Annotated in this window: 49 protein-coding genes (1 of these 49 running past the window's edge); 16 read left to right on the forward strand and 33 right to left on the reverse strand. The window is 70.8% G+C overall.

Translation table 11 applies throughout. The annotated features are described in order from the left end of the window. Positions 1-53 precede the first annotated feature (53 nt). The 7 genes from V6U86_RS24555 to V6U86_RS24585 form a co-directional block, all read right to left on the reverse strand. A complete protein-coding gene (locus tag V6U86_RS24555) occupies positions 54-872 on the reverse strand; it encodes a G5 domain-containing protein (protein WP_334507154.1) in 819 nt (272 codons plus the stop codon). Between the two features lie 269 nt (positions 873-1,141). Then, the gene (locus tag V6U86_RS24560) at positions 1,142-2,323 is read right to left on the reverse strand and encodes a saccharopine dehydrogenase C-terminal domain-containing protein (protein ID WP_334506940.1); all 1,182 of its coding nucleotides are present in this window, start codon (positions 2,321-2,323) and stop codon (positions 1,142-1,144) included. Further along, on the reverse strand, positions 2,323-3,774 hold the full coding sequence (locus tag V6U86_RS24565; protein ID WP_334506942.1) for an NAD(P)/FAD-dependent oxidoreductase: 1,452 nt from the start codon (positions 3,772-3,774) through the stop codon (positions 2,323-2,325). The genes V6U86_RS24560 and V6U86_RS24565 overlap by 1 nt, the downstream gene beginning before the upstream one ends. A gap of 49 nt (positions 3,775-3,823) precedes the next feature. After that, the gene (locus V6U86_RS24570; protein ID WP_334506944.1) at positions 3,824-4,660 is read right to left on the reverse strand and encodes an ABC transporter permease; all 837 of its coding nucleotides are present in this window, start codon (positions 4,658-4,660) and stop codon (positions 3,824-3,826) included. Continuing rightward, on the reverse strand, positions 4,657-5,565 hold the full coding sequence (locus V6U86_RS24575; protein ID WP_334506946.1) for an ABC transporter permease: 909 nt from the start codon (positions 5,563-5,565) through the stop codon (positions 4,657-4,659). Before V6U86_RS24575 ends, V6U86_RS24570 begins: the two co-directional genes overlap by 4 nt. Then, positions 5,562-6,713: an ABC transporter ATP-binding protein gene (locus V6U86_RS24580; protein ID WP_334507156.1), complete on the reverse strand. Its 1,152-nt coding sequence runs from the start codon at positions 6,711-6,713 to the stop codon at positions 5,562-5,564. Before V6U86_RS24580 ends, V6U86_RS24575 begins: the two co-directional genes overlap by 4 nt. A 5-nt stretch (positions 6,714-6,718) precedes the next feature. Next, positions 6,719-7,903, reverse strand: coding sequence for a polyamine ABC transporter substrate-binding protein (locus tag V6U86_RS24585; protein ID WP_334506948.1), 1,185 nt, complete (start codon positions 7,901-7,903; stop codon positions 6,719-6,721). A 214-nt stretch (positions 7,904-8,117) separates the two neighbouring features. Between V6U86_RS24585 and V6U86_RS24590 the strand changes: the two genes are divergently transcribed. Further along, positions 8,118-8,630 carry an Lrp/AsnC family transcriptional regulator gene (locus tag V6U86_RS24590; protein ID WP_030338307.1) on the forward strand — a complete coding sequence of 171 codons (513 nt, stop codon included), beginning with the start codon at positions 8,118-8,120 and terminating at the stop codon, positions 8,628-8,630. Positions 8,631-9,439: 809 nt separating this feature from the next. After that, on the forward strand, positions 9,440-10,786 hold the full coding sequence (locus V6U86_RS24595) for an aspartate aminotransferase family protein (RefSeq protein WP_334506951.1): 1,347 nt from the start codon (positions 9,440-9,442) through the stop codon (positions 10,784-10,786). A 163-nt stretch (positions 10,787-10,949) separates the two neighbouring features. On the opposite strand, the gene V6U86_RS24600 is transcribed toward V6U86_RS24595, so the two are convergent. Continuing rightward, positions 10,950-11,318 (reverse strand): DUF3499 domain-containing protein, encoded by a 369-nt coding sequence (locus tag V6U86_RS24600; RefSeq protein ID WP_030338263.1) that lies wholly within the window; start codon positions 11,316-11,318, stop codon positions 10,950-10,952. Between the two features lie 153 nt (positions 11,319-11,471). On the opposite strand from V6U86_RS24600, the gene V6U86_RS24605 reads away from it, so the two are divergent. Next, positions 11,472-11,921, forward strand: coding sequence for a metallopeptidase family protein (locus V6U86_RS24605; RefSeq protein ID WP_030338265.1), 450 nt, complete (start codon positions 11,472-11,474; stop codon positions 11,919-11,921). Between the two features lie 54 nt (positions 11,922-11,975). Here V6U86_RS24605 and V6U86_RS24610 read toward each other — a convergent pair whose 3' ends face one another. The 6 genes from V6U86_RS24610 to V6U86_RS24635 all read right to left on the reverse strand — a co-directional run bounded on the left by V6U86_RS24610 (position 11,976) and on the right by V6U86_RS24635 (position 18,684). Further along, positions 11,976-12,233: a WhiB family transcriptional regulator gene (locus V6U86_RS24610; protein ID WP_007455784.1), complete on the reverse strand. Its 258-nt coding sequence runs from the start codon at positions 12,231-12,233 to the stop codon at positions 11,976-11,978. 458 nt (positions 12,234-12,691) lie between these two features. Beyond that, positions 12,692-13,021 carry a phospholipase gene (locus V6U86_RS24615; RefSeq protein WP_334506954.1) on the reverse strand — a complete coding sequence of 110 codons (330 nt, stop codon included), beginning with the start codon at positions 13,019-13,021 and terminating at the stop codon, positions 12,692-12,694. Positions 13,022-13,041: 20 nt separating this feature from the next. Continuing rightward, complete coding sequence (locus V6U86_RS24620; protein WP_334506956.1) at positions 13,042-14,436, reverse strand: DUF4331 domain-containing protein; 1,395 nt, start codon at positions 14,434-14,436, stop codon at positions 13,042-13,044. Between the two features lie 53 nt (positions 14,437-14,489). Then, a complete protein-coding gene (locus V6U86_RS24625; protein WP_334506958.1) occupies positions 14,490-14,768 on the reverse strand; it encodes a hypothetical protein in 279 nt (92 codons plus the stop codon). A gap of 160 nt (positions 14,769-14,928) precedes the next feature. Further along, positions 14,929-17,472, reverse strand: a complete 2,544-nt coding sequence (locus V6U86_RS24630; protein WP_334506960.1) for a bifunctional FO biosynthesis protein CofGH — start codon at positions 17,470-17,472, stop codon at positions 14,929-14,931. A 192-nt stretch (positions 17,473-17,664) separates the two neighbouring features. Further along, positions 17,665-18,684 (reverse strand): hypothetical protein, encoded by a 1,020-nt coding sequence (locus tag V6U86_RS24635; protein ID WP_334506962.1) that lies wholly within the window; start codon positions 18,682-18,684, stop codon positions 17,665-17,667. A gap of 99 nt (positions 18,685-18,783) precedes the next feature. Here V6U86_RS24635 and cofD point away from each other — a divergent pair, with 99 nt between their 5' ends. After that, positions 18,784-19,731 (forward strand): 2-phospho-L-lactate transferase, encoded by a 948-nt coding sequence (gene cofD / locus V6U86_RS24640; protein WP_334506964.1) that lies wholly within the window; start codon positions 18,784-18,786, stop codon positions 19,729-19,731. Beyond that, complete coding sequence (locus V6U86_RS24645; protein ID WP_334506966.1) at positions 19,728-20,813, forward strand: coenzyme F420-0:L-glutamate ligase; 1,086 nt, start codon at positions 19,728-19,730, stop codon at positions 20,811-20,813. The genes cofD and V6U86_RS24645 overlap by 4 nt, the downstream gene beginning before the upstream one ends. A gap of 97 nt (positions 20,814-20,910) precedes the next feature. On the opposite strand, the gene V6U86_RS24650 is transcribed toward V6U86_RS24645, so the two are convergent. After that, the gene (locus V6U86_RS24650; protein ID WP_334506968.1) at positions 20,911-21,909 is read right to left on the reverse strand and encodes an ArsR/SmtB family transcription factor; all 999 of its coding nucleotides are present in this window, start codon (positions 21,907-21,909) and stop codon (positions 20,911-20,913) included. A gap of 403 nt (positions 21,910-22,312) precedes the next feature. Between V6U86_RS24650 and V6U86_RS24655 the strand changes: the two genes are divergently transcribed. Beyond that, positions 22,313-22,930, forward strand: coding sequence for an NUDIX hydrolase (locus V6U86_RS24655; protein ID WP_334506969.1), 618 nt, complete (start codon positions 22,313-22,315; stop codon positions 22,928-22,930). On the opposite strand, the gene V6U86_RS24660 is transcribed toward V6U86_RS24655, so the two are convergent. Both V6U86_RS24660 and V6U86_RS24665 read right to left on the reverse strand, forming a co-directional pair. Then, a complete protein-coding gene (locus V6U86_RS24660; RefSeq protein WP_334506971.1) occupies positions 22,899-23,990 on the reverse strand; it encodes a mannose-1-phosphate guanylyltransferase in 1,092 nt (363 codons plus the stop codon). The two genes, V6U86_RS24655 and V6U86_RS24660, sit on opposite strands and share 32 nt — an antisense overlap. Positions 23,991-24,053: 63 nt before the next feature. Continuing rightward, complete coding sequence (locus V6U86_RS24665; RefSeq protein ID WP_334506973.1) at positions 24,054-25,199, reverse strand: glycosyltransferase family 4 protein; 1,146 nt, start codon at positions 25,197-25,199, stop codon at positions 24,054-24,056. Positions 25,200-25,352: 153 nt separating this feature from the next. Here V6U86_RS24665 and V6U86_RS24670 point away from each other — a divergent pair, with 153 nt between their 5' ends. Further along, on the forward strand, positions 25,353-26,042 hold the full coding sequence (locus tag V6U86_RS24670) for a TIGR03089 family protein (RefSeq protein ID WP_334506975.1): 690 nt from the start codon (positions 25,353-25,355) through the stop codon (positions 26,040-26,042). Between the two features lie 118 nt (positions 26,043-26,160). On the opposite strand, the gene V6U86_RS24675 is transcribed toward V6U86_RS24670, so the two are convergent. After that, positions 26,161-28,158 (reverse strand): acetoacetate--CoA ligase, encoded by a 1,998-nt coding sequence (locus V6U86_RS24675; protein ID WP_334506977.1) that lies wholly within the window; start codon positions 28,156-28,158, stop codon positions 26,161-26,163. 143 nt (positions 28,159-28,301) lie between these two features. Beyond that, a complete protein-coding gene (locus tag V6U86_RS24680) occupies positions 28,302-28,820 on the reverse strand; it encodes an acyl-CoA thioesterase (protein ID WP_091394150.1) in 519 nt (172 codons plus the stop codon). Positions 28,821-28,843: 23 nt separating this feature from the next. Here V6U86_RS24680 and V6U86_RS24685 point away from each other — a divergent pair, with 23 nt between their 5' ends. After that, positions 28,844-29,515, forward strand: coding sequence for a hypothetical protein (locus tag V6U86_RS24685; protein ID WP_334506983.1), 672 nt, complete (start codon positions 28,844-28,846; stop codon positions 29,513-29,515). Positions 29,516-29,611: 96 nt separating this feature from the next. On the opposite strand, the gene V6U86_RS24690 is transcribed toward V6U86_RS24685, so the two are convergent. Continuing rightward, complete coding sequence (locus V6U86_RS24690; RefSeq protein ID WP_334507158.1) at positions 29,612-30,832, reverse strand: multidrug effflux MFS transporter; 1,221 nt, start codon at positions 30,830-30,832, stop codon at positions 29,612-29,614. Between the two features lie 208 nt (positions 30,833-31,040). Here V6U86_RS24690 and V6U86_RS24695 point away from each other — a divergent pair, with 208 nt between their 5' ends. The 5 genes from V6U86_RS24695 to V6U86_RS24715 are packed head-to-tail and all read left to right on the forward strand — an operon-like array spanning position 31,041 to position 35,218. Continuing rightward, positions 31,041-31,592, forward strand: a complete 552-nt coding sequence (locus tag V6U86_RS24695) for an RNA polymerase sigma factor (RefSeq protein ID WP_334506985.1) — start codon at positions 31,041-31,043, stop codon at positions 31,590-31,592. Further along, positions 31,589-32,392: a zf-HC2 domain-containing protein gene (locus V6U86_RS24700; RefSeq protein ID WP_334506987.1), complete on the forward strand. Its 804-nt coding sequence runs from the start codon at positions 31,589-31,591 to the stop codon at positions 32,390-32,392. The genes V6U86_RS24695 and V6U86_RS24700 overlap by 4 nt, the downstream gene beginning before the upstream one ends. A gap of 26 nt (positions 32,393-32,418) precedes the next feature. Further along, complete coding sequence (locus tag V6U86_RS24705) at positions 32,419-33,219, forward strand: ABC transporter ATP-binding protein (RefSeq protein WP_334507160.1); 801 nt, start codon at positions 32,419-32,421, stop codon at positions 33,217-33,219. Then, a complete protein-coding gene (locus V6U86_RS24710; protein ID WP_334506989.1) occupies positions 33,216-34,607 on the forward strand; it encodes a hypothetical protein in 1,392 nt (463 codons plus the stop codon). The genes V6U86_RS24705 and V6U86_RS24710 overlap by 4 nt, the downstream gene beginning before the upstream one ends. Continuing rightward, entirely contained in the window at positions 34,604-35,218 is a 615-nt protein-coding gene (locus V6U86_RS24715) for a hypothetical protein (RefSeq protein WP_334506991.1), read from the forward strand. Before V6U86_RS24710 ends, V6U86_RS24715 begins: the two co-directional genes overlap by 4 nt. A 34-nt stretch (positions 35,219-35,252) precedes the next feature. Here V6U86_RS24715 and V6U86_RS24720 read toward each other — a convergent pair whose 3' ends face one another. The 7 genes from V6U86_RS24720 to V6U86_RS24750 all read right to left on the reverse strand — a co-directional run bounded on the left by V6U86_RS24720 (position 35,253) and on the right by V6U86_RS24750 (position 42,223). Further along, on the reverse strand, positions 35,253-35,897 hold the full coding sequence (locus tag V6U86_RS24720; RefSeq protein ID WP_334506993.1) for an ATP-binding cassette domain-containing protein: 645 nt from the start codon (positions 35,895-35,897) through the stop codon (positions 35,253-35,255). 2 nt (positions 35,898-35,899) lie between these two features. Further along, on the reverse strand, positions 35,900-37,222 hold the full coding sequence (locus V6U86_RS24725) for a hypothetical protein (protein WP_334506995.1): 1,323 nt from the start codon (positions 37,220-37,222) through the stop codon (positions 35,900-35,902). After that, positions 37,219-37,929 carry a hypothetical protein gene (locus tag V6U86_RS24730; protein ID WP_334506997.1) on the reverse strand — a complete coding sequence of 237 codons (711 nt, stop codon included), beginning with the start codon at positions 37,927-37,929 and terminating at the stop codon, positions 37,219-37,221. Before V6U86_RS24730 ends, V6U86_RS24725 begins: the two co-directional genes overlap by 4 nt. A 377-nt stretch (positions 37,930-38,306) precedes the next feature. Then, positions 38,307-38,657, reverse strand: coding sequence for a lactococcin 972 family bacteriocin (locus V6U86_RS24735; RefSeq protein ID WP_334506999.1), 351 nt, complete (start codon positions 38,655-38,657; stop codon positions 38,307-38,309). Between the two features lie 124 nt (positions 38,658-38,781). Further along, positions 38,782-40,977, reverse strand: coding sequence for an FtsX-like permease family protein (locus V6U86_RS24740; RefSeq protein WP_334507001.1), 2,196 nt, complete (start codon positions 40,975-40,977; stop codon positions 38,782-38,784). Continuing rightward, positions 40,974-41,684: an ABC transporter ATP-binding protein gene (locus V6U86_RS24745; RefSeq protein WP_442935008.1), complete on the reverse strand. Its 711-nt coding sequence runs from the start codon at positions 41,682-41,684 to the stop codon at positions 40,974-40,976. Before V6U86_RS24745 ends, V6U86_RS24740 begins: the two co-directional genes overlap by 4 nt. A 14-nt stretch (positions 41,685-41,698) precedes the next feature. Continuing rightward, positions 41,699-42,223, reverse strand: a complete 525-nt coding sequence (locus V6U86_RS24750) for a PadR family transcriptional regulator (protein WP_334507005.1) — start codon at positions 42,221-42,223, stop codon at positions 41,699-41,701. 119 nt (positions 42,224-42,342) lie between these two features. Between V6U86_RS24750 and V6U86_RS24755 the strand changes: the two genes are divergently transcribed. Further along, positions 42,343-42,783 (forward strand): ATP-binding protein, encoded by a 441-nt coding sequence (locus tag V6U86_RS24755; RefSeq protein ID WP_334507007.1) that lies wholly within the window; start codon positions 42,343-42,345, stop codon positions 42,781-42,783. A 4-nt stretch (positions 42,784-42,787) separates the two neighbouring features. Here the strand turns inward: V6U86_RS24755 and V6U86_RS24760 are convergent, their stop codons facing one another. Continuing rightward, positions 42,788-43,951, reverse strand: coding sequence for an acyl-CoA dehydrogenase family protein (locus tag V6U86_RS24760; RefSeq protein WP_334507010.1), 1,164 nt, complete (start codon positions 43,949-43,951; stop codon positions 42,788-42,790). Between the two features lie 197 nt (positions 43,952-44,148). Here V6U86_RS24760 and V6U86_RS24765 point away from each other — a divergent pair, with 197 nt between their 5' ends. Both V6U86_RS24765 and V6U86_RS24770 read left to right on the forward strand, forming a co-directional pair. After that, positions 44,149-45,576, forward strand: coding sequence for a UDP-glucose dehydrogenase family protein (locus V6U86_RS24765; protein WP_334507012.1), 1,428 nt, complete (start codon positions 44,149-44,151; stop codon positions 45,574-45,576). A gap of 150 nt (positions 45,577-45,726) precedes the next feature. Next, positions 45,727-50,619: an SCO7613 C-terminal domain-containing membrane protein gene (locus V6U86_RS24770; protein ID WP_334507014.1), complete on the forward strand. Its 4,893-nt coding sequence runs from the start codon at positions 45,727-45,729 to the stop codon at positions 50,617-50,619. A 171-nt stretch (positions 50,620-50,790) separates the two neighbouring features. Here the strand turns inward: V6U86_RS24770 and purE are convergent, their stop codons facing one another. The 5 genes from purE to V6U86_RS24795 form a co-directional block, all read right to left on the reverse strand. Beyond that, positions 50,791-51,282 carry a 5-(carboxyamino)imidazole ribonucleotide mutase gene (gene purE, locus V6U86_RS24775; RefSeq protein ID WP_334507016.1) on the reverse strand — a complete coding sequence of 164 codons (492 nt, stop codon included), beginning with the start codon at positions 51,280-51,282 and terminating at the stop codon, positions 50,791-50,793. Positions 51,283-51,314: 32 nt separating this feature from the next. Next, positions 51,315-52,490 carry a 5-(carboxyamino)imidazole ribonucleotide synthase gene (locus V6U86_RS24780; RefSeq protein ID WP_334507018.1) on the reverse strand — a complete coding sequence of 392 codons (1,176 nt, stop codon included), beginning with the start codon at positions 52,488-52,490 and terminating at the stop codon, positions 51,315-51,317. 122 nt (positions 52,491-52,612) lie between these two features. Next, on the reverse strand, positions 52,613-54,649 hold the full coding sequence (locus tag V6U86_RS24785) for a thioredoxin domain-containing protein (protein WP_334507020.1): 2,037 nt from the start codon (positions 54,647-54,649) through the stop codon (positions 52,613-52,615). 52 nt (positions 54,650-54,701) lie between these two features. Continuing rightward, complete coding sequence (locus V6U86_RS24790) at positions 54,702-57,233, reverse strand: putative bifunctional diguanylate cyclase/phosphodiesterase (protein WP_334507022.1); 2,532 nt, start codon at positions 57,231-57,233, stop codon at positions 54,702-54,704. Positions 57,234-57,412: 179 nt separating this feature from the next. After that, positions 57,413-57,671 carry the 3' portion of a hypothetical protein gene (locus V6U86_RS24795; protein WP_334507024.1) on the reverse strand. It continues 35 nt past the right edge of the window, so 259 of the gene's 294 nt are visible here — the last part of the coding sequence; the start codon falls outside the window, past its right edge; its stop codon occupies positions 57,413-57,415.

Here is a 57,671-nt window from a genome sequence, read left to right on the forward strand (position 1 = left end):
GGGGGGGGGGGGGGGGGGGGGGGGGGGGGGGGGGGGGGGGGGGGGGGGGGGGATTAGTCGCAGGCGGTGCCGTCGCCGTCGCGGTCCAGGTCGTAGATGTCGTCGCCGATCACTTTGATCGGTCCGCTGACGTAGGCGGGACCATTGCCACTGCCACCGGCGCAGTCGACGTCGCTGGCGATCGGGACGCAGCCGCTGTAGTTCGGGTCGCACTTCGACGACTGCGGCTTCTTGGTGCCGACGGCGACGACCTGGGTCACCGGCTGCTTCGTCACGGTGGATTTGACCAGCTTCTTGCCCGTCTGCACCCCGTCGGTGGTGGTCACCTGGTAGGTCAGGGTCCGTACGCCGTTCACGCCCTTGGTGCGGACCACCCGCTTCCCCTCGGCCAGCGAAGAGTCCTTGACGGTCCGTTCGCCGTACCGGATCGTGGCCCGCTCGGTCACGGTCGTCACCTGCACCACGGGCGCGCCTGCCGCACTGGACGGGCTGGGCGCCTCCGACAAGGGCACCTCCGACAAGGGCGCCTCCGACAAGGGGGCCGACGACGGCACCGACGAGGGAACGGCGGACGGCGCGGCACCCGGCGACACCTCCTGGGTGGGGGTCTCCTCGGTCGGCTCGCCGGTCGCCGCCAGGATCGGCTGCTGCGGCTGCTCGGCGGCGTTGTCGGTCGTGGTCGACTTCGGGTCGCCGGTCAGCGCGCTGACGATGGCGGTGCCGGTGCAGCAGAGCAGCAGGATCGACAGGGTCACCGATCCGAGGATCACGGCGACCCGGCCGGCGGGAGTGGTCCGGCGGAACCAGTTGGGTCGGGGCGGCTGGCCGGGCGGTGGCGGGTACGACGGACCCGGGTTCTGTGGTGGTTGCATCGTCACGGCGATGAGTGTCGTCGCAAACACTGCGTGCAATATCCGCCGTCGCGCTCGTGGCGAGCGCTTTTCGCAGAGCGGAAAGGATCGATGGGCGCGCATATGGGGACGAGTCGACGGGCGCGGTGACCCACCAGGCCGGCAGGGCAGGGCCGATCGTGCGGGGATCAGCACCAATAAAAGTCGCAGATCGACACGCATCGGATCGATCGGCGATCGGATGTCCCACGCGACGACGAAACTGTCGCGATGCTGTCAGTGAGGCAGCTTCAGCGCTCCTCCAGGCCCCAGGGGGAGCCGTAACCGTTCAGCAGGTCGAGGAACGGCAGCGGGGGCAGCGCCTCCGGCCCGAGCACCCCCACACCGGCCCACGCGCCGGTGGCGAGCAACTCCAACGCGATGACCGGGTTGACGGCGGTCTGCCACACCACCGCCTGGTGCCCGTACTCCCGCATCGACCACTCGTTGTCGACCACGTGGTACAGGTAGACCTCGCGGGGCCGCCCATCCGGGCCGAGGCCGCGTACCCAGGTGCCGGCGCAGGTTTTGCCACGCATCCGGGCGCCGAGCGTGGCCGGGTCAGGCAGGCTCGCGGCCACCACGTCACGCGGGGAGACCTCGACGCCGCGCACCCGTACCGGGGAGACCGCGTCCAGGCCGAGCTTGTGCAGCGTCTTGAGCACCTTGATGAACTCGTCGCCGAGGCCGTACTTGAAGGTGACCCGCCGGGCCTCGACCCAGCGCGGGATGAGCAGCACCTCCTCGTGTTCGACGTTGACGCACTCGACCGGCCCGATGCCCTCCGGAAAGTGGAAGACCTCCGGCTCGGAGAACGGTTCGGTGGTGAACCAGCCCCGGTCCCGCTCCCAGACGACCGGCGGGTTGAGGCACTCCTCGATGGTGGTCCAGATGGAGAACGAGGGCGCGAAGTCGTACCCGTCGACGGTGAGGTTCGCCCCGTCCCGGACACCGATCTCGTCGATCTCACTGAACAGCTCGTCGGCGGCGTAACGGGCGAACACGTCGGAGAGGCCGGGCTCGACCCCGATGCCGCACAGCGCCAGCCGACCGGCCGCCGACCAGGTGTCGGCCACGGCGAACTGTTCGTCGCCGAGCTTCACGCCGGTCTCGGCGTGCGACAACGACATCGCCATGTCCAGGTAGTCCGCGCCGGCCGCGAACGCACCATTGAAGATCGGCATGACGAACCGCGGGTCGACGGCGTTGAGCACGTGCGTGATCCGGTGCTCCCGGCACAGCGCGGTGACCGCGTCAGCCGAGGCCGCGTCCACCTGGGCCGCGACGAAACGGTCACCGTGGCCGGCGACCGCGCGCTGGGCACGAACGGGGTCGTGGTCGGCGACCACAATGGTCTCGAAGAAGGTCCGTCGGGCGGCGATGGCTACGGCGGCGGAGCCGACGCCACCGGCGCCGACGAGGAGGACACGCATCAGGAATCAAACCCCAAACCGAAACGATCGAGAGTACGGAGCCAGAGGTCGCGCCGGCCCTCGCGCGCGTCGGCGCGGGCCAGTGACCAGCGGGTGAGATTGATGCCGATCGCACGGACGGGTTCCGGTGGGAACGGCAGTGGCTTGCGGCGAACCAGGTCGAGCCGGGTCAGCGGGGTGTTCCCGCCGTCGAGCAGGTCGAGCAGCACCCGGGCGCCGAAGCGGGTGGCCCCGACGCCGAGGCCGGTGTAGCCGGCCGCGTACGCCAGCCGACCGCCGTAGGCGGTGCCGAAGAACGGGCAGAACCGGGTGCAGGTGTCGATGACGCCGCCCCAGCGGTGACTGAAACGCACGTCGGCGAGCTGCGGGAACGTGGTGAAGAAGTGCCGGGCGAGGGTGGTGAAGGTGGCCTGCCGTTGCTCCAGCTCGGGCGCGACCCGATTGCCGTAGTGGTAGACGGCGTCGTAGCCGCCGAAGAGGATCCGCCCGTCGGCGGTGATCCGGTAGTAGTGAAACTGGTTCGCGGTGTCGGCGAGCCCCTGCCGGTTGCGCCAACCGATTGCGTCGCGCTGGGCGGGGGTGAGCGGTTCAGTCATCAGCACGTGGTCGTAGACCGGCACCAGGTATGCCCGCAGGCGGCGCAGCAGCGGCGGAAAGGCGTTGGTGGCCAGCACGACCCGACGTGCCCGGACCGAGCCGGGGCGGCCGGCGTCGCGGGTGCCGGCCCGGTGGGCGGCGGGATCGGTGCCCAGGGTGCTCGCGTGCAGCGCGGCGTCGTCGGAGCGCAGGCCGGTGACCCGGGTGTGTTCGTGCACGCGTACGCCGAGGTCGACGCAGGCGCGGCGCAGACCCCAGGCCAGCTTCGCCGGGTCCACCATGGCGACCCGGTCCGCGTCGAACATTCCACCCAGGTACGTCGGTGAGTGCACCTCGGCGCGCACCTCGTCCCGGTCGAGCAGCCGCACCCGGTGGCCGTACCGGCGGGCCAGGTCCGCGTCGGCGGCCAGCCCGTCGAGTTGGTACGGCTCGACGGCGACGGACAGCTCACCGGTGCGCTCGAAGTCGCAGTCGATGTCGAAGGTGGCGACGGTGGCGGCGATGGCGTCCAGGTTCTCCCGGCCGAGGCGGTCCAACTCGCCGACCTCGTCGGGGAACCGGTCGACGCCGTTGGCGAGGCCGTGGGTCAGCGAGGCGGCGCAGAACCCCCCGTTGCGCCCGGACGCGGCCCAACCGCAGGTCCCGGCGTCGACGAGCAGCACGTCCCGGCCCGGGTCCGCCTGTTTCGCCAACAGCGCGGCCCACAGTCCGCTGTAACCGCCGCCGATCACCAGCAGGTCGGTGGAGTGCCGACCAGCCAGTGGCGGCAGCGGGTCGGGGCGGTCCGGGCGATCGAGCCAGTACGGCACGGGTGCCGCGTCGGCCAACGCCCGGCCGATGTGCGGGAGCGTCATGACGGTCCGCCGACCGGACGATCCGGAGGCCGGACCGCCTGCGGGAGCGTCATGACGACCGGCGCAGGTGACCCGGCGGCCCGGCCAGCAGGTTGGCGCGGCGGGCCCGTCGACCGCGCAGTGAGCTGAGCCCCACCAGCAGCAACGCGACCGCGAACATCGCCGTGCCGATCACGTTGACCTGCGGTGGGATGCCCCGCTGGGCAGCGCCCCAGACGTACATCGGGAACGTGACTGTGGTGCCGGCGTTGAAGTTCGTGATGATGAAGTCGTCGAAGCTCAGCGAGAACGCGAGCAGCGCGGCGGCCACGATGCCAGGCAGCACCAGCGGCAGGGTGATCCGGCGGAAGGTCTGCCACTCGTTGGCGTAGAGGTCCATGGCGGCTTCCTCCAGCCGCCGGTCCATCCCGGCGAGCCGTGCCTTCACCGTCACCACCACGAACGACACGCAGAACATCACGTGCGCGATCAGGATGGTCCAGAACCCCTGCGGTACGCCCGCCGACACGAACAGCGCCAGCAACGACGTGCCCATCACCAGCTCCGGGGTGGCCATCGGCAGGAAAATCAGCACGTTGATCCCGGACCGGCCACGGAAGCGGTGCCGGACCAGCGCGAACGCCATCAGGGTGCCGAGCACGGTGGCGACCACCGTGGCGAGGAAGCCGATCTGCACGCTGCGGACCACCGCGTCACACATGTCCGAGGTGGCGCACGGCTGCCGCCAGTTGTCCATCGTGAACTCGTTGAAGTCGTACGACAGCCGGCTCGACGGCCGGTTGAACGACAGCGCGGCCACCACCAGGATCGGCAGCGCCAGGTAGCCGAGCACCAGCAACGCCACGATCATCACCCAGCGGTCCGCCAACCAACGGGACACCCTCACAGCACTTCCTCCGTCCCCGCCCGACGCAGATAGTCGAAGACCACCGCGAGGATCGCCGCCATCAGCAGGAACGACAGCGCGGCGCCCTGCGGGTAGTCCAGTCGGACCAGGAACGCCGAGTCGATGACGTTGCCGATCATGTATTCGTTCGGGGTGCCGAGCAGTTCGGCGTTGATGTAGTCACCGCTGGCCGGAATGAAGAACAGCAGCGTTCCGGCGACCAGGCCGGGCATGGACAGCGGCAGGGTCACCCGACGGAACGCCTGCACCGGGCTGGCGTACAGGTCGGTGGCCGCCTCCAGCAACCGGTGGTCCAGCCGCTCCAGGCTCGCGTACAACGGCAGCACCAGGAACGGCAGGAAGTTGTACGTCAGGCCGAGCACCACAGCGAACGGCGTGGCCAGCAGCCGGCCGTCCGGGGCGAGTAGGTGCACGTCACGCAGCAGGCCGACGAGCGCGCCGTTGTCCGACAGGATCGTCTTCCAGGCCAGCGTGCGAACCAGGAAGCTGGTGAACATCGGCGCGACGACGCACACCAGCAGCAGGTTCTTCCAGCGGCCGGCCTTCTGCGCGATCGCGTACGCCAGCGGGTAGCCCAGCAGCAGCGCCACCACCAGGGCCAGCCCGGCGTAGCCGAACGAGCGCAGGAACTGTGGCCAGTACGCCTGCACCACGTCCGGGTAGTTGCCGACCGCCCAGGTCATCGCGTACCCGGTGGAGAGCGAGCCCGTGGGGTCGTACAGGCTGGCCGCCGCCAACTGCACCAGCGGCACGCCGAAGAAGATGAGCAGCCAGGCCGCACCGGGCAACAACAGCAGGTACGGCAGGAGTCGGCGCCGCCCGGACCGGGCTGCCGGCGGCGCGGGTGGCGGGTGCCCCGATCCGGTGGGGGCCAGGAGGGTCACGACGACGCACCCACCGGCTCGTCGAGCACCGGCGACGTCCGGTCGGTGTCGGCGGCGTCACGGGGCAGCAGGAACGCGTGCCGCGGATCCCAGTACGCCACGGCCTCGCTGCCGACCGCCACCCGCGCCGACGTTCCGCTGTTGGCGGCGAAGACCGACAACTCGGTGCCCCAGCCGGTGCGCAGCAGGTACTGCGTGCTGACTCCCACGTAGGAGGCGTCGGTGACTATCCCGGTGACGTGCTGATGCCCCGCGGGCACCTGGTCGGCGGAGCCGACCAGTATCAGCTTCTCGGGGCGTACCCCCAGGTGGACCGGACCGTGGTCGACCCGCGACCGGCCGGCGGGCACCGAGAAGCGCGTGCCGTGCGCCGTCACCGCGACGTCGCCGCCGCCGACGCCGGTGGCCTCCCCGGCGAGCAGGTTGGACTGGCCGAGGAAGTTCGCCACGAAGGCGGTGGCGGGAAACTCGTAGATGTCGGCCGGGGCACCCAGTTGTTCGATCCGGCCGGCGTTCATCACCGCGACGGTGTCGGCCATGGTCATGGCCTCCTCCTGGTCGTGGGTGACGTGCACGAAGGTGATGCCGACCTCGGTCTGGATGCGCTTCAGCTCGATCTGCATCTGTCGCCGCAGTTTGAGGTCGAGTGCGCCCAGCGGCTCGTCGAGCAGCAGCACCTGCGGCCGGTTGATCAGGGCGCGGGCCAGCGCGACCCGCTGCTGCTGACCGCCGGAGAGCTGGGCCGGGCGACGGTTGCCGTAGCCGTCGAGCTGCACGAGGGACAGCATCCGGGTCACCTCGTCGTCGACCGAGCGGATGCCGCGTCTCCGCAGCCCGAAGGCGACGTTCTCGAAGATGTTGAGGTGTGGGAAGAGCGCGTAGCTCTGGAAGACGGTGTTGACGGGCCGCTTGTACGGCCGCAGCCGGGCGATGTCCCGGTCACCGACGAACACCTGACCGCTGGTCGGTTCCTCCAGGCCGGCGATCATCCGCAACGTGGTGGTCTTGCCGCAGCCGGACGCACCGAGCAGCGCGAAGAACGAACCCTGCTCGATGGTCAGGCTCAGGTCGTCGACGGCGGTGAAGACGCCGAACCGCTTGGTGAGGTTGGCCAGGCGCAGGTCGCCGGCGGGTGTCTCGCGCGCCATCCTCGTCACGCCCCGATGACCTGTTGGAACTTGCCCTCGTACTCCCGCTCCTGCTTCTCGTCCAGCGCCATGAACACCTTGGACTTCGACAGCAGCGCCTCGTCGGGGAAGATCAGCGGGTTGGCTGCCAGCTCGGGGTCGATCTTTTCCATCTCGGCCTGCGCGCCCTTGACCGGGCAGATGTAGTTGACGTAGGCGGCGAGCTTCGCCGCGACGGCCGGCTCGTAGTAGTAGTTGATCAGGGCTTCGGCGTTGCTCTTGTGGGTGGCCTTGTTGGGGACCATCATGTTGTCGCTGAAGAGCATCACGCCGGAGTCCGGCGCGACGAACCGCACCTTTTCGTCCTCACCGGACAGTTGGATGACGTCCCCGGACCAGCCGATGCACGCGGCGATGTCGCCCTTGGCCAGGTCGGGGGCGTAGTCGTTGCCGGTGAACTTGCGGATCTGGCCGGAGGCGACGGCCTTCTTGAGCTTGTTGAGGGCGTCGTCGAACTGAGCGCCGGTGAAGTTGGCCGGGTCGTGCCCGTTCGACCCGAGCAACAGACCCATGGTGTCGCGCATCTCGCTGAGCGCGGTCACCTTGCCCTTGAGGTCGGGGCGGGTGAGCAGTTCGTCGACTGTGCGCAGTTCCTTCGTGACGTTGCCGTTGTACGCCAGGCCAGCGAGACCGGACTGCCACGGGATGGAGATCCGGTTTTCGGTGTCGAACGGGCGGTTGATCAGCGACGGAAGCAGGTTGGCCTGCACGTTCGGGATCTTCGCCGGGTCCAGCTTCTGGATCCAGCCGAGCCGGATCATCCGGGCCGCCATCCAGTCGGTCAGCACGATGATGTCCCGGTCGGTGCTCTGGCAGGCGGCGAGCTGATTCTGCACCTTGCCGAAGAACTCGTTGTTGTCGTTGATGTCCTCGGTGTAGGTCACCTGAATGCCGGTCTTCGTGATGAACTCGTCGAGGCTTGGTCGCTTGGACTCGTCCTTGTCGTCCACGTCCATGTACTGCGGCCAGTTGGCGAAGGCGAGTTTCTTCTCGGTGCCGGAGAGGTCCTCGCTGACGCAGCCGGCTTCGGTCTGCTGCGCGCCCTTGGTGCCGCAGCCCGCGAGGCTGCCGCCCACGCTGAGCAGGGCGGCCGAACCGAGAGTGCCGGTGAGCAGTCCACGCCGGGAGAGGGGCCGGAAGGGAGTACGCATGACGACTCCTAGGGGTCATCGTCGGCGGGCGGGACGGGGGAGGCGCGCCGGCGGGAATGTTGGGAGGGTCAAGTGCCATGGACGACTGATCCTGACATGAGGTTACCTCCCTTACAAGTGATTCCGTTGCGGGAATAGCGATGGACGACGAAATACGCCAGACTACGCGGGGATACACGCGCGACATCACGATTCGGGATATGGGGAGCGGGCAATGACAAACCGGCAGCACGAGAACAGCAACGGCGGTCGACGCGTCGCTGTCCGTGACGGCGCCAATCACGCTCTGCTGGATGACGTGGCCAAGCAGATCATCGAGCAGCTCCAGGAGGACGGCCGTCGCCCGTACGCGACGATCGGCAAGGCGGTGGGGCTCTCCGAGGCGGCTGTCCGCCAACGGGTGCAGCGGCTGCTCGACTCCGGCGTGATGCAGATCGTGGCGGTGACCGATCCGCTCCAGCTCGGCTTCCCCCGGCAGGCGATGATCGGCCTACGTACCGACGGTGACCTGGAGGCGGTCGCGGACCGGCTGGCCGAGCTGGAGGAGGTCGACTACGTGGTGATCACCGCCGGGTCGTTCGACCTGCTCACCGAGGTGGTCTGCCGCAACGACGACCACCTGCTGGAGATCCTGCAACGGCTGCGCGCAGTGCCCGGGGTGCTCTCCACCGAGGCGTTCGTCTATCTCAAGCTGCGCAAGCAGACCTACACCTGGGGTACGGCCTGAAGCTGGCTCCCTGCGCTTGCGCTTGCCGCGTCTTGGTCGACTCGGCTTTCCAGAAATCGGGGCCAAGCCGCCCTGATGCCCCGGTTTCCGTGATCCCGAGTGGATGGGCGGGCTGCTGCTGCTGAACCAGCCGCGCCCACCATGCCCGACCCTCGACGCGCGCCTCCCGATCGCGCGTGACCCCACCCTCCACGCTTGATCCACTCAACTCACCGACATCGCGGTATCAACCCCCACGCAGACACCACGATTTCAGCGAATCGGAGTGGATCGAGCCGGTGGCCGAAAGAGGAGCTCATCGAATACACGTGGTCCGGCCCGGACGCTGTCACCAGGCCTGGGCCCTTTGGAGCTGATGTCGCAAACGACTCAGCGACGGAAGGTGCGACCTCGGCAGCCGGCAAACACGACCTCGACAGCCGAGCACCACCCCGCCCGGCGGCCCCGATGTCGCGAACGACTCAACGGCCGGCAAGCGCGACCTGGACGCCCGAGCACCACCCCGACCCGCGCGGCCCCGATGTCACAAACGATTCAGCCCCAAAGGCAGCCACCAGTACACCTCAAGCTCCTGCCGACGACGCCTGCCGACGACGCCTGCGGACCGCCGATGACGCCTGCGGACCGCCGATGACCAACCGACGGCAATACGGATTCCGTTGCATCCGAGACTTCTGCGCGCTAAATCCGTCGCCAACTGACCGTGATGCCGCCGATAACACTTGCTTCGAGGGTTGCGACTGTGCGATAACCGTTGGCAGAGCGGCCGGCCTCACCCCTTGGCCGGCCCGACGACCGATGGGGCTGACATGGCCAACGCCACCGACCACCTCTGGATGCACTTCACCCGGATGGCGAGCTACTCCGCCGGTGAGGTGCCGACCATCGTGCGCGGCGAGGGAGCGTACGTGTGGGACGCGCAGGGTCGCCGCTATCTGGACGGGCTCGCCGGGCTCTTCGTGGTCAACGCCGGCCACGGCCGCACCGAGCTGGCCGAGGCTGCCGCCAAACAGGCCGGCGAGCTGGCCTACTTCCCGCTCTGGTCGTACGCGCACCCGAAGGCCATCGAGCTGGCCGAGAGGATCGCGGTACTCACCCCCGGCGACCTCAACCGGATCTTCTTCACCACCGGCGGCTCCGAGGCAGTCGAGGCGGCGTGGAAGCTGGCCCGCGCCTACTTCAAGCGCACGGGGAAGCCCAACAAGTACAAGGTGATCAGCCGGTACATCGCCTACCACGGCACCTCCATGGGCGCCCTGTCGATCACCGGCCTGCCCGGCATCAAGAGCGACTTCGAGCCACTGGTGCCGGGCGCGATCAAGGTGCCGAACACGAACTTCTACCGGGCGCCCGAGCATGGCGACGACCCGGAGGCGTTCGGCCGTTGGGCCGCCGACGAGATCGGTCGGGCCATCGAGCGGGAGGGGCCGGACACGGTCGCCGCGGTCTTCCTGGAGCCCGTGCAGAACTCCGGCGGGTGCTTCCCACCACCGCCCGGCTACTTCGAGCGGGTGCGGGAGATCTGCGACGCGTACGACGTGCTGCTCGTCTCGGACGAGGTGATCTGCTCGTGGGGGCGGTTGGGCGAGTACTTCGGCGCGGTGCGCTACGGCTACCAGCCGGACATCATCACCACCGCCAAGGGCATCACCTCCGGCTACGCCCCGCTCGGCGCGATGATCGCCAGTGACCGGCTGATGGAACCGTTCCTCACCGAGACCGGCATGTTCGCCCACGGGGTGACCTTCGGTGGGCACCCGGTCTCCTGCGCGGTGGCCCTGGCCAACCTGGAGGTCTTCGCCCGCGAGGACCTGGTCGGGCACGTACGCGCCAACGAGGACGCCTTCCGGACCACCCTGGAAAAGCTGTCCGACCTGCCGATCGTCGGCGACGTCCGCGGCGACGGCTACTTCTACGGCATCGAGCTGGTCAAGGACAAGACCACCCGGGAGACCTTCAACGAGGCCGAGTCGGAGCGCCTGTTGCGCGGCTTTCTCTCCACCGCCCTGTTCCAGGCGGGCCTCTACTGCCGCGCCGACGACCGGGGTGACCCCGTCATCCAGCTGGCCCCACCCCTGATCGCCGATCAGCAGCACTTCGACGAGATCGAACAGATCCTCCGCACGGTCCTGACCCAAGCCTGGACCAAGCTCTAACCCCCACGCCCATCCCCGTTGATCATGAAGTTATTGCCACGACACGCCGAAGCGAAGGGCAATAACTTCATGATCGACGCCAGCAGGGCGGGACGCCCGGCAGGGGGCCGGGGGGCGGGACGCCCGGCAGGGCGGGACGCCCTGCAGGGGGTGGGGCCGGGGGTTAGTGGTTGGGGGGGATTACTCGGAGGTGGCCTCGGCGACCGGTCTGGTGGGGGTTCTCGGAGTGGTGCTGGTCCGGCTCCGGGGGGCGGGGGGCCGGGCGGGCGGCTTCGCGCACCGCTTCGGCCAACGCGACCAGGTCGTCCGTGGTGGGCGGCGGCGGCTCGAACTCGCCTTCGTGCCGGACGACGTCCCAGCCCCGCGGGGCGGTGAGACTGCGGGCGTGCGGCTCACACAGGTCGTACGTGTGCGGCTCGGCGAACGCCGCCAGCGGCCCCACCACCGCTGTCGACTCGTTGTAGACATAGGTCAATGTGGCGACCGCTTGCCGGGGGCAGCCGTTACGGGAGCAGCGCCGTGGTGACCTCACGTGCGGCAGGGTATCTCCATTACCGGGTCCGGCGCATCGGTTCGCGTTACGACACGCCCGTCGTGGTGATCACAGTTGACCGTCCTGGGCTCGCCGCGCCACAGGACCGGCGCTGCCGCTGACCCGCCCGACACGGGCGCTACCCTTTGCCTCATGACGAGCCCGGAACACCGCCGCCCCGGCTCAGGCCGGCGTGCGCATCGGGACCGGCACGGGCGCGGCCTGCGCGGGCGGCTGGTACCGGCCACCGTGCCGCTGGCGCGGACCAAGGCCGAGGTCTTCGACGACCTGGTCCTGGACACCGTCGAGACGTTGGAGCGCCGGTTCGCCAAGGAGTTGGCGGGTGTCGAGTTCGCGGTCGAGGACGTCCCGCCGGATCTGAACGTCTACGACTCGGACGTGCTGGAGGACGGCGAGGTCCCGCTGGCCCGGCTGCTGCCCGGCCGCCCAGGTCGGCAGGAGATGCCGCCGCGGATCGTGTTGTACCGACGGCCCCTGGAGTTCCGGGCGATGGACCGTGAGGACCTCGCCGATCTCGTCCATGACGTGATCATCGAACAGGTGGCGAACCTTCTCGGGGTGGACCCGGACGAGCTCGCCTGAGCCAACCTCCGAGCGGAGAGTCGGGCGGCCCCCACCGCCTCGACCTCGCACCGCTCAGGCGGCCCGCCGCTTCAACTTGCGCCGCTCCCGCTCGGAGAGCCCACCCCAGATGCCGAACCGCTCGTCGTGACCCAGAGCGTATTCGAGGCACTCGGTCTTGACCTCGCAACGCGAGCAGATCCGCTTCGCCTCGCGGGTCGAGCCGCCCTTCTCGGGAAAGAACGCCTCGGGGTCGGTCTGCGAGCACAGTGCCCGCTCCTGCCACTCCGGCGCGTTTCCGAGCAGGTCGGCCACCTCAAGCTGGCCGTCCATCAAATGCCTCCTTGTCGCGCACCGGCGTCATCGCCGCTGCAACCCCCCACGCGAAAGGCGTGCTTGTCCGTCCGGTCCCGTTTTGTTGCGTTCCGTGCGAACAACCCCATTCAAATTACACGCGTGTAATGCGTGCGCCGTCAAGCCAAACTTGATAATGGAGTCGCCCTCCCGACACCCCCGGCCGGCCACTCGGGCCGTCCAGCCTCGCAACCTGCCCTATCGATTCAGACCCCGGCCGAGTAACGCCCTCTCCGGCGAGTTGCCCGACTTTTCTCCCGTGGCGCTTCCCCGACGGGTCGCCGACCGGAAGGCGCCAGAGACCTCCACCACCAAGCTGATCTTGGTGGGAGACAGGTTAACGCGGCGCGGCGCAGACCGCCTGTCGAGCCGCAGACAGCACTCGCGCCCCGTCCATATTGTGGACGGGGCGCGGCGGTAAAACCTGGGTGTCGAGGTCAGCCAGCAGCCCCAAAACCGCTGCTCGGCCAGGCAAACTCGGCTATCTCTCCACCATGGACAGAAATCGTGCCGGCAGGCGTACGATCGTCCCACCAGACGGTATAGATCCCGCTCGGCAGGTCGGGATAGACCGCACTGTGGAAAGAGCCGTCCCGCACCCGACGCTCGCGCACCGCCGAGTGGACCCGCCGGTCATCGTCGCGACTGATCTCGATTTCCCGGCCGTGCAGATCCCGACCCGTGTAGACGATCAGGGCACCGGTGTCGCCGCCCAGATCGAGGACGACACTCCCGGTCTCCGACGGCCCGTAGGCATGCTCGTGCATCCGCTCCCTCCCCCGCACACTCAGGACGCCGCCGACGGGTTGTTGAACCCGTCGTACGGCGTACCCAGGTAGGGGAAGTTTCCGAGGAACGGCGCGGTCACGTCGGCGGCGCTCAGCCCCGGGGTGACAGCGGCGGCCGCCGCGTCCGGTCGGAACGTCTTGTCCACCAGCGGGACGGTGACCCCGGCGATCGCCCGCAGCGCGACGCTGACCACGTCGTCACCGACCCGCCTCCCGTTCGGGAACCCGGCCAGGTCGCCACCGAGCACCCCGAACCGGTCCGGACGCTTGGCTGGCGGGATCGCGGTGTTCAGTCGCAGCATGTCTGCCTGCACCTCGCCGGTGGCGTTGGTGAAGCCGTCGATCAGCCCGGCCGGCACCCCGGTGAGCAGGATCGCCACCAGGTCGGCACGGGGCTTCTTCGCCTTGGTGAGCTTGTCCAGGTTGGGGAAGACGTCCGGGTAGAGCGCCGGCAGCAACGCGGCCAACTCCGGCTGCTCGACGAACTGGGCGAACCGCTTGTCCTCCGACGGCGGCAGCGAGTTCCACAGGTCCTTCTTGGACATCGGCACGATGACCTCGTTGAACAGCGGATTACCCAGCCGCGAAACCTGAGTGAACGGGCCGGTGGCGGTGTCCGCCCCACCCCGGTCGCCGAGCACGCGCACCTGCCGACGCGACGCCGACGTCCACACCCCGATCACCGATGACCGGTCGCCGACACCGTACCGGTTGGCGCGCCGACGCACCCGCTCCAGCGGGACCTGCACGGCGATGCTGTGCACGTTCATCCGATCGGTGGCGTTGACCGGCTCCCCCTCAGCCTTGAAGATCTTCTTCCCGGCCACGTGCAACTGCTGGAACGGCCGCAGCGTGCCGAGGTCGAAGATCGCCCCGAGGTCGACGAAGAACCCGTCGGCACGCTGCCCGGCGAAGACCCGCTCCCCCGTGGAGAGCGAAAAGGTGGCCTGCCGCACCAGGTCGGCGTACTTCGGGGTGGACAGCGGGCCGACGTTGCACGGCGGGCAGGGCAACTTGTGCGCCAGGCGGTGCTCGCGGCCGTCGGCCACCCGGGTCAGGCTGTAGAACTGCCGTCGGTTCCAGTTCTCGCTGTCCAGCGAGTCGATCGGACCGGTGTTGTAGAGAAAACTGTTCGGGTTGGTGATCTCGGTGGTGAATTCGAACCGGTAGGTGACATCCGGGCGGCCGTCGCCGTCGTTGTCGATATGGATCTCGTACCGCACGTCGTCGCCGAACTCGAAGAAGTTCGGGCCCCCGGAGGGGAGCTGCAACGGCACATAATTGGCGATCAGCGTGACAGTGTCGCGTTTGTCGGGGCTGACGAACGCGTACAGGTCGGAGCTGTCGGCGACCGGATCCTTGGCTATCTCCGGGGCCTCACGGTGGGAAGACATGGCGGACCAACCTCACTGGGCGGGGACAGGATGGCGGGGCGGGAGAGTCGGGGTCAGCGCCGGGCTGCGCGCCGCAGCCGGTCCGCCAGGCTGCGGTCGCGTACCTCGATCCGCGCCTCGCCGACGAAGACGTCCATCGTTCCGGATTCGGCGTCACGTAGGTGCACGATGATCGGTTCGTCGGCTCGTCCGGCCGCGCCGGGGGCGTTCTGCGCGGCCGACAGGCCCGGCACGGTGAGCGCGGCGGCGCCGAGGGTGGCGCTGGCCGCTGCGGTCAACGTCTGCCGGCGGGTCAGTCGCGGCCACTGCCGCTTCCGCTGATCACTGGTCATGGGCAACCTTTCCGGCGGTGGCGCGAACGCGCCCGCGGAGACGGACGGGTCCGACGCCGTCGCGACGCCGCCGGGCCCCTGAGGGGACGCCGGCAGCGGTCCTCGCCGTGACCGCCACCGGCACCGCGTGGTACGGCCGGCGGCGGGGAAAGGTTCGACGTCAGGGCCGGGCGTGACCGTACGCGGTCGACCGCTTGCGCGCCGGACGACCGGCTGCCTTCGCGATGGCCCGCAACTGCTCCTCGGTACGCGCCGACCCGTTGTCGGAACCGGCCATCCGGGAGATCGTCTCCTCCATCAGCGTGCCGCCGAGGTCGTTGCAGCCACCCTGGAGCATCGCGACCGTGCCCTCGTCACCCAGCTTCACCCAGGAGCACTGGATGTTGTCGATCCGACCGTGCAGCAGCAACCGGGACATGGCGTGCACCACCCGGTTCTCCCGCCAGGTCGGGCCCGGTCGGGCGATACCCGCCAGATAGATCGGAGCATTCGTGTGCACGAACGGCAGCGCCACGAACTCGGTGAACCCGCCGGTACGGTCCTGCACCCCGGCCAGCACCCGGAAGTGCGCCAGCCACTGCCCGGGGTGGTCGACGTGGCCGTACATCATGGTGGAGCTGGACCGGATGCCCAGCTCGTGTGCGGTGCTGACCACCTCGACCCAGGCGGCGGCCGGGAGTTTGCCCTTGGTCAGCACCCAGCGCACGTCGTCGTCGAGGATCTCCGCGGCGGTGCCCGGGATGGTGTCCAGCCCGGCCTCGCGCAGCTGGATCAACCACTCGCGGACCGGCACGCCGGCCTTCGCGGCGGCGGTGACGATCTCCATGGGCGAGAACGCGTGCACGTGCATCTCGGGCACCCGGGCCTTGATGGCGCGCACGATGTCGGCGTACCCGGTGACCGGCATCTTCGGGTCGATGCCGCCCTGCAGGCACACCTCGCTGGCACCGGCCGCCCACGCCTGCTCGGCCCGGTCCGCGACCTGCTCGACGGAGAGCCGGTACGCGTCGGCGTCCCGCTCACGCTGCGCGAAGGCGCAGAATCGGCAGCCCACGTAGCAGACGTTGCTGAAGTTGATGTTGCGGTTGACCACGTAGGTGACGTCGTCGCCGACCGCCGCACGGCGCACGTCGTCGGCGAGGCGGCACAACTCGTCGAGCGCCGGCCCGTCCGCGCCGAACAGCGCCAGCGCGGCGTCGTTGTGCCGGGGGTCGAGCAGCGCCGCCGGGTCGTCGGCCGCGAGTCGCAGCCCGGCCGCCAGGTCACGGTCCGCGCCACTGCCGGCCGGCACCGGGGGTACGCCCGCCCGCCGCGCGACCGCCTCGGGGGTGACCTTGCCGGCGACCTCGGACCAGTCGCCGTAGACGCTGTCGAAGTCGCCGCGCCGGTCGTCGGTCCGGCCCGTGGTGTCGATTGTGGCGTGCAGGTCGACCCGCCCGCCGAACACCTCCTCCGGCTCCTGCCACGGTCGTCCCTGCGGCATCGCCGACTCGACCGCCATGCCCGTCGCCGGATCGGCCAGGGCGCCGACGTGCGGCAGCAGCCGTGGGTCGAGCCACGGGTCGCCCGCGCGCACGTACTCCGGGTAGATCGTCAACCGCTCCCGCAGCGTGAACCCGGCCAACTCGGTGTGCCGGGCCAACTCCTCGATCTGCGGCCAGGGGCGCTCCGGGTTGACGTGGTCGGGGGTGAGCGGGGAGACGCCGCCCCAGTCGTCGATGCCGGCGCGCAGCAGCAGGTCGTACTCGCCGGCGATGAGATTCGGCGGGGCCTGGATCCGGGCCTTCGGACCGAGCAGTAGCCGGGCCACCGCCACCGTGGCAGCCAGATCGTGCAGCTCCGCGTCCGGCATGCCACGCATTGCCGTGTCCGGCTTGGCGCGGAAGTTCTGCACGATCACCTCCTGGAGGTGGCCGTACTCCCGGTGGGCACGGCGGATCGCGAAGAGCGCGTCCACCCGCTCCGCCGGGGTCTCCCCGATGCCGATCAGGATGCCGGTGGTGAACGGCACCCCGACCCGGCCGGCGTCGTCGAGCACCCGCAACCGGACCGCCGGCTCCTTGTCCGGTGAGCCGAAGTGCGGGCCACCCGGCTCGGACCAGAGCCGGGTCGCCGTCGTCTCCAACATCATGCCCATGCTCGCCGCGACCGGCTTGAGCCGTTGCAGCTCCGACCAGGACAGCACCCCGGGGTTGAGGTGCGGCAGCAGGCCGGTCTCCTCCAGCACCGCCACCGCGCAGGCCCGCAGGTAGTCCAGGGTCGAGTCGTAACCGCGTTCGTCCAACCAGGTCCGGGCGGCCGGCCAGCGTTCCTCCGGCCGGTCGCCCAGGGTGAACAGCGCCTCCTTGCAGCCCTGCGCGGCACCGGCGCGGGCGATGGCCAGCACCTCGTCGCGGTCCAGAAACGGCGCCGGCAGCCGGTGCGGCACGGTGGCGAACGTGCAGTAATGGCAGCGGTCCCGGCAGAGCCGGGTCAGCGGGATGAAGACCTTCTTGGAGTACGTGACCACACCCGGCCGCCCCGCGTCCCGCAGCCCGGCGTCGCGGATCCCACCGGCCAGCCGGAGCAGCTCGTCGAGCGCGGCACCGCGGGCGGAGAGCAGCGCGGTCGCCTCGTCGACGTCCAGCGCCCGCCCGTTCGCGGCCCGGCCCAGGGCCCGCCGCACGCTCGCATCGCTCGGGCCGGATTGGGTGCGATCAACCATCCACTCACCCTATGCGCAGCGCGACGCGACCCAACCAGCCCCAGCCCTCACCGTGCGAAAGGGCACTGAACGGCTCCCCACGCCGCGTCGCCCCCCCACAGCCGGCAATCTTGGACACTTTCCGTCAGCTCGAAACGGAAAGTGTCCAAGATCTACCCACAGCCGCCCGGGACCACTGATCGTGGTGGGAGCTCAGCGGGGTTGGTCGGGGTGGTCGTTCAGGTTGATGTGCTGGGTGCGGTCGCCGTCCGGGTCGGCGGGCTGGGAGATGGCCTCGGTCGGGTCGGCCGACGGACGCCGAATCGCCTCCGTCGGGTCGGCCGACGGACGCGGGATGGCCTCGGTCGGGTCGGCCGACTGGCGCGGGATGGCCTGGGTGGGGTCGGCCGAGGGTGGCTGCCCGAACGGGGGTGCAGCGGGCGACGACGGCGCCGGCTGGGCGGTCGGGTTCGTCGGCGGCCCGGACTGCGGCGCCGGGAACGGCGGCGCGGACTGCGGGTACGGCGGCGCGGACTGCGGGGCCTGGAACGGCGGCGACGGCTGGCCGTACGGGCCGGCCTGCGGGTGACCACCCGGCTGACCAGCCTGCGGGTAGCTGCCCGGCTGGCCGGGTGCGGGCCAACCGCCCTGCGGCTGACCACCGGGCTGACCCGGGGTCGGCCAACCACCCTGCTGCTGGGGCCAGCCCGGCTGCGGCTGGCCGTAGACGCCCGGCTGGGGCTTCGGCCGCGGCACGTAGTAGTGGGCGCGCCAGATGGTGTAGACCACCCAGGCGGCGATCGCGAAGATCACCATCCAGGCGAACCGGGTGAGCACACCGAGCAGCGCGTCGAGCACCTCGGCCTCGGCCAGCCGGCCCACCGTCCAGATCAGCATGGTCAGCGTGCCGACCAGGGCGCTGACCGCGTACTCGACGAGCGCCACCTGCGTGATCAGCTTCGCCTTCGCCAGCACCGGCGAGATGTGCGTGGCCAGCAACACCGCCAACAGTGGGAGAGCCACCGCCTCCACACCGACGAACGCGTAGAAGGCGCTACCCGCCCGGTCCGTGAAGGAGCTGTAGTCGTTCGGGGCGACCAACCGGAGCAGGCCCACGAAGAGGAACACGGCGTTGGCGCCGAGCAACGCGAGCGCGGCGAGCTCACGTAGTGGCTTGGTCAGCTGGCGGGCCTGCGTCGCGTCAGCGGACGCGGGCTCGGCGGGGCTGGTCACGAGCTCCCCCTTTGGGGCAGGAACGGACAGGGCGCACGTGAGCCTAGTCTCCCGGGCCACCCACGGATCGGAGGCGTCACGTGCGCGAGGATGGTCGACATGCGCATCGTGGTTCTGGCCGGCGGCATCGGCGGCGCCCGGTTCCTGCTCGGGGTCCGGGCGTACGCCCGTGACGTCGGCGCGGAGGTGACCGCCGTGGTCAACGTCGGCGACGACCTGTGGTTACACGGGTTGAAGATCTGCCCCGACCTGGACAGCGTCATGTACACGCTCGGCGGGGGCGCCGACCCGGAGCGGGGCTGGGGTCGGGTCGGCGAGAGCTGGACGGTCAAGCAGGAGCTGGCCGCGTACGGGGCACAGCCGACCTGGTTCGGCCTCGGCGACAAGGACATCGCCACCCACCTGGTCCGCAGCACCATGCTCAACGGCGGTTACCCGTTGAGCGAGGTCACGCAGGCGTTGGCCAGCCGCTGGGAGCCGGGCGTACGCCTGTTGCCGGCGACTGACGACCGGCTGGAGACCCATGCTGTGGTGGAGGACGACCAGGGTCAGCGGGCAATCCACTTCCAGGAGTGGTGGGTGCGGTACCGGGCCGACATCCCCACTCACCGTTTCGTGTTCGTCGGCGCGGAGACGGCGAAGCCGGCACCCGGGGTGTTGGACGCGATCGCCTCGGCCGACCTGGTGTTGGTCGCGCCCAGCAACCCGGTGGTGAGCATCGCGCCGGTGCTGGCCGTACCGGGGCTGCGTGAGGCCGTGGCGGGCGGCCCGGCGCCGGTGGTGGGTGTCTCCCCGATCATCGGCGGCGCACCGGTGCGGGGGATGGCCGACCGTTGTCTGGCCGTGCTCGGTGTCGAGTGCAGTGCGGCGGGGGTGGGTCGGCTCTACGGCGGCCGGGCGAGCGGTGGTCTGCTCGACGGTTGGCTGGTGGCCGAGGAGGACGCGGGCACTGTGGTGCCTGAGGTGACGGTCCGCGCGGTGCCGCTGCGGATGACCGACGAGGCGGCGACGGCGGCAATGGTCCGCGCCGCGGTGGAGTTGACGTGAGGTTGGAGATTCTGCCGGTGCTCGGCATCGGCCATGTGACCGAGGGCGACGACCTGGCCGCGATGATCGCGACCGCCGCGCCGTGGCTGCGCGACGGCGACGTGCTGGTGGTGACCAGCAAGATCGTTTCCAAGGCGGAGGGGCGGCTGGTCGACGTGCCTGCGGACGGGCCGGAACGGCTGGCCGCCCGCGACGAGGTACTGGCCGGTGAGACCGCCCGGGTGGTCGCCAGTCGAGGGGCGACCCGGATCGTGCAGACCCATCACGGCTTCGTGATGGCCTCGGCGGGGATCGACGCGTCGAACGTGGACAAGACCCAACTGGTGTTGCTGCCGGTCGACCCGGACGCCTCGGCACGGGCCCTGCGGGACGCGCTGCGGGAGCGCTACGACCTGGACCTGGCCGTGATCATCAGCGACACGATGGGCCGGCCCTGGCGCAACGGGCTCACCGACGTGGCGCTCGGCGTGGCCGGGATGCCGGCCATCCGTGACCACCGGGGCGAGGTCGACCCGTACGGCAACGAGTTGCAGTTGACCCAGATGGCCGTGGTGGACGAGCTGGCGGGTGCCGGCGAGCTGATCAAGGGCAAGTGCGATCAGGTCCCTGTCGCGGTGGTGCGCGGCTACCTGCCCGCCACCAACCCGGACGACACCGATGGCGCGCAGGCGCTGATCCGCGACGCGGCACAGGACCTGTTCTCGCTCGGCACCGCCGAGGCCCGCGCCGCCGGGCTGTCCGACGCCGCCACCCTGGCCGACGGTCCCGGCCCGACGCCGGCCGACCTGACCGCGGTACGACGGGCGATCGACGCGGTCGCCGAGGTGGTCGCCCCCGGCACGGTCTTCACCCTGGTCGACGAGGCCGAGGTACGCGCCGGCCTGGTCGCCGAGATGCCCGGGTGGCCGGAGGGCGCGGCCCTGCTGCTCGGCTCGGCCCCGACCCCCGTCGAGCCGATGGGTCTGGTCCGCTTCGGCGCCGACCTGCACCGACTGCGCGTCGCCCTGGCCGCCGAGGGCGTCGGGTCGACCCTCTTGCCACCACCGCCCGGCAGCCCGGCGAGCGCCGCCCTCGCCCTGTAACCCGCCAAGCGCCGCCCTCGCCCGGCAACCCGCCAAGCGCCGCCCTCGCCCGGCAGCCCCGGCGGCCGCCGCGCTCGCCTGTCGCTCAGCGGCCGGGTCACGCGTCCAGCATGGCCCGGCCCAGCGGGGTCAGCGTGTGCAGCACGCTGTTGCGTTCGCGGTGGCTGACCAGCAGGCCGGCGTTGCGCAGCACCGTGGCGTGCTGGCTCGCCGCCGCCGGTGAGATGTTGAGCTGGCGGGCGACCTCGCCGGTCGTGCAGCCTTCGTCGCTGGCCTGCAACACCGCCGCCCTGGTGCGGCCCAGCAGCGCGGCGAGTGACTCGCGGGCGGCACCGGACGCGAGCGCACCGCCGGCGTCGGCCGACACCAGCCCGCCCAGCCGGTCCACCGGGTAGACCAGCACCGGTGGCAGCGCCGGGTCGAGCAGTGCGACCGGGGTGGCCGCACAGAAGTACGACGGCACGAGCAGCAGCCCGCGGCCGTCCAGGTGCAGCTCCCGGCTGTGTGGGTAGCTGCGGACCTCCAGCACACCACTTTCCCAGCGCATCGCCGGCCGAAAGCTGGTGAGCAGGCCCTCGACACCGCCGTCGAGCAGCGCCCGCGCCCGTCGCGTGCGATCCGCCGCCACCGCGGCCTGGATCCGACCCCAGTACGGGCTGATCGCCAGCGACCGGTACTGCTCCATCGACTCGGCCAGGTGGTGCAGCGCCGACACCTCACCCCGGGCCAACGCGGTCGCCGAGGAGGGCAATTGAGTCTCGGCGGCCAACACGCTCAGATCCCGGCGCAGCAACTCGGCGGGCGTACGGCGGAGCGCGTCCAGCCCGGCCTCGAAGCCCTCGACGCTGGCGTACGGGGTGAGGAAGTCGGGGAAGTAGCCGCGCGGCGGGTTCAACGCGAAGAGCAGACTGAGCTGCTCAGCGGCGGCGTCCTGGCGCAGCGCCGCAGCCACACTGCGCCGCCAACTGGCCGTCAGCGGATCGCGGGTGCGGCCGCGGAGCACGTGCAGGCTGAGGACCAGCTCCCAGACCGGGTCCGCCGCCGGCGCCACCCGGGTCCGGAGGACGTCCTCCCCAGAAAAGTGGATCTTCAGCATGGAGCGCTCCCGTGTCGCCGGCAGGGGGATGCCGGATGACCGTTCGACTCTACCTGGACGGCAGTAATCTCCATCTTTAAGCCTGGACTGAAAAACCTCGACGCGTCCGGGGTCGATTCGGCATGCTTCCAATGCCCGAACACGGCGCCGCGCGTCCTGCACGCCCGCGCCGCCGGGGCACCGGGACCGGGGAGGCCCCGGTGATCGGACGGCACCACGAGGGTCTGCGGCCCTTGCTCCGCAGAGGTGCCGTCCGGTCATCCCGCCCACGCGCTGGCTCCGCCTCCGGAGCCCGACCGTTGGTCCTCATCCGTGACGTAGGTCTGTCGTCCGACCACCACGTATTCGACGAGTCGCACGGTCACGAGCCAGCGTCTGGAGCAAACGCTCGTACAGTGGCGGGGTGCCCGACACCGTGATCACCGGCCCGACCGCTGAACCGACCAACCCCGAGACGTACGCGGCGCTGCACGCCGACGCCACCGCGTTGCTGGAGGGCTGGCAGCCCACCAGCCCGGACGCGGCCAGCGCGCGGGACCGCACCCTCGCCCTGCTCGCCGCCGGCCCGATCGCGATGAGCCGCCAGCACCGCCCGGGGCACGTCACCGCCAGCGCGTGGCTGCTGGACGCCACCGGCTCCCGGGTGCTGCTCTGCCTGCACGTCAAGTTCGGACGGTGGGTGCAGCTGGGCGGTCACTGCGAGCCGACCGACCAGACCCTGGTCGCCGCCGCGCTCCGAGAGGCTACCGAGGAGTCCGGGATCGCCGGCCTGCGCATCGACCCGGTGCCGATCGATGTGGACGTGCACCAGGTGCAGTGTCAGGGCGGCTCGGCGCACTACGACGTCCGGTTCGCCGTGCTCGCTCCGCCCGGTGCGGTGGAACAGATCAGCGACGAGTCCGAGGAGCTGGGCTGGTTCCCACCGGACCAGCTACCCGAGCCGCTGGCCGGCGGGACCGCGCAACTGGTCGCGCCGGCCCTCGCCGCCCTCAGACGTAGCCCTCTTCGCCTCGCTCCTTGAGCTCGTCGACCAGGGCCTTGACGTCCTGCGCACGGTCGCGCGGGCAGACCAGCACCGCGTCCGGGGTGTCCACCACGATCAGGTCGCGCAGACCGAGGACGGCCACCAACCGACCCGACTGCGGCACGACCACGAGATTGGTGCTGTCCCGCAGCAGCACGCCCGGCTTGGCCTCCGTGCCGAGCACCACGTTGTTCGCCTCGTCGGCCGGCAACACGTCACCCAGGGTGTGGAAGTCACCGACGTCGTTCCAGCCGAAGTCGCCCGGCACCGTCGCGACGCGACCCGCCGTGGCCGCGCCCTCCATCACCGCGTAGTCGACGGAGATCTTCGGCAGTGTCGGCCAGATCGCGCCCAGGACGTCGTCCTGCTCCGGTGTGCCCCAGGCTGCGGCGATCGCGGCGACGCCAGCGTGCAGCCCCGGCTGCTGGCGGGCCAGCTCGGCGAGGAAGACGTCCACCCGCCACACGAACATGCTCGCGTTCCACAGGTGCCGGCCCGAGCGGACGTACGCCTCGGCAACCTCGGCGGCCGGCTTCTCCTTGAACTCAGTGACCGGCCGCCACGGCACGCCCTCGGTCCGGTCGCCGGTCTCCAGATAGCCGTAACCGGTCTCCGCCCGGGTCGGGGTGATCCCGACGGTCATCAGCATGCCCTGCTCGGCCCCGCGGACCGCCTCCTGGACCGTGCAGACCCAGCTGTCCGGGTCGCGGATCAGGTGGTCCGCCGCGAAGCTGCCCATCACCGCGTTCGGGTCGCGCGCTGCGATCACCGCGGCGGCCAACGCGATCGCCGCGCAGGAATCCCGGGGGGAGGGCTCGACCAGGATGTTCTCCTCCGGCAGCACGGTCAGCTGCCGTGCCACCGCCGCGACGTGCGCAGCGCCGGTGACCACAAGGGTCCGATCCGGTGTGGTCAGCGGCGCGAGCCGTTCCACGGTCGCCTGGAGCAGCGAGGAGCTGGTGCCGGTGAGCGGGTGGAGGAACTTGGGATGGCCAGCGCGGGACAACGGCCACAACCTCGTGCCACTGCCACCTGCCGGAATGACCGCATAGAGCATCCGCACATCATGCCCGACGTACCTGCCCAAAGTGGCACGGGTCACCAGCAGGGGCGCGGAAGGTCAGGAGCGGGCGCGGCTCCACGCGGCGATGTGCACCTCGGCGCTGGACTCCCAGGTGAACTCCTTGGCCCGGTCGAATCCCGCCTTCGCAAGCGACAACCGCCGCTGCTCGTCGTCGAGCAGAGCGGCCAGGTCGGTGCCGATCTGGTCCGGATCCTCCGAGGTGTACGCGACCGCGTCGCCGCCCACCTCGGGCAGCGAGAGCCGGGGCGTGGTCAGCACCGGGGCGGCACACGCCATCGCCTCCAGGATCGGCAGCCCGAACCCCTCGCCGTAGGACGGGTACGCGGCGACCAGTGCGCCGCCGAGGAAACCCGGCAGGTCGGCGTAGCGCAGGTAGCCGGGACGCAGGAGGCGCAGGTGCGACGGAACCTCGGCCACCGCACGGTCGATGTCGTCGTCGTGCCCCTGACCACCGGCGATCACCAGGGCCGGCGGGTCGACCCGGTCAGCCACAGCCCGCGCCCACCCACGGATCAGGTTGGGCACGTTCTTCCGGGGCTCCTTGGCGCCGAGGAAGGCGACGTAGCTGCTGTTGCCCAGCCCCAGACGGGCGCGTACGCGGGCCTTCTCCTCCTCGGTGGGAGCGTGGAAGGCAGCCTGGTCGACGCCGTGGTAGGCCACGTCGATCCGCGTCGGGTCGGCGTCGAGCAGCCGAATCAGCTCGTCGCGGGTGGCCTTGCTGGGCACGATCACCCGGTCGGCGCGGCGTAGCGAGGTCTTGATGGCGCTGCGGAAGAACGTGCGGCGCGACTTGTCGTAATGCTCCGGCTCGGTGAAGAACGTCGCGTCGTGCACGGTGACCGTGACCGGACACCCGGCCCGCAGCGGGCAGGTGTAGAAGGGTGAGTGCAGCACGTGTGCGCCCACCTGCTGGGCGAGCAACGGCAGGCCGGTCTGCTCCCAGGCGAGCCGGGCCGGGCGGTGCGCAACGGCGGCTGGGGCGGGAATGATCTCCGCGCCGGGCAGCATTCGGGTGTAACGCTCCAGGTCGGTGCGGAGACTGACCACCGCCAGCTCCACCCCCGACCCGCACACCTTGCCGAGGGCCCCGAGCAGACCGTCAACGTATCGACCGACACCACCACGGTCGGCGGGAACACTCGTGGCGTCGATGAGCACGCGGGGCGGGCGACCGGCGGTCACGGGGCGACTCCTTGTACTGGCGGGCTGTGGGGAACAACACTCCGGGGGTCAAGCCTACGCCGGAGCGCGGGGCCGACGCTGACTGCGACCCGACGGTACGCCGACTTGTCATCGTCGTTGAGTACGGCCCGCAGGGGCGTATCGTTCGCGCCGATGGCCGACAACATTGCCCGGGTGTTCGCCGACGCGATCGCGACCGACCCGACCCGACCGCTGCTCACCTGGTACGACGACGCCACCGGCGACCGCACCGAACTCTCCGGCGTCACCATGGCGAACTGGGTGGCGAAGACCGCCAACCTTCTCGTCGACGAGGTCGGCCTGGCGCCGGGCACCCCGGCCGGCGTGCTGCTGCCGCCACACTGGCAGACCGCTGCGGTGCTCCTGGGCTGCTGGTCGGCGAAGCTGAGCGTCGCCGACACGCCGGGCGACGTGGGCGTGCTCTTCGCCGCCGTGGACCGGTTCGACGAGGCGCAGTCCTGGCCCGCCGACGAGCGGTACGCCCTCGGCCTGGCCCCGCTCGCCGCCCCGTTGCGGCAGGTGCCTCCCGGGTTCGCCGACTACGTCGTCGAGGTACGCGGACACGGTGACCACTTCACGCCACAATCCGGTCCGGGCCCCACCGACGCGCACCTGCTGAGCCGCGCCGAGGCCCGCGCCACCGAGTTGGGCATCAAGCCCGGCGCGCGGGTCCTCGTGGACGCCACCCGCCACCCCGACCCGGTCGACTGGCTACTGGCCCCCCTGACCCGAGCCGCCACCGTGGTCCTCTGCGCCAACCCGGACCCGGCCCGCCTGGCCTCCCGGCTGGCAGCGGAAAAAGTCACCCACTCCCTCAGCTAGCTAACCTCCCCGATCTTGCACTTTCTGTTGTCGATATGCATTGAATGCCCCTTATGTCGGAGCAGAAAGTGCAAGATCGACGGGCATGGCGGGAGGGAGGGTGGCGGGTGGGGTGGGGTCAGGCTTTGGGGCGGCGCTGGGCCAGTGCGGCGAAGGCGGTCAGCGACTCGGGGTTGGCCAGGGCGCCCTTGGCTGCGGCCTGGTCGACCGGGGTGCCGGTGAGGATCTTCTTGACCGGCACCTCCAGCTTTTTGGCCGACAGGGTACGAGGCACCGACCGCACCTGATGGATCTCGTCGGGCACGTGCCGGGGTGAGAGCGCCGTGCGCAGTTCACGGCAGATCTTCGCGCGCGTCGCGTCGTCCAACTGCAGACCTTCGGCCAACACCACGAAGAGCAGCAGCTCACCGGCGCCGCCCTCGCCGTCCTCCAGGTGGACGACGACCGAGTCGAGCACCTCGTCGAGCCCCTCGACCACCGAGTAGAACTCGGCGGTGCCGAGCCGTACCCCGCCGCGGTTGAGGGTGGCGTCGGAACGCCCGGTGATCACGCACCCACCCCGCTCGTTGATGGTGATCCAGTCACCGTGGCGCCAGACGCCGGGATAGACGTCGAAGTACGCCTCGGAGTAGCGGGTGCCGTCCGGGTCGTTCCAGAAGCCCACCGGCATGCTCGGCATCGGTTCGGTGATCACCAACTCGCCGAGCTCGCCGATGACCGGCGTGCCGTCGGCGGCACGGGCCTCCACCTTGGCGCCCAACGCCCGGCAGGCGATCTCACCGGCGTACACCGGCAGCAGCGGCACCCCGCCGACGAAGCCGGTGCACACGTCGGTGCCGCCGGAAAGTGACTGGAGCTGGAGTTGGTCACCGACGGTCTCGTACACCCAGCGGAAGCCCTCCGCGGGCAGCGGCGCGCCGGTGGAACCCACGCCGCACAGCGCCGACAGGTCGGCGACCTCCCGGGGGACCAACCCGGCCTTGCGGCAGGCCAGAAGGTACGGCGCGGAGGTGCCGAAGTACGTGGTGCCGGTCTCCGCCGCGAGCCGCCACAGCCCGCCCAGGTCGGGCTCAGCCGGTCGGCCGGGCTCCGCCCGGACCCCTGGGTTGCCGTCGAAGAGCACGATCGTCGCACCCACCGCCGGGCCGGAGACCAGGAAGTTCCACATCATCCAACCGGTGGTGGTGAACCAGAAGAACCGGTCGGCCGGGCCCAGGTCGTGGTGCAGGGCGAGCATCTTCAGGTGCTCCAGCAGGATGCCGCCGTGGCCGTGCACGATCGGCTTCGGCAAGCCGGTGGTGCCCGACGAGTAGAGCACGTAGAGCGGGTGGTCGAACGGCACCGGAGTGAACGTCAACGGCTCGTCGGTCGGCGCGGCCAGCTCGGCCCAGCTCAGCGTGCCCTCGGGCGCGGGGCCGGTCGGGTCGAGGTAGCCGATGCTGACGGTGTGGCGCAGCGACGGCAGGGCGGCCCGGATCGCGGCGACCTCGGCGCGGCGGTCCACCGGCTTGTCGCCGTACCGGTAGCCGTCCACGGCCACCAGCACGGTCGGTTCGATCTGCTGCCAGCGGTCGGTGACACTGCGGGTGCCGAACTCGGGCGCGCAGGACGAGAAGACGGCGCCCAGACTGGCGGTGGCCAGCAGCAGGACGTACGTCTCTGCGATGTTCGGGGCGTACGCCGCCACCCGGTCACCGGCGGCGACGCCGAGTCGGCGCAGCCCGGCCGACACCCGGCGGACCTGCTCGCGCAGCTCCCCGGCGGTCAGCGTGACCGGCGGACGCGTCTGCCCGTGGGCGATCACCACCGGGTCGTCGTCGACCCGCCCCGGCATCCGCAGCACGTTCTCGGCGTAGTTGAGCGTGGCGCCGGGGAACCAACGGGCACCGGGCATCCCCCGCTCGGCGAGGGTCGCGGTCGGCGGGGTGTGTGCGATCACGTCGAAGTGATCCCAGATCGAACGCCAGAACCCGTCCAGATCGGTGGTGGACCAGCGCCACAGCGCGTCGTAGTCGGCGAAGTCCAACCCGCGGTGCTCCCGCAGCCAGCGCAGGTAGGCGCCGATCCGGGACCGCTCACGTACGTCCGCCGGCGGCGCCCACAGCATGTCACCCACTGCTCCACCCTCCCCCTGGCCCGACACGACACTGTGACTGGGCCGTGGCGCCATCTTGCCCTACCTCGAAGCGCCATTCTGCGCACCGGGTAGGCCAACCGACGCGTGCCCGTCCCACACTCCACCCCACCACCTCATGTGGGTCAGCCAGCCCGGTGTGCCTGGATGGCGCGGCGGCGGGCGAGGCGGTGCGCGCGGCGGATCTCCGCCTCCTTGTACCGGCGCTCGTCCTCCGCCGTCTCCGGTAGCACCGGGCGGACCGCCCGCGGCGCCCCACCAACGTCCACGCCGACGAACACCAGGTACGCGGTGGCCACCCGGACCGGCGCGTCCTCGGCCGAGTCCCAGCGCTCGGCCACCACCCGTACGCCCACCTCCATCGAGGTCTGGCCGGTCCAGTTCACCTGGGCGTGCGCGTGTACGAGGTCGCCGACCCGGACCGCCTCGGAGAAGACGATCTCGTCGATCGCCGCGGTCACCGCCGTTCCGCCACTGTGTCGGGCGGCAGCGGCACCGGCCACGTCGTCGACGAACTTCATCAGAACCCCACCGTGCACGGTTCCGTAGAGGTTGACGTCCACCGCAGTCATGATCTTGCTGAGAGTGACGCGCGAGTACGACGTCGGCTTGCCGGTCGGAGCGGCGGAGAGGTGCTCAGTCATGACGAAAACGGTACGGTGCGCGGATGCGACATCTCTGGAGCTTCCTCGCCGGGCTGGTGGTGGCACCCATCACCTGGGTGCTCGTCACACTGGGGCAGGACGGGTCGAGCCGGACGGTCGACCGCTGGGTGGAGATCGGCACGTTCAACACCGCCAACCTGATCGAGCCGGCCGTTTATCTCGGTGTCGGCGGTGTCCTGCTGGGCCTGCTCGGCACGCTGCGCTTCTCGCCGCTGGGCCCGTTGGTGGCCGGTGCGCTGCTGGTCACCCCGTACATCGGGATGTTCGTGGCGCCCTTCTCAGTGCGGGACGCGATCCCGCACGACTGGAAGGTGTTCGGCGACCCGCTGCCGCTGCGGCTGCCCGTGGAGAACGGCACGCTCTTCCTGATCGGCCTGCTGCTGCTGATGGCGACCTTCAGCCAACAGCGTTGGCGGCAGTGGCCGAGCCCGGCGACCGAGCCGGCCACGGCATCCACTCCCGCGTCGGACGGAGGCCCTGGCAACGACGACTTCACGTCGACCGACTGGCCGCCCCCCGCAGCCCCGGAGCGGGACACCGCGCCCCTCACTCTGGGTTACCCGGCCGACTCGACACCGACCGAACCGCTGCCCCGCCGGGTGGGTGGCGAATCACCGTGGTCCGCCCCACCGCGCGGTCAACCGCGCCCCGAGGACACCACCGAGATCCGCTGATTGTCGGGGCGGGCCGGTGAAACCGGCCCGCCCTCCGTCTCTCCTGCGCAACGACCAGCGGACGGGCCCCGGCGCAGCGCGACCGCCAGGTCGGGGCTAGTGCAGCGCGACCGCCAGGTCCGGGTCGACAGTGCCGAGGCTGGCGCGCGGAACGACAACGAGCATGACGATCAGCGCGGCGGCCATGCCGCCCGCGATGACGATCGCCATCGGTACGCTTCCCGTGCCGAACAGCCCGGCCAGTGGCGCCGACACCGCACCGATGCCGAACTGCACCGCGCCGAGCAGCGCCGCGGCGGTGCCAGCGGCCTCGCTGTGCCGGCTCATGGCCAGCGCCGGCGCGTTCGGCAGGGCCAGGCCGGCGGCGGCCAGGACCAGCCACAACGACGCGAGCAGGGTGCCCAGGCCACCGAAGCCGGTCGCCGCGAACATGACCAGCAGCAGGCCGGCCGCTGTGCCGGCGATCAGGGCGCTGACCAGGATCTGCTGCGGGGTGTAGCGGCGCAGCAGCCGCACGTTGAACTGGGTGGCCCCGATCAGGCCCACCGCGCCGGCCCCGAAGGCGATGCCGAACTGCTGCTCGTCGAGGCCGTACTCCTGCTGGAGCACGAACGACGAACCCGAGACGTACGCGAACAGGGCCGCCATCGCCAGCCCGGCGACCAGCACCAGACCGACGAACGCCCGGTCGTTGAGCAGCGCCCGATAGTCGCGCAGGGTGGCCCGCACCCCGCCGTGCCGCCGACGTGCCACCGGAAGGGTCTCCGGGAGCCGGAACGCGGCCACGACGATCAGCAGCGCGCCCAGCACCGCCAGTGCCGCGAAGACGCCCCGCCAGTCGGTCCAGCTCAGCAGGCCGCTGCCCAGCGTCGGTGCGAGGATGGGCGCCAGGCCCATGACGAGCATCAGCCGGGAGAAGATCCGGGCGAAGGACGACCCGCTGAACAGGTCGCGGACCACGGCGGTCGCGACCACGGTGGCGGCCGCGACACCGAGCCCCTGCAGTACGCGCAGCCCGCCGAGCACCGCGATGTCGGGTGCGAAGACGCACAGGACGGATGCCACGATGTGCGCGGCCAGACCGGCCAGCAGCGGCACCCGCCGCCCGACCACGTCGGAGAGCGGCCCGATCAGCAACTGGCCCAGCGCGAGGCCGACCAGCGTGCCGGTCAGCGTCAGCTGCACCGCGGTCTCGGTGGTCTGCAGGCCCGCCGTGATGGCGGGGAGGGCCGGCAGGTACATGTCGATGGTCAGCGGCCCGATCGCGATCAACGCGCCCAACACGAGGACGAGCTGTGCCCGCTGACGATTGGTCATCAGGTCGCCGGGCAGCACCTCTTGTGCGACGGGGGAATCGCGTCCGGTCTTCTCCACCAACTGCTTCATTTAGCTCGCCAACACCGCGGTGGTGTGTGACGTTCCCGGTGTGGGTGGAGTCACCCCGCCCCGTCCCGGCCGAGCACGACGTGACCGGCGTCACAACAGGATCAGAACCGGGGCAGGGGTACGCGTCGTCTTGCCTGACGTGAAGCGAAGTCTGGACGGGCTCGACGAGGGTGAGCTCCTTCGCCGCGTCGCTCGGGGCGACCGGCGCGCGTTCGACGCGCTCTACCGGCGTACCGCCCCGTGGTTGACCGCGCGACTGCGCCGGCGCTGCGCCGACGAGGACGTGGTGGCCGAGGTGTTGCAGGAGACGTACCTCGCGGTCTGGCGGTCGGCCGGCAGTCAGGCGCAGTCCTCCACCTCCGGCAGCGCGGTGGGCTGGTTGTGGACGATCGCCGCGCACCGACTGATCGACGCGTTCCGCCACCGGGCCCGACGGGAGCGGATCCCGTCGGTGCGGACCTTCGAGACGGTGGCCCCGCCGGCCGAGGACGAGGCGTTGGCCGGCGGGCTGGACGCCAACCTGGAGCGGGCCCTGCACGCGCTGCCGGCGGAACTCCGTCAGGTGCTGCGCTCGATGGTCCTCGACGGGTTGACCGCGCGGGAGACCGCTCTGCTGCTCGGCATGCCGGAGGGCACCGTGAAAACCCGCGCCCGTCGGGCCCGAATCGCCCTCCGGGAGGCGCTGTCATGACCACCCACCCGACGCCCACCCTCCTCTCCGAGTACGCCTCCGGCGCTGCTGGCGTCGACGACACGACCATCTGGGCGGTCGAGGCGCACCTGGAGACCTGCGCAGCCTGCCGGGCGGTGCTGACGGAAGCCCTCGACCCGGGCACGCGGAACCTGCTGGACCAGGTGGCGGACGCCATCGCCACCGGCATCGCCACCGGCCCACGTCCGGTACGCCGTCGCCGGCTGCTGCGCAGCGGGGTGGCCGCCCGGGTCCTGCCCTGGCTGCTCACCGCCACCGGGCTGATGCTGGCGGCGGCCCTGTTCGAGTGGACGTTCGACAGCCTGCCGTCGCTGGTGCTGCTGATCGCGCCGGTGGCGCCGCTGCTGCCGGTGGCCGCGGTCTGGAGTCGGCGTCTCGACCCGGCCTGGGAACTGACGGCCACCATGCCCCGCACCGGGCTGCCGCTGCTGATGCGCCGCACATTGGGGGTGCTGTCGGCGGTCCTGCCGGCGCTGGCGGTGGCGGGCTGGTTCACCGGGCACTCCCCCGCGCTGTGGTTGCTGCCGGTCCTGGGGTTCACCGCCGGCGTGTTGGCGCTGGGCACGGTGGTGGGGGTCGACCGCGCGGCACTCGCGTTGACCGTCGCCTGGTCCGCCGGTGTGGTCGTGCCGAGCCTCGCCGGCCGGCAACTCCCGGCGATCCTCACGGGCAACAGCCTGCCGGGGTGGGCGCTCGCCACAGTGGCGTTGACGGCCGTCGTGCTCGTTCAAGCCCGGCGACGGCCACACGAACCGCACCAGAACCTTCCGCACCGATGACGAACCAGGATCGAACGGAGATCATGATGCGTACGGTCAGCATGGCGGAGACCGCGCCGTCCACCTGTGCATGGGCGGTGCACGCCGAGAAGTTGCAGGTCCGGGCCGGCCGACACCTCGCCGTCAACGAGCTGGACCTGAGGTTGGGCACCGGTGTGCACGGCCTGCTCGGCCCCAACGGCGCCGGAAAGACGACGTTGATGCGAGCCCTGGCCACAGTGCTCAAGCCGGCCGGGGGGCGGCTGACCCTGCTCGGCGGCGAGGTCACCGGCAACGGCGACCTCCGCCAGGTACGCCGGGGTCTTGGCTACCTGCCGCAGCACTTCGGCTTCTACCCGCGCTTCACCGTTCGGGAGTTCGTCGAGTACATCGCCTGGCTCAAGGAGATGCCGAAGGCAGCCATCCCTGGCGCGGTGCAGCGAGCCGTCGAACGGGTGGGTCTGGCGGAGCGCGCCGACTCCCGGATGAAGACGCTCTCCGGCGGGATGCTGCGCCGCGCCGGCATCGCCCAGGCGATCGTCAACGACCCGGCGGTGCTGCTGCTCGACGAGCCGACGGTCGGGCTGGACCCGGAGCAACGCCTCGACTTCCGCGAGCTGCTGCGGGAAATCGGCCTGGACAGCTGCGTACTCGTCTCCACCCACCTGGTCGAGGACGTCGCGGTGGCCTGCTCCGACGTGGTGCTGATCAGTGAGGGCCGGCTGGTGTGGCAGGGCACCGCCGGGCAGCTGGCCGAGCAGGGCGGGGCCGGCGACGCCGGCGACAGCGCCACCGAACGCGGCTACTCGTCGCTGCTGCGCGCCTACCGTGGGCGGGTGTCAGCGTGACCGGACGAATCCTGCGCATCGAACTACGCCGCTCGGCGGCAACGGCCATCGCCCTGCTGATGCTGGTGACCGGCACGGTACTGCTGCTCACTGCCAGCCAGTTCTTCGCCGGGCGCTGGATGCAACTGGCGGTCACCACCCGGACCGCGCTGATGGTGCTGCTGCCCCTCGCGCTGGCCGGCGGAGCGTGGCTGGGTCGGCGCGACGCGCGTCACCGGGTCAACGAGTTGTTCGCCAGCACCGTCCGGCCGCGATGGCAACGCGTCGGCCCGACCGCCAGCGCCCTCGCGATCTCGGTGGTTACCGCGTACCTCCTGGTGTTCCTCATCGCGGCCGGATGGGTGGTCCGGACGTCGGGATACTTCCCGGTCGCCGCGATCGCCGTGACCGCGGTCGGCATCCCGGCACTGGTCGCCGCGGCCTGGCTGGGCATGGCCGCCGGCCGAGCCGTGCCCCGGTTGATCACCGCACCCATTATCGCCGTGGTTGGTTTCGTCCTGCTGGGGCTGGTCCCGGAGCTGGTCACGATGGCTGACACCGCCTCGACTCTCGCCAGGTTCCGGCCCGAGCCGTCGGCGGTGCTGCTCGTCCCGGTCTTCAGCGGCGGCGTGGACGACTTCCAGATGATCAGCAGCCGGGTCAGTCTGCTCCAGACGGTGTGGCTGGTGTCGCTCGCGGCCACCGGCTTGTTGCTGCTTGGCGCGGTCCGGCGGCGGGCCATCGCGCTGGCCGTGGTGCCAGCGGTGCTCGGTGCCGCGGTCGCCGTACCGCTGCTGCCCGTGGGCGGAACCCGCGGCGCGGTCGTCGCCGACCCGGTCGCCGTCGAGCTGGTCTGCGACAACGACGGCCGGCAGGTCTGTGTGACCCGGGCGCACGCCGGAGTGCTGCCCGACGTCGTCGGCCCGGCCCGCGAGGCGCTGGCGGTGATTGCGGCGAAGCTCCCCAACGCTCCGGTCCGGGCGGTGGAGACCCAACAGGTCGCCTACTGGGCGCAACTGTCCCCGGACCTGACACCGACCCGGCACTCCGGCGACACGCTCGTCTTCGAGGCCCCATCGATCAATCGGACCGGACGCGCCGACCTGTCCGACGGCTACTTCCTGCCATCACTGTTCCGGGCCGTCTGGCAGCAGGAGTGCGGCGAAGGGCCGGTGCAGGACGACGAGCCCCTCGCCCGCATGGTCGCCGGTGCCTGGCTGAGCGACCAACCACCAACCCTGGAGTCCTGGTGGGATCGCGCGGAGGCCGAACGGGCACAGCGCGCCTACCAGGCGTTGGTGAGCCTGCCCCAGGCCGAGCAACGGCGCCGGATGGCAGCGGTACGCGAGGCCGCACTCGACTGCCGGACCGAAGCCCTGCTGGCGCTCCTGACGGAGGACCGGCCATGAGGTGGCTCCAACTCCACCTGCGCGCCCGCCGGGTCCCCCTCGCCCTGGGCACCGCGACCGCGATGATCGCGCTGGTGTGGGCGATGACCCTGGTCTACACGGACGCGACGACCGTCAACGTGCGCACGGCCAGCCTCGCCATCATGCTGGCGGTGGTCGCGCTCGGCACCACTCTCAACGGGGCCGACGACGCCCTCGACCACACCGGTTCGGTCAACTGGCCGCTACGCCGCGCCGGGCACCTGCTGCTCGCCGCCACCGCGATCACCGCACTGCTGTCACTCAGCGCCGTGACCGACGTGCGTTACGAGCCGGTCTCCCTCACGTTGCGCAACACCGTGGGGCTTCTCGGGCTGACCGCCCTCGGCGCCGCCCTGTTCGGTGCCGCCCTGTCGTGGGTCGCCCCGCTGATCTGGACCCTCATCGCGGTCCTGCCCTTCATGGAGCCCAGCAGGGACCTGCGGGTGCAGGTTGCCAGTTGGCTGATCCAACCCGCCGGCACCACCGCCGCCACCGTCTGCGCCGGCATCCTGGCGGTCACCGGCCTGCTCGCGTACGCCCTGCGGGGTTGCCCCGTACGGCCGGTGAGCGAGACCGCCCCCGACCGGTGACGGACGTTCCGGTGCAACCTGTCCGCGCGACTGCTCACACCGTTGCAAGAATGACCGTCCTCGTGCATCTCTTGGCCACGTCGTCGTCGTGCGTCGCGAGGATGACGGTCTTGCCCGCTTCGTTGAGCCCACACAGCAGGTCGATGACGATGTCGCGGTTGTCATCGTCCAGCGAGCCGGTTGGTTCGTCGGCGAGGATGATGTCGCAGGGCTTCAACAGGAGCCGCGCAACGGCGACCCGCTGCTGCTCGCCGCCCGAAAGCGAGAAGACCTTCCGGTTCTCCGATCCCGGCAGCCCCACCTGGTCAAGCGCCGCCGCGATGCTTCGCCTCTTCGACGCACCACCGGCGGAATCGGTCAACGCAACTTCAAGGTTGTGCACGACCGACTCGTTGTCGATGAGGGCGAAATTCTGGAACAGATAACCCAGGTGCAGGCGCCGGAGCCGATTCGCGGCACGGCTGCGCGGCCCAGGCGCCTTGCCGCCCAGCACGCGAACCTCGCCGGCATCCGGGGAATCCAGCAGGCCGATGATGTTGAGCACTGTCGACTTGCCCGTGCCGCTCGGGCCGGTCAGCGCGAGCATCTCCCCGGTCTTGACCTGGAGGTCGAAGTCGCTCAGGACTTGACGACCGCCGTAGTGCTTGCGGACGGCCAGAAGTTCGACGCTGTTGTCCACCGCTAGAGCTCCTTCAGTCGTCGGGCTGCGTTCCGGCGTTCCGTGACGGCCGCGATCACGAAGAGGAACGGGGCTTCGATCAACAGTGCCGCGACAAGGACCGCCAGAAGCATGAGAAGGGTGGTGATGCCGGTGCCGGTCGCCACCCCCACGGCCATCAGCCCGGTGATGAGCACGCCGGCGAGGATGGCCTGCCACAGGGCGGTCAGGCCCAGGAAGGTGAGCAACTCCCGGTAGGACCGCAGGAAGCCCATGCCGTGCAGCCGCCGTACGGTGAGTCTTTTGCGGTGCCGATCGGATGCGACGAACACCATCGTGGCGTTCAGCAGGAGAATGACGACCAAGGCCGCGCCGGCGAACGCCGCGAGCCAGGTTATGGCGCTGCGAACCTTGGCGTTTTCGGTGTCAATGGCCTCGTAGCCGGTCACGAGGTGCTGGAGATTGTCGTCGAGCTTCAGCTCTCTCAACTGCGGGGCGACGCTGCGGAAAACCGCTGCGGAATCGCCGTCGACGCGCACCTTCAAGGGCGGATTCAGAGCGCCGGTGATCGCGTTCAACCGGTCCACCGGGAGGCTGTTCCCCTGCGTCATGATCTCAATGACAGGATCCTTAATCATGTTTCCGTCGTCGGGATTCACGAGCGAGTTGAAGCTGAACACCTCTTGGCCGGGTGCCATCCAGATGATGCGGACCGGCTGGTCAGTGAATTGCGGCGGTGCCGGTTCACCGAGCATCTTCCCGTATGCCTGAACGGCGCCCATCACATCGCTGCTGCCCGTCCGTTGCTTCTGCAGGTATGCCTTGAACTCCGCCTCGCGCGACTTGAACTGACTCGACACCGCGACCACCCAGGACTGCTCGGATTCATCGACCACGATCGGCTTCCCGGACTCGTCCAGAACTGGGTATTTTTCGAGGTAGTTGGTGTTCACCCGAATCGGCCTGGCCGGCCACGGTGGCACGGGCTGCGTCGGCGCCCTCGGCACGTAGTTGATGGCGTCAACGTAGAGCGCACCGGCCTTGTCGAGTTCGGGGTACAGGTCGCGTGCTATCGCGATGCTCATGTCATCGCTTCCGGTTTTCAGATTTTCGCGGTCATTACCCACCGAAAACGGATAGAAAACCGCGTAGTCTGAGAGGTTTTTCCAGTTGGCGTTCTCTTCCTGCCGTTCTCGCAGATCGTCGAATTGCTGCCACGCCAGCACCACCAGAACGACAAGCAGCGCCCCGACGATCGCCTTCACCACCGCGGACGTGACGACCGTCGCACCGAAGTTCTTGGCCGGTGCCGGGCTGAGGTTCTTGGTTCGCGTCTGAGTGCTCACTGCAGGCTTCCTTTGACGAGGTCAGCGATTTGGACGCGCCGGATGACGAGGAGTGCGACCCCGGTCGTGGCCGCAACACCGATCGCCGCCACCTCGACGAGCGGGACGGCGAGGCTACGCAGGAACCGCGCATCGACATCGGGAACAGCGAGTGAGGCGACCAGGAGGATGCACAGGGCGACGGCAGTGGAGCCGAGCTGCACCTTCCCCACGACCTGGTACCAGATACGCGGAACGGAGTGACCCATCAACCGCAGCACACCGATGCGTTTACCCTCCCGCAGGCAGAGGACGGCGACGACAAGCGTGGCCAGGCCGGTGAGGACGTACGCCAGGATCGCTCGGCTCACGCCGCCTCCGAGCGAGTCCTCGGCGGGGACATCGGTCAGGTCGCTCGTGGTCAGTCCAGGCACTCCCGCTTCGACGAGCCGCTCGCGGACCATGGCGAGGAAGCGATGCGTGGCGGCCGGGTCGTCGGACTCGACCACGTACCGCCCCACGGTCGGCAGCGAGTCGAAGGCATGCCGCAGCGGCGCGAACGTGAGGTCGTAGCGGTGGTTGACGACCGCAGGCACACCGACGTTGTCCCGGGCGCCGACGCGAACCGACGAAACCGTCGCCACCGACGAGCGCGACTCGGCAGGGGTGAGCCAGCGACCCTCGGCAAGCGTGAAGTCGTCGAACAGGTGACTTCGATCGCGACCCATGATGATGTAGTGCGTGATTCTGGTTCGCCCGGACGCCGCAGTGCCCACCGTCGTGCGTAGGACGTTTGACGCCGTTTCCTCGCTCGCTTCGGCGAGAATGCCCATCGCCAAATCCGGTTCGGCCGCGCGAACACCGTCCGGCCAGACGAACGGAGTGCCGACCCGGCTCGCCGCGATCTCGCTCCGTGTTTGCTCAGCGAAGGTCGCATCCGCGAACACGACCGACCCGATGGCAAGGAAAATTGCCACTAACAGGCAGGAGAATACGGTTCTCAACTTGTTGGCTCTCCCCCGATGTCGAACCGCATGACGACCGACGACATCGGACCCGGCCGTCGCCGGGCCCGATGCGAGATCAGTTCCTCGTCATGCCGGGATCAGGCCGCGTTGTTCCAGTAGGTGTAGCAGGTGTAGGCCCAACCAGCGGTTACATCGGCGTACGAGAAGTAGCCGGCGTTGGCGTATCCCTTGTCCGTGCCGCTGGCCAGCACCGCGGTCGAGCTGTGGTAGTTCGACGGGTGCGAGTAGTTGGAGTAGCACCGCTTCAGGACTCCGTCGGCGGAGGTGCCACGACACCAGGTGCCGCCGCCCGTGCTCGAACACGCCGCAGGCGAAAATCCTCCGGACGGCGTGGCGCCGCCACCGGAGGCGGCTTGTGCACCAGCGGTGCCCCCGACGAGCATGAAGCCGGCCAGTGAGGCGACCGCAATCGCCTGCGAGGCTCGCACCTTGAGTGACGTACGCGTACTTGACATAGCTTCCCCGTTTCTCTACAGCGGATGTTGATTGGACGTCCGCAAAAGACAATACAGAGGGTTATCAATATCATCAAGTGTCTATGTGAGTCAGTTATTACTCAAAGCGTGTCACCGAGATTTCGGTATTCTTGCGCGCCGTCCGGAATGTGCCGGCGATCGCGGCGGTGGCGAGCAGGAGACTCGCGGCCAGGGCAAGGAAGTAGGACCGATCCGGCCAGGAGATCGCACGGCGTCCCTCGGTGAGGCCCGCGACGACGCACCAGGCGACCAGGAACCCGAGCGCGATACAGAGGGCGAAGACCGTGGCGAGGGGAAGCGCGGCCTCGGCGAGGATGACACGTCGTAAGGTCGACGCGGGCATACCCATGAGCCGCAGCAGGCCGAGCATCCGCTTGCGGTCGAGGATGGCGGCGGTGGTCGAGACCGCCAACGAGACCGCTGAGATGACGGTGGCCACCAGGATGCCCAGGCCCGCGAGGCCGGCGTACCGGTTCGCCGTCGTTTCCAGCGCCGAGGCCGCCTGCTCCGGACGCGTCGTCGGTGGTAACGCCAGTCGCAGTCCGCTGCCGAGCACCGCGGTGCGGGCGCGTTCGATCGAAGCCGGCGCGCCGTCGGTGGCGACCAGAAGAATCGCTGGTGTGTCGGCGGACGCCGCCGACACGGAGACGACCGGCGGCCCGCCCTCGAAATAGTCGTTTGTCACCCGCACATGGCTTGCTCCGGCGGGGACGGGCAGCCCGAGCAGCACGGCGTCGGAGGCAGCGAAGACGATCCCCTCCTCCGGGTGGTGGTAGCCGAGCGCCGCGACCGTCACTCCGGCAGTGCGGGCGACGGGCGACGCTTGTGCAATCGCCGCCTCCGCTTCGGCGGGCCGCATATTGAGGCGAGCAACCACTGTGGACGTGGCGAGCTGGTCGCCGCCGCCCCCACGGGCAGGATCGCCGGCGACGGCGGTGATGGCGGCTGCGAACACCGACACCATGAAGACGGCCACGACCAGGCCGCTGACCGCGCGGAACGTGGCCCGCGGGTGCCGACGGATCCGGTTCATGGCGATGACACCAGCCGTGCCCCGGACCGCACGGGCCATGAGGTGGGCCACCCAGAAGGTCAGCACCGGGCCGGAGGTCACCAGCCCGAGCGAGACCAGCAGAAAGCCCATGACGAGAAGCACTTCCAGGCCGGGGAACCGTGAGCCGGACAGCGACACGAGCGTGACGCCGAGCATCAGCGCCGCGCCGACGACCAGCGGCACGACGGCGAGGGCTGCGGGGCGGCGTTCGGACCGATCGCGGGTGACGCCGAGCGGCCCGATCCCGGCGTGGGCGGTGCGCCACCACGCGACGGCCGTGGAGACAGCGACGACGCCCGCGACGACGACGACCACGGTGAACGGCGCCACGGTCAGGTCCGTCCGGAAGAACCGGCCGTCACCCACCTCGATCCTGGCAGCGATCGGGATGAGCAGCCACGCCAGGACGGCGCCCGCGAATGCGCCGAGGAGACTCGTCACGCCGGTCTCGGCGGCGGCGATGTCGGCGACCCGGCGGGGTGTGGCGCCGATGAGACGCAACGCGGCGAAACGCTCGGCGCGTTCGGTCGCACCCAGGCGGGTGACGATCCCGACCAGTATCAGGACCGGCAGCAGGATGGCGATCGCACCGATGATCGCGACCGTGCGGTAAGCGACGCTCGGATACGCGGCACCGCCGAACCCCGCGACGGACCAGACGCCGAACTGGGAATCGCCCGCCGCGCTGCCGCCTCGCGATGGATCCAGGTCGCCAGCCGCGGTGCCCGTCACGACCACCAGCGAATCGGGGCTCGCCAGCCCCGCGTCGCCGATGACGCCGACCCTCGTCCCGTAGCGGGCACCGAGCTCATCGGCCGGATGGGCGTCGATGAGGGCGGCCAGCGCCGGCGAGGCGTGATACGTGCCAGCCCGCGGAGCGCGCCCGACACCGGGTATGGCCACGGTCGACGCCGACGACGCGGCGACGTCGACCCGGGTGATCGTCCGTCCCGCGAAGTAGTCCGAGGTGGTCGACGCCAGCACCAGGTCGTCCCCCAAGGCAGCCGCTGCGGGATCGCTTACCTGTTGAGCGGACACCCCACTACTCAACGTGGTCCAGGTCGAGCGTTCGGTGCGGGACGCAAGGCCGTTGTAGGCGCCCCACAGCAGCAGCAGCAGCGCGACGCCGACCGCGACACCGCCAGCCATGCCGACCAGCCGGCTCCGTGCGCCTCGGCCGCCCGCTGTGACCAGCCTCGTCAGCGAGAAGAGGCTCATCCGGTCGGCCCGCCGAAGGTGACCTGCCCATCGCGGACGATCAGTTCCCGGTCGGCGTACGCGGCCGTGCGCGGGTCGTGCGTGACGAGCACCACCGTGGTACCGGTCGCCCTGGCTGCCTGAGCGAGGGCGAGCATCACGTTCTCGGCGGCGAGCGAGTCCAGCGATCCGGTCGGCTCGTCGGCGAACAGGACGGCCGGCTCGGTTACCAGCGCCCGGGCCACGGCGACGCGCTGCGCCTGGCCGCCGGACAGATGCGCTGGCAGCTTCCCCGAGTGTTCGGCCAGCCCGAGTCGCTCGAGCCACACGCCCGCCTGCCGCAACGCTTCGCTACGCCTGGTGCCTGCCAGCAGCAGAGGTATCGTCACGTTGTCCACAGCGGACAGGTCGGGCAGGAGCTGGCCGAACTGGAACACGAACCCGAACTCGCCCAGCCGCAACCGCGAGCGGCCCGCCTCATCGAGCGCGGTCAGCCGGACCTGCTTGTAGTCGACGGTGCCATGATCGGGGACCAGAACACCGGCAAGCACGTGCAGGAGCGTGGACTTGCCCGAGCCGGACGGCCCGGTGACCGCCACGATCTCTCCGGCGTGTACGTCGACGTCGACGCCGCGCAGGGCCTCGGTCAGCCCGAACGCCAGCCGCAGCCCGCGCGCCCGCAGCAGAGGCGTCGTCCCTCCCCCGGGGGCGAACGACGGCGCGCCCATCACCTCAGCCTCGCTCACCTCGCCACCGCCGCCCGCAGCTCGGAGAGGCGCGACGCCGTCAGGTCGATCCAGCGCAGGTCTGCCTCAATGTGGAACAGGGCGTGGTCGCACGCCAGCACGGTCTCCAGGGGTGCGCCCTGCTTCTCCTTGGTCAGTTCACGCATCTGAGCCATGTGCTGGGCGCGTTGCAGGTCGAGCACGCGGCCAGCGGGGTCCCCGAGCAGCAGCGCGATGATCGTCTTCGCGAAGAGGTTGCTCTGGAGAGTCCCGGACGGCACCTCGGGAGTGAACATCCACTCTTGGACGCGGCCTCGACCTGCCAAGGTGATCCCGTACCGCTTGCGGTCCGGGCCGGCCCCCGCCTCCGCGCCGACCATCTCGATCCAGCCGTTTCGACTCAACCTCGTCAGGGTCGAGTACACCTGCCCGAACGCCAGCGGCTTCTTCATGCCGAACCAGCGGTCGTAGCTGCTCTTTAGGTCGTAGCCGTAGCTCGCACCGGCCCCCAGCAGGCCAAGAAGCGCAGTCGTGTTGTCCACGGCACCACTATATACGCGATATCTACATTAGGAACCCACGGCGACGGCGTCGATCACTCCGTGACCCTGGCCTGAGCCTTGCCAAACTTGACACCTACTTCACGCATCACTTGTCAAGTGTGAAGTTCGGCAGTCCGCGCAGTCATCTCTACGGGGGCGTCGTCGTCGACGAACTCGGCGAGGAAGGCATCTCGTCGTCGCGCAATGCCGTCTTGGCGAGCCTCCTCGCAGACACCTACCTCCCCTCGTCGAACGAACTCGTCGCCGAAAACCGGTCTTCAGGCATCCCCGCGATGCTCGCTGTAGCGCGACGCCGGGGCCTGCCACGACCGAACTTCAGGAGTTCCATCTCCAGCTTCGTGGTCACCATGGCCCGCTCCGAACTCCTCAATCCCGAAGTTCGCCGCTGGATCGCCGGGCTGCACGCACACCTGCCCACACCCACGCATGAGATCGCCCTCGCGATGCTGCGCGAGAACTACCTCACGAACGAGATGCTGCGGCAATGGGCTCCGGATAGAGACACGTCAACATCAGCGCTTTGGCCTGTGAAAACGTAGCCTCTCAGCCCTTCAAGAGCTCCCGCGCCATGACGATGCGCTGCACCTGGTTCGTGCCCTCGTAGATTTGGGTGATCTTGGCGTCCCGCATCATCCGCTCGACCGGGTAGTCCCGCGTGTAGCCGTAGCCACCAAGCAGCTGCACCGCGTCGGTGGTGATCTCCATGGCGGCGTCGGAGGCGAAGCACTTCGCCGCCGCGCCGAAGTAGGTGAGATCCGCATCGCCACGCTCCGACTTGCCGGCCGCCGCGTACGTGAGCTGCCGGGCCGCCTCAAGCTTCATGCCCATGTCGGCGAGCATGAACTGGATCCCCTGGAACTCGGCGATCGCCTTGCCGAACTGCCGACGCTCGGCCACGTACCCCTTCGCGTAGTCGAGCGCGCCCTGCGCGATCCCCACGGCCTGCGCGGCGATGGTGACCCGGGTGTGGTCCAGGGTCTTCATCGCGGTCGTGAAGCCGGTGCCCTCCGCGCCGATCATCCGGTCGGCCGGGATGCGCACGTTGTCGAGGTAGACCTCGCGGGTGGGCGAACCCTTGATGCCGAGCTTCTTCTCCGGCGCGCCGAAGCTCACCCCGGAATCGGACTTCTCGACCACGAAGGCCGAGATGCCCCGGGACCGGGCGGACGGGTCGGTGACGGCGAAGACGGTGTAGAACTCGGACACGCCCGCGTTCGTGATCCAGCGCTTCACACCGTTGAGCACCCAGTGATCCCCGTCACGTACCGCCCTGGTGGTCATCGACGCCGCGTCGCTGCCCGCCTCCGGCTCGGAGAGGCAGTACGAGAACATCGCGTCCCCGGCCGCGACCGGCGTCAGGTACCGACTCTTGAGGTCGGCGGAACCGGACAACAGCAGTGGCATCGTGCCGAGTTTGTTCACCGCCGGGATCAGCGAGGACGACGCGCAGGCGCGGGCCACCTCCTCGATCACGATGGCGGTGGCCAGCGCATCCGCGCCCGCGCCGCCGTATTCCTCGGGGATGTGCGGTGCGTGGAAGTCGGCCGCGCGCAGCGCGTCGTAGGACGCCTTGGGAAACTCCCCGGTCTCGTCGGCCTCGGCGGCGTGCGGAGCCACCTTCGCGGCGCAGACCTCACGCACCGCGTCCCGGATCGCCTGGTGCTCCTCGGGCAACCGGTAGACGTCGAACGACTCCCCTGCGGGCATCTTGGCCCTCCCCTTCACCGCTATCATGCGCAGTCTGTGACGACTCCTGACCGCCGACCGCGCAGACTGAAGACTAGCGACTGCAGTTCAGGTGATGTTACCGGCGCGTAGGCATAGGCAATATGGTGCACCTAGCGCGCTTAGCGATGATGAAGACCGAGACAGTGAGCTAGCCAGCGCGAGCGGAGAAGACAGGCGTGACGATCCCCTACCCCACCATCCAGCCGACCCCCGCCATCGCTGCGGTGACCCCGCCCTCTGGCGCACCCCGGCCGCGGGTGACGTTCCTTGGGACTGGTTACCTCGGTGCGACGTACGCCATCTGCTACGCGGAACTGGGGTACGAGGTCCTCGGGTTCGACGTTGACGCCGACAAGATCGCCATGCTGAACGCGGGCCAGGTGCCGATCCACGAGCCCGGCCTGGACGAGCTGCTCCGGCGCAACCTCGCTGCCGGCCGACTCCGGTTCAGCACCGACATCGCCGAGACCGCCGACTTCGGTGACGTGCACTTCATCTGTGTCGGCACCCCCCAGCGGGCCGACGGCATGGGCGCCGACCTGTCGTACGTCGAGGCGTCGGTCACCGGCCTCGCGCAGCACCTGACCCGCAAGGCGTTGATCGTCGGCAAGTCCACCGTGCCGGTCGGCACCGCCGAGTGGGTCGAGCAGCTCGTCGACAAGCACACCCCCGAAGGCCTGGACGTCGAGGTGGCGTGGAGCCCCGAGTTCCTCCAGGAGGGCTTCGCCGTCGACGACGTGCTGCGGCCCAACCGGATCGTGGTCGGCGTCAAGAGCGAGTGGGCCAACGGCATGCTCTACGCCGCGCACAAGGGCGTGTTCGACCTGGCCGCCACGGAGGACCGTGAGGTGCCCCTGGTGGTCACCGACTTCGCCACCGCCGAGCTGGTCAAGGTCGCCGCGAACGCCTTCCTGGCCACCAAGATCTCCTTCATCAACGCGATGGCCGAGGTCTGCGAGGCCGCCGGCGGCGACGTCACCCAGCTGGCCCGCTCGATCGGGTACGACCCCCGCATCGGCAACCGCTTCCTCCAGGCCGGTCTCGGCTTCGGCGGCGCCTGCCTGCCCAAGGACATCCGGGCGTTCCAGGCCCGCGCCCAGGAGCTCGGCGCCGGCGAGGCTCTGCGTTTCCTGCACGAAGTCGATCTGATCAACCTGCGTCGACGTACCCGGGTGCTTCAGCTCGCCGCGGACCTGCTCGGCCGCCGCTCCGGCCCGGCCGGCCCGGACTTCGCCGGCACCCGGATCGCCGTGCTCGGCGCCACCTTCAAGCCCAACACCGACGACGTCCGCGACGCCCCGGCGCTCGCCGTCGCCGCGCTGCTGCAGAAGGCCGGCGCCGATGTGCACGTGTACGACCCGCAGGGCACCGAGAACGCCCGCCGCGCGGTTCCCGAGTTGACGTACGAGAGCAGCATCAACGACGCGGTCAGCGACGCCGACCTGGTCTGCGTACTCACCGAGTGGGCCGACTTCCGCAACGCCGACCCGGTCGCCCTGGGCGAGTTCGTCAAGGGCCGCAAGGTCGTCGACGGCCGCAACTGCCTCGACCCGGCACTGTGGACCGCGGCGGGCTGGGAGTACCGGGGCATGGGTCGCCCCTGACGAGATCGACGCCCACCGGCCGGTCATCGAGCTTCTCGATGACCGGCCGGTGTCGTTGTTTGCCCGGGACCCGCCGACAAGAGTCGAAATCCGCGCCAGCTTTGGGCATGCTGCGACAGTGGGAGTCCACAGTGCGGGTGGAGGGGTGTCGTGGCGACCTTTCAATGCTCCTCGTGCGGCCGGGAGATCAAGCCGGCCGTGCGATGCCCGCGCTGTGGGGCAGATCAACCACAGTGGGTCGAGCACCTGGCCGACATTGAGCGTTCGATCGCGGAGATGAAGGCGCGCGACGCCGCCATCGCACGCGAGCAGCGGCAGATCGCCGCCAAGATGCAGGCCGCGCTCTTCCAGCGGGACATCCTCGCCCACGCCGGCGAGGAACGGATCAAGCAGGCCACCCGGCCACGCCGGGTGCTCCGCCGCCGTCCCGGCCGGCGGCCACCGACCGCCACCATGGGAGCGCCGCCCCGGGTGCCCCGCCAGGGCACTCCGAGCGGCCCGGAGGACCCACCGCCCCCGACCCAGGCCACCTGGCTGGACGTGGACAACCCGGAGCACCCGCCGGAGGCCTCCTCGCGCGAGGTGCAGAACATCCCCCTCGGGCTGGGCGCGCTGCTGCTCGCAGTGGCCGCGGTGGTCTTCGCCGCGGTAGCCACCAGTTCGATGGACGCGCTGGCCCGGCTGGGCATCCTGCTCCTGGCCACCGTGCTGATGCTGCTGACCCCACCGGCACTGGCCCGGCGCGGGCTCACCTCGACGGCCGAGACCATCGCCGCGGTCGGCCTGCTGCTGGTGCCGCTCGCCGGCAACGCCCTCTGGGCGGTGGAACGGATCGGCGCCGACGGCGGCTCCGCCACGGTCTTCGCCGGGGTGATCTTCGCGGTCACCGCCGCCGTCGCGTTCGGGTACGCCGGTTGGACGGGTCTGCGCGCGCCCCGCTTCGCCACCGTGCTCGCCGCGCAGCCGGTGTTGCCTCTGCTCGCGTACGACCAGATCACCGGGCCGGGTGGCTGGGCGCTGGTGCTGGCCCTGGTCGCCCTCGTCAACCTCGGCCTGGCCCGCTCCGGCGTGACAGTCGAACGCCCCGTCCGGCAGGACCTGCCATCGCCGGGAACGCCGTCGGCGCCCCGCCAACGCGACGGCGAGAGCCGGCCGGAGGGCGACCCGGAGGAGGCCGCCGAGCTGATCGACGCCAGCGCGGGCTCGACCGACCCCCGGCCGGCCCGCCCGGTGCCCGGTCTGTCGGAGCTGACCTGGTTGCTGCACGCCCTGGCGGTCGCCGTCTCGCTGGCGTACGCGGTCACCGCCCTGCTGCGGGCAGAGACCGTGCCGACCGCGACCGGCGCCGGGGTGGTGCTGCTGCTGGCCGCCATGATCGGGCTGGCCGGCGCGCTGGTGCTGCGTCGCCCACCACTGCCCGACGTCGCGGCCGGCGTCGTCACCCTGGCCGTGATCGGCGCGCTCAGCCGCATCGCCTCGGTGGCACTCCCCGGCCGGGCGCTGCTGCTGATCGCGGCGGTCATCACGGTGACCGGGCTGGCGGTTCGCGCGGTCCCGGAGGCGGCCCGACGTGGCCCACAGATCGCCTCCGCGGTGGCGCTGACCGTCAGCGGTCTGGTGGTCGCCGGCGGCGCGCTTCGTGCCGGGGTGGCACCGGTCCGGGCGGCCCTGCCCCCCTGGGACCCGAACCTCAGCCGCTACCCGGGCGAGTTGGCCGCCGCGGTCGGGCCGACCGGCTGGCAGCTCGCGGCTGCCGCATTCCTGCTCACCATCGCGGCCGTGCTGGCCCTGCCCACCGAGATCCGCCGGGAGTTCTCGGTCGCCGGTGCGGCGCTGACCGCGCTCGCCGTCCCGGCCTCGTTCGGTCTCGGCTGGGCGATGGCACCCTGGCCGATGGTGGTCACCGCGATCGGCATCGGGGTCGTCGGGCTCTCCGCCCGGACCGGCCGGGCCGCGGTGGCACACGCCATCGGGGCGGCCGTGGTCGGCCTGTTCGGCGCGGGCGCCAGCCTGTCCAGCCCCACCCTCACGACCGCGGTCCTGATCACCCTGTTCGTGGCTGGCACGCTGGTCGCGCTGGCCTCCCGGATCCGGATCGCCTCCGCCGCCTCCGACACGGTCACCGCCTGGGCCGCCGGTGGTGCCGCATTCGCGCTGCCCGGGGCCGTGGCCGCGTTCGTGGCCGCGACCATGCCGAGCGATCCGACCCCCACTCCGGCGAGCCTCCGAGAGGTGACCGTCCCGGTCCTGGCGGCCAGCTTCCTGGCGGTCTGTGTGACCCTCGGCTACGCCGCCGTCGTGCAGGTCTCCCAGCGTCACATTCCCGCGCCGCTGTCGGTCGGCACCGGGCTGGGCGCGCTGATGGTCACCGCCGCCGCGTTCGGGGCGCCCGGCGCGACCGTCGCCGACGCCTGGGTCGGCGCGCTCCTGCTGGTCGCGGCGGTGTTGCTCTTCCTGGCCCCCTCGATCGACGCCGGCCGGCGTGCCGACCTCACCCTCGACGGCTCGGACCTGGCCGCCGCGGCGGTCACCACCGCCCTGATCGCCACGCTGGTACGGATCGGCGCGGTACTCGCCCCTGGTGGGCAGTTGGCGGTGGCCGCCGCACTGCTCCTGGTGGTCGCCGTGGGCGCCCGCAGCATGCCGGAGGAGTGGCGTCGTGGGCCGATCCTCGGCCTCACCGTCGGCGGTGCCCTGATCGGGGTGCTCGCCGGCTGGTCGGCGGTGCGCGGTGGGGTCGGCGTACTGGCCACCCCCGGCCCGATCTGGAAGGGCGACCTGAGCGGCTGGCCGGCTGCCCCCGTCGGCGGTGCCGCCTGGCAGGCGCCTGTCGCGCTGGCGCTGCTGGCCGTCGCCGCCGGCATCCTGCTCCCGCCGCCCTGGCGCTGGGACGTGTCCGGCGTGGCGGTGGTGCTCGCCACGATCGGCGCCCCGGCCGCCTTCGATCTGGCCTGGTGGTCGCCGGTACTGGTCGGCGGGATGGTCGCCACCGTGTTCGGCATGGCCGCGGTGGCCACGGAGGAGGCGCGCGCCGGGCTGTCCCGGGCCACCGTGGCCGGGGTCGTCGCACTGCACGCCGCCGGAGCCGGACTGGTCCGCCCGTGGACCACGGCGCTGGCGTTGGGCAGCATCGCTCTGATCGGCGTGGTAGTGGCCACGCTGGCCCGCGTCCTCGCCGACCCACAGGTCACCGACATCGACAACGAGGGGATGCCGCCGCACCTGGCGCAGATCGGTGGCGCGGCGATCGGTGCCGCCCTGCTGGCCCTGCCCGGTGCGGTGGCGGCACTGGCCGCCGAGTTCGAACACTCGGCGCAGGTGGTGCTGACCGCCGCGCTGGCCGCCACCAGCCTCGGCTTGGCCGCCGTGGCCGCGGTCCGGCGGCAGGTGCCGCAATATCTGCCCTGGGTCAGCGTGGCGGTGGTCGGCGGGGCCACCATCAGCGCTCTCGCCGCCATCCCCACCGGCCTCGCCGCCGGCGTCTACGCGGCCGCTGCCGCCCTGCTGGGCGTGCTGGCCGAGCTGATCCGCGCCGCCACGGTGCCGCCCACCGGTGCCGCCCAGCCGGTCCGGCGCTGGGCCGTACGACTCGACGGCGCCCTGCGGCGGCTGCCGGACGACCCGGAGCGACGACGGTGGCGGGTCAACCCGGCCGCTGGCGCGCTGGCCGCGGCAGCGCTACCGACCGCCCTGGCACTCGCCTCGATCGGGCCCGCGCTGGTCACCGCCCTGGTCGAGCCGCACCGCACACTCACCCGGATCTGGCAGGGGCCGCCGCCGCAGTTGCTCACCCCGCCGCCGGACGTGGTCAATCCGACCCATGTGCTGACGGCGCTGCTGCTCACCGCGACCGCCGCGCTGGCCGCCACCGGGTTCAGCGGTGGACGGCGGTCCCGGGCCGTGCCGGTGGTGCTGCCCGGGGCAGCCGTCACACTGCTGATCGCACCCATCGCGCTGGGCCAGGGCTGGCCCGCCAGCACCGTCGCCGCGCTCTCCGTCTTCACCATCGCGGTGCTCGGTCTCGCGCTGACCCCACCACCGCCACTGGTCGAGCGGGCCCGCTCGCTGCGGCTGGCCCGGGTGCTGGTGTTCGTCATCGGTCTGGCCGGGGGCAGCGCCGGGCTCGCCGGCAGCCTGGCCGACCGGCAGATGACCCTGTTCACCCTCGGCAGCGCGGTCGGGGTGGGCGCGGTGGCGGCGCTCTACGGCACCACCCAGCGGGCGCGCATCCTCGGCTGGCTCTTCGCCTCACTCATGGCGCAGCTCTTCGTGCTCACCGCCGGCCTGGTCGCCGGGCTGGCGGCGGTCTGGTCCGCGTTCGGCGTGCTGGCCGTCGGCGCGGTCCTACAGGTGCTCGCCGCCACCCTGCCCCGGCTGCGCCGCCCCGAGGCGCAGCGGGAATCCTCCACCGTGGAATGGACCGGCTACGCTGCCGCGCTGATCGCGTTGGCCCTCGCCTTCGACTCGCCCCGACACATCGCCGCCCTGTTGGCCGCCTGGGGCGCTGTCCTCGGAGTGGCGGCGACCCGACCCGGCCGCCGGCCGGTGGAACGCCGAATCCTGTTCTGGGCGGTGGTGGTCTGTGAGATCACCGCGTGGTGGATCCTGATGCGAGTCGCCGACGTCGCGCTGCCCGAGGCGTACACGCTGCCGTTCGCCGCGCTGGCCCTCCTCGTCGGAGTCCTGGAGCTGCGCCACCGCCCGGACATGAGCAGCTGGGTGGCGTACGGGCCCGCGCTTGTCGCGGCCTTCGTGCCGACGCTGGCCATCGTGGTGGCCACCGAGTCCAGCACGATGCGGCAGATGCTGCTGCTGCTCGGCGCGGTCGCGGTGCTGATCTTCGGCTCGTCCAGTCGGCAGCAGGCCCCGGTGATCGTCGGCGCGTCGGTCACCGCGATCACGGCGATCCACGCCCTGTTCAGCCTGGGACCGTGGCTGGCGCTGATCCCGGTGGGCATCCTGCTACTGGTGCTCGGGGCGAGCAACGAACGCCGCCGCCGCGCCCAGGAACGCCTACAGACCGCGCTACGCGGCATGAGATAGGCCGGAGGGTCCCTGCGACCTGGGTGAGTGGGCGCGGTGAGTGGGCCGGGCTCGCGTCACCCGCGTCCCTCTCGCGCGATCTTGCACTTTCTGTTGCGACACTAGGGGTAAAAGCCGCGAAGCATCGACCGAAAGTGCAAGATCGCGGATGTGATGGGGTGCGCGGGAAGGCTACCGGAGGGTGGCTTGGAGGGCGGCTTCCTTGGTTGCCACCAGCTTCTCCAGGTCCTGCTGGTAGGTCGTCATCTTGGCGCGCAGGCCCTCGTCGCTGGCACCGAGGATCCGTACGGCGAGGAGGCCGGCGTTGCGGGCGTTGCCGATCGACACGGTGGCGACCGGGACCCCGGCCGGCATCTGCACGATGGACAGCAGCGAATCCATGCCGTCGAGGTGCTTCAGCGGCACCGGCACACCGATCACCGGCAACGGCGTCACCGAGGCGACCATGCCGGGCAGCGCCGCGGCACCCCCAGCCCCCGCGATGATCACCTTGAGGCCCCGGTCGGCGGCGTCGCGCCCGTACTCGATCATCGCGACCGGAGTCCGGTGCGCCGAGATCACCCGCACCTCGTACGCCACGCCGAAGTCGTCCAACGCCTCGGCGGCGGCCCGCATGGTCGGCCAGTCCGAGTCGCTGCCCATGATCAGCCCAACCGTGCTCACTGCGGCCCTCTCGTCGTTCCCGAAACCGTTGCTCACTCGTGGCCCTCACGCAGCCAGCGCGCGGCCCGCGCGGCCCGTTCCCGCAGGTCGTCCAGGTCGTCCCCGAGCACCGTGACGTGCCCGATCTTGCGGCCGGGTCGGACCTGCTTGCCGTACAGGTGCACCTTGGCACCCGGCTCGGCGGCGAAAAGGTGGTGCAACCGCTCGTCGATCGACATTCCGCCCGGCTCGCCGCCGAGCACGTTCGCCGACACCACCACCGGGGCGGTCAACGCGGTGTCACCCATCGGGTAGTCCAGCACCGCCCGCAGGTGCTGCTCGAACTGCGAGGTCCGGGCGCCCTCGATGGTCCAGTGGCCGGAGTTGTGCGGACGCATCGCCAGCTCGTTGACCACGATCGCCGGCCGACCGGCGTCGTCGCGCACCTCGAACAGCTCCACCGCCAGCAGGCCGACCACCCCGAGCGCGGTGGCCAGGTCGATGGCGAGCTGCTGCGCGGAGACCGCCAACTCCTCGTCCAGGCCCGGCGCCGGGGCCAGCACCTCCACGTTGATGCCGTCGCGCTGCACCGTCTCGACCACCGGGTACGCGGCCACCTGACCGAACGGCGAGCGGGCCACCTGCACGGCCAACTCCCGCCGCAGCGGCACCCGCTCCTCGACGATCAGCCGGGTGCCGCCAGCGAGCAGCGTGGTCGCCAGCTCGGTGGCCTGCGCGGCGTCGTCGACCATCCAGACGCCCCGACCGTCGTAGCCGCCGCGCGCCGCCTTGAGCACCACCGGCCAGCCGACCTGCTCGCCGAAGCCGACCAGGTCAGCAGGCTCGCCGACCGGCCGCCACACCGGGTTGGGCGCACCCAGCTCGGTCAGGCGTTCCCGCATGACCTGCTTGTCCTGGGCGTGCAGCAGCGCGTCCGCCGGCGGGTACAGGGGCACCCCTTCCGCAGCCAGCGTGCGGATGTGCTCGGAGGGCACGTGCTCGTGGTCGAAGGTGACGACGTCGCAGCCCTTGGCGAAGGTGCGCAGGGCGGCCAGGTCGGTGTGGTCGCCGTACTGGACGTCGGCGGCGACCAGCGCCGCGCCGTCGTCAGGGGAGGTAGCGAGCACACGCAGTGACTGGCCGAGGGCGATCGCGGCCTGGTGGGTCATCCGGGCCAGCTGGCCACCACCCACCATGCCGACAACTGGCAGACCGGTACGGGAATCCATAGCGCGGCCAGCCTATCCGGGCCACCGACGCGCCCACCCGGAGGGCCGGCGATCCACCTCGGGACGCACTGGGGAGACCATCCGGCGGGCGGCGCGGACGATTACCGGGCGTGGCCGTGCGCTCAGCCCAGCTCGGCGACCAACTCCTCGACCGAGGTGACCGGCCGCTGGCAGACGAAACCCCGGCAGACGTACGCGGCGGACCGCCCCTCGACCAGCGGACGGTCGGCGAGCAGCGGCACACCCGGCTGGTCCGGACGCCCGGCGACGACCACCGCTCCGGGCGGGGCGTGCCGGTGGGCGGCGGCCACCAGGGGGTCGCCGGCCGGGTCGTCGGTGACCACGGCGATCTCGTACGGCCCGGACAGCAACGCCTCGCCGACCATGGCCGCGTACCCGGTGAACCGGGGGTGCTGCCCGACGATCGGCGCGACAGTGCCCAGTGCCGCTTCGGCGGCCTCCCGGTAGCGCGTCTCCCCGGTCAACGCCGTGTACGCCACCAGCCCGGCGATCAACGCCGACCGGCCCGACGGGGTGGCGTTGTCGGTCGGGTCGGCCGGCCGGGCGACGAGCCGCTCCGCGTCGTCGGCAGTGTCGTAGAAGGCGCCACCGGGTGCGGCGAAGTGCGCCAGGGCGGTGTCCAGGAGCTCGCCGGCCAGGGTGAGCCAGCGGCCCTCGCCGGTGAGCTGGTGCAGCGCGCAGAAGGCCTCGGCCACACAGCCGTAGTCCTCCAGGACACCGGCCGGCTCGCCGACCTTGCCATTCCGGGAGACCCGGCGCAGCCGGCCGTCCACCAGGTGCACGGTGGCCAGGTGCTCGGCGGCCTGCCGCATCGCCCCGTCGGCGACGATGGTGACGCCGTCCATCAGGTTGGCATCCTCGTCCTGCGGGGACACGTACCCGGCGGCGACCTGCTGGAACTCGGCGATCGCGGTGATCGCCAGGCCGTTCCAGGCGGCCACCACCTTGTCGTCGAGGGCCGGCTGCGGGCGGGTGTCCCGGGCAGCGAGCAGCCGCCCGACCACCTGCTGCCAGCGGGCACGCACCTCGGGCGCGGCGTCGTCCACGTCCCGGGCGAGCCGCAGCACGCTCATGCCGTGTTCAAAGGTCCCCTCGTCGGTGACGGTGAACAGGTCGGCGGCGAACCGGCCGTCCTCCTCGCCCAACGCCTCGACGAGCTGGGCGGGCGTCCAGGCGTAGGTGAGCCCTTCGACGCCCTCGGTGTCGGCGTCCAACGCCGACGCGAACCCCTGCCCCGGCCGGTGCAGCTCGTCGGCGAGGAACCGGGCGGTGTCCCGGGCCACCCGGCGGGCCAGCGGGTCACCGGTGAGGCGCCACAGCTGCGTGTAGACCCGCAGCAGCAGCGCGTTGTCGTAGAGCATCTTCTCGAAGTGCGGCACCGTCCAGTGCGCGTCCACCGAATACCGGGCGAAGCCGCCCGCGAGCTGGTCGTAGATGCCGCCCCGGGCCATCGCCTCGGCGGTGTGCCGGGTGATCTCCAGGCTGCCCGGGTCGCCGGTGCGCTGGTGGTGGCGCAGCAGGAAGAGCAAGTTCATGTGCGGCGGAAACTTCGGGGCGCCACCGAACCCGCCGTTCGTGGCGTCGTACTCGCTGGCCAGCTTGGCGGCCGCCGCGTCGAGCAGCGGGGCGTCCAGCGGGGCGGTGGGGCCACCGACGGCCTGCGCGCCGCCGATCGCCTCGACCACAGCGGCGCCCTGGCCCAGCACCGCCTCACGCTGCTCCCGCCAGGCGGTGGCGACGGACTGGAGCAACTGGACGAAGTTGGGTCGCGGGAAGTAGGTGCCGCAGAAGAACGGGGTGCCGTCCGGGGTGGCGAAGACTGTCATCGGCCAGCCGCCCTGGCCGGTCATCGCCTGGGTCGCGGTCATGTAGACCGCGTCCACGTCCGGGCGCTCCTCACGATCCACCTTGATCGACACGAAGTTGTCGTTCATCAGGGCGCCGACCTGCGCGTTCTCGAACGACTCGTGCGCCATCACGTGGCACCAGTGGCAGGCCGCATAGCCCACCGAGATGAGCACCGGAACGTCTCGCCGCTTCGCCTCGGCGAACGCCTCGTCCGACCAGGGCCACCAGTCGACCGGGTTGTCGGCGTGCTGGAGCAGGTACGGGCTGGTGGCGTCGACGAGTCGGTTCACCTGACGACCATAGCCAGCCCCGGCGCGGAGCGCGCGGGCTCCACCCGGACGGTCAGGACGCGCCGTCGGCGCGGAGCCGGAACACGTTCGACTCCGCCGAGTCGCGCAGCGACCCCAGCACCGCGCCGATCTTGTCCGCCGGCATCGGCTTGAAGAAGTGGTAGCCCTGCGCCGAGGTGCAACCCAACTCGGCCAGGGCCAACCGTTGTTCGGCGGTCTCCACCCCTTCGGCGACCACCCGCAAACCCAACTCGTGGGCGAGGCCCACTGTCGTCCGGACGATCGCGGCGGCTTCCGGCGAGTCGGCCATCCGGATGACGAAGGAGCGGTCCACCTTCAGCTCGTCCACCGCGATCCGGGTGAGGAATGTCAGCGACGAGAAGCCGGTGCCGAAGTCGTCGACCGCGAGTTGCACGCCCATCGACCTCAGCGTCGCCAGCACCTCGTCGATGACCTCCAGTTCGCTCATCACCACCGTTTCGGTGATCTCCAGAACGAGCCGGTGCGGCGGCACCTGGTGGCGGCGCAACGCGTCAGCGATCTCCACCGGCAACCGGGGGTCGAGCAGGCTGCGCGCCGAGAGGTTTACCGAGATCGGGACGTCCAACCCCTCCCGGGCCCACCCGGCGGCCACGCTGAGCGCCTTGTTCAGCACGTAGCGGGTGAAGGTGCCGAGTTGCTCGCTGTTCTCCACCGGCCGGATGAAGTCGGCCGGGTTCAGCCACCCACGCCGGGGGTGCTGCCAACGGATCAGCGCCTCCACCCCGGTGGGCGCACCGGTGGCCAGGTCGACCGCCGGCTGCAGTGCCAGCACCAGCTGATCGTCGACCTTCAACGCCTCACGCAGCTCGGCCAACAGGGCGAGCTGGTCGGTGCTGGCGGCGTCACGCGTGCCGTCGTACGCGGCGACGTTGCCACCGCCCTCCTTGGCCTGGTACATCGCGATGTCGGCGCGACGCAGCAGCTCGGTCAGGTCCGCGGTGCCAGCGGCGGCCACCACAACCCCGACCGAGACCTCGATGGACATCCGTACGCCGGCCACCTCGGTCGGCGCGGCCAGCCGCTCGGCGATCTCGCGTGCCTGGCGTAACGCGTGGGCCATCGGGGCGGTCCGGTCGCCGAGCACCGGCACCGCCGTGAGCAGGAGGGCGAACTCGTCGCCACCGAGCCGGCCGAGCAGGTCGCCGGGGCGGACCAGCGCGTTGAGTCGGTTCGCGGTCAGCCGCAGCAGCTGGTCGCCAGCCGCGTGGCCGAGGGTGTCGTTGACTTCCTTGAACTGGTTGATGTCCAGCAGCAGCAGCGCCACCGGGTGATCGTGGCTGAGCTGTCGCAGCGACTGATCGCCCTTGCTCAGCATCGCCGCCCGGTTGGCGAGCCCGGTGAGCGGGTCGTGCACCGCCTCGTACGACGAACGGGCGGTCACCAACCGCAGCTCGTGGTGGGTCGCGGCGTCGTGCAGCGCGGCGGCGAGCGCGTCACCGAACGCGGCCACCGCGTCGCGTTCCCGGGCCGTGGGCGGGGCCGAGCGGGGGAACCGCACCCGCAGCCGACCGACCGGGGCGGCACCGACCGACAGCGCCCGGCTCAGCTCGTGCTCGTCCGGGTCCGACTGGTCCGGTGGGTCGGTCTCCCGGTCGACCAGCTGACCGCCGGCATCGCCCCGGTAGCGGCGCCACTGGCCGTCGGCTCGGGCCACGTCGACGTCCACCAGTTCGGCGTTGAACAGTGTCAGCGCCCCGGTGACCGCCGCGGTGGCCACGCCCCGCTCGTCGAGCTGGTTGAGGGCCGCGGTGGCCTCGGCGAAGGCGCGCCAGGTGCGGCGCTCCTGATCGGAGCGCAGCCGGTAACGGTAGGTCTGTTGCAGCAGCCACAGCAGCGGTGGCAACAACAGCAGCCAGCGCGGGTCGAGCTCCAGCAGAGCGACCACCACGAGGCCGACCGCCACGTTGCCGACGAACATCAGCAGCTTGCCGCGCAGCGCGGCGAGCAGTGGTGGCCCGAACGGCAGCCCGTGCCGCAGCCCCAGCGTCACGCCGCCCAGCCAGGCGGTCACCAGGAGGTACGTCACCGAACCGGCGATCACGGCCAGCGCCAGCATCGGGGTGGGCGGAGAGAGGAGCGGCCGCCCGAGCGCGGTGGTCACGGACACCGCCAGTGCCGACGCGGCGGCGAGCGACGCGGCGATCCGGACGATCTCCAGGGCCGGGCGGCGGTCGTTGTGCAGTGACAGTATCGTCCAGGCCAGCCCGGTGCCGAGCAGCGTGGCGGCCGGGAGCCAGCCGGCTGGAGTCAGGTAGAGGCAGACGATCAGGGCAGCCTCGCCCCAGGTGATGCTGACCATGCCCGCGGGCGAGCGGAACCGCAGCCGGGCGAACTGGGCGAGGGCCAGGACGGCGACGGCGATGCCGAAGCGGGCCGGACCGCCGAGGGGGTCGTCGGCCGGCAGCCGGACCGGGAGGGCCAACCCGACCGCTGCGGCGGCCAGGGCGGTCAACGTGACGGCGGCGGTGAGCACGAGCAACCGGCCCGGTGTGCCACGCACCCCGAGCCGATCGAACGGGTCGTCGGCCGGACCGGAGGTCATCGACCTCCCCCGTCAGCCGACCGACCGACGTCGCGGCGGGCGGCCGGTGCTGTGCTGGTCATCGGCGCCCCCTTCCGCACACGGCTCGGAGACTTTTGGTCCCCCCGGCGGAAGGCTAAGCCAAACCGGGTGGTCGCAACAGGGGGCGACCACCCGGTTCGGCGTGATTCATGCGCCGACTATCCGTTCAGGTGCTGCTGGTGCCCACTGGGAGCGGGCGGGGATGAATCGCGCCCCCCGGTCCCGTCTGTCGGATCGACGACTGACGCATCGGCCCTGGTCGGGTCGGTCTGCCCGGATTGCTGGGGGAAACGGTCCGGCAGGCGGCGCAGCCGAGCGTTCATGTTGCGGATCAGCAGGATGGTCGCGGTGGCCAGCAGCAGGATGAGGAAGAGGCCCATCGGCCCGGCCAGACCACCCGTGCGGGTGTCCCCGAAG

The organism is Micromonospora sp. CPCC 205558 (assembly GCF_036902955.1).
Taxonomy (GTDB): Bacteria; Actinomycetota; Actinomycetes; order Mycobacteriales; family Micromonosporaceae; genus Micromonospora.

Excerpts from the sequence above, each read along its gene's own strand:
- V6U86_RS24555 (WP_334507154.1), bottom strand. The coding sequence starts at position 872 with ATGCAACCACCACAGAACCCGGGTCCGTCGTACCCGCCACCGCCCGGC.
- V6U86_RS24560 (WP_334506940.1), bottom strand. The coding sequence starts at position 2,323 with ATGCGTGTCCTCCTCGTCGGCGCCGGTGGCGTCGGCTCCGCCGCCGTA.
- V6U86_RS24565 (WP_334506942.1), bottom strand. The coding sequence starts at position 3,774 with ATGACGCTCCCGCACATCGGCCGGGCGTTGGCCGACGCGGCACCCGTG.
- V6U86_RS24580 (WP_334507156.1), bottom strand. The coding sequence starts at position 6,713 with ATGGCGCGCGAGACACCCGCCGGCGACCTGCGCCTGGCCAACCTCACC.
- V6U86_RS24585 (WP_334506948.1), bottom strand. The coding sequence starts at position 7,903 with ATGCGTACTCCCTTCCGGCCCCTCTCCCGGCGTGGACTGCTCACCGGC.
- V6U86_RS24590 (WP_030338307.1), top strand. The coding sequence starts at position 8,118 with ATGACAAACCGGCAGCACGAGAACAGCAACGGCGGTCGACGCGTCGCT.
- V6U86_RS24595 (WP_334506951.1), top strand. The coding sequence starts at position 9,440 with ATGGCCAACGCCACCGACCACCTCTGGATGCACTTCACCCGGATGGCG.
- V6U86_RS24605 (WP_030338265.1), top strand. The coding sequence starts at position 11,472 with ATGACGAGCCCGGAACACCGCCGCCCCGGCTCAGGCCGGCGTGCGCAT.
- V6U86_RS24610 (WP_007455784.1), bottom strand. The coding sequence starts at position 12,233 with ATGGACGGCCAGCTTGAGGTGGCCGACCTGCTCGGAAACGCGCCGGAG.
- V6U86_RS24615 (WP_334506954.1), bottom strand. The coding sequence starts at position 13,021 with ATGCACGAGCATGCCTACGGGCCGTCGGAGACCGGGAGTGTCGTCCTC.
- V6U86_RS24620 (WP_334506956.1), bottom strand. The coding sequence starts at position 14,436 with ATGTCTTCCCACCGTGAGGCCCCGGAGATAGCCAAGGATCCGGTCGCC.
- V6U86_RS24625 (WP_334506958.1), bottom strand. The coding sequence starts at position 14,768 with ATGACCAGTGATCAGCGGAAGCGGCAGTGGCCGCGACTGACCCGCCGG.
- V6U86_RS24630 (WP_334506960.1), bottom strand. The coding sequence starts at position 17,472 with ATGGTTGATCGCACCCAATCCGGCCCGAGCGATGCGAGCGTGCGGCGG.
- cofD (WP_334506964.1), top strand. The coding sequence starts at position 18,784 with ATGCGCATCGTGGTTCTGGCCGGCGGCATCGGCGGCGCCCGGTTCCTG.
- V6U86_RS24650 (WP_334506968.1), bottom strand. The coding sequence starts at position 21,909 with ATGCTGAAGATCCACTTTTCTGGGGAGGACGTCCTCCGGACCCGGGTG.
- V6U86_RS24660 (WP_334506971.1), bottom strand. The coding sequence starts at position 23,990 with ATGCTCTATGCGGTCATTCCGGCAGGTGGCAGTGGCACGAGGTTGTGG.
- V6U86_RS24670 (WP_334506975.1), top strand. The coding sequence starts at position 25,353 with ATGGCCGACAACATTGCCCGGGTGTTCGCCGACGCGATCGCGACCGAC.
- V6U86_RS24680 (WP_091394150.1), bottom strand. The coding sequence starts at position 28,820 with ATGACTGAGCACCTCTCCGCCGCTCCGACCGGCAAGCCGACGTCGTAC.
- V6U86_RS24685 (WP_334506983.1), top strand. The coding sequence starts at position 28,844 with ATGCGACATCTCTGGAGCTTCCTCGCCGGGCTGGTGGTGGCACCCATC.
- V6U86_RS24690 (WP_334507158.1), bottom strand. The coding sequence starts at position 30,832 with ATGACCAATCGTCAGCGGGCACAGCTCGTCCTCGTGTTGGGCGCGTTG.
- V6U86_RS24700 (WP_334506987.1), top strand. The coding sequence starts at position 31,589 with ATGACCACCCACCCGACGCCCACCCTCCTCTCCGAGTACGCCTCCGGC.
- V6U86_RS24705 (WP_334507160.1), top strand. The coding sequence starts at position 32,419 with ATGCGTACGGTCAGCATGGCGGAGACCGCGCCGTCCACCTGTGCATGG.
- V6U86_RS24715 (WP_334506991.1), top strand. The coding sequence starts at position 34,604 with ATGAGGTGGCTCCAACTCCACCTGCGCGCCCGCCGGGTCCCCCTCGCC.
- V6U86_RS24730 (WP_334506997.1), bottom strand. The coding sequence starts at position 37,929 with ATGGGTCGCGATCGAAGTCACCTGTTCGACGACTTCACGCTTGCCGAG.
- V6U86_RS24740 (WP_334507001.1), bottom strand. The coding sequence starts at position 40,977 with ATGAGCCTCTTCTCGCTGACGAGGCTGGTCACAGCGGGCGGCCGAGGC.
- V6U86_RS24745 (WP_442935008.1), bottom strand. The coding sequence starts at position 41,684 with ATGGGCGCGCCGTCGTTCGCCCCCGGGGGAGGGACGACGCCTCTGCTG.
- V6U86_RS24760 (WP_334507010.1), bottom strand. The coding sequence starts at position 43,951 with ATGCCCGCAGGGGAGTCGTTCGACGTCTACCGGTTGCCCGAGGAGCAC.
- V6U86_RS24780 (WP_334507018.1), bottom strand. The coding sequence starts at position 52,490 with ATGGATTCCCGTACCGGTCTGCCAGTTGTCGGCATGGTGGGTGGTGGC.
- V6U86_RS24790 (WP_334507022.1), bottom strand. The coding sequence starts at position 57,233 with ATGACCTCCGGTCCGGCCGACGACCCGTTCGATCGGCTCGGGGTGCGT.